Source organism: Candidatus Kaelpia aquatica (assembly GCA_030765335.1).
In the GTDB taxonomy this organism is placed as follows: Bacteria; Omnitrophota; Gorgyraeia; order Kaelpiales; family Kaelpiaceae; genus Kaelpia; species Kaelpia aquatica.
Genome location: JAVCCU010000018.1, coordinates 1 through 45,365 on the forward strand (window position 1 = coordinate 1; position 45,365 = coordinate 45,365).

Here is a 45,365-nt window from a genome sequence, read left to right on the forward strand (position 1 = left end):
ACTTTACTGTTCCTTTCATACTGGTAATACCTCCTTTTTTAAATTTGTAGTCGATTGAAAGACATAAAAAAAACGCAAGGGAGAAATAATACTCACCTTGCGGACTGATATCTTACTCTCCTTCATCGCTACAGTTAAGAATTCTATAGTATTAGTCATAGTTAGTCAAGAGAATAAATCAGTATCCATAATTCTTGACACTGCTCTAAGGTTATCTCTAATTTTGACGATATGCCGATATAAATTGTCGGGTATAATATTTATGCAGTTGCTTATTCTTACCGCGAAGGAGATATAGGCGTAAGCATCGGGCCTCGTTAAGATGAGCCTGTATCTGTACTTTATTCCGCTTTATTTTTAATATGACATTTTGATTTCATATGTTTTTATAAATGTTATGTTATAATAAACAAGATATGCATGAAAAAATAAGTGGAATCTTAAGGGCAGAGTGTCATCATGCAGGATGAACCAGGATAAAAGGAGGAGATATTGGCGAAAGATAATTATTCATATCAAAAGTACCAAAAAGAATTGGCAAAGAAAAAGAAGAAAGCGGAAAAGAAGCAAAGTAAATTGGATAAAAAAAATATTCAGGATAAAGCAGATTTAGAGCAGGATACGAATTAAAGGTTGAAGTATTTACCGAAACTAAGAGGGAGTCGATATGGGGTATCGGCAAGGTAGTGGTGGTGGATACGTTGGATCAACACAGTGATTCATGTAGAATGCAATAAGCAATGCGAAACTCTTTTAAGTCCAAGAGATGGGCTGAAGATGCCAGTTTACTTATATCAGCAAGAAGCATTAGAGCGTTTTTTGTGAATAGAGTGGCCCGGCCCTTTTCCTATAGTTCTTCCTAAAGATTTAACTCTACCTTCAACGCAGAGTGAGCAATCAGCCACAGACTCGTCGACGCAGGGTTTTTTAGGATATAACAGGTAGTCTTTTCTATATTCTTGAGGAGTACTATTAGGCATAAAAACATTACAGCCCATCTGCAAAAGAAGGTTCCTTCCTTCAGGATTTACAGCATCATAGGCAGTTGTTGCCGGGATATGGGCATCTTTGTTTAATAATCTTAAAATGGCGATAGTCTTTAAATATATCTCATTTTTAAAGGGGTTTAGAGTTTTACTGAAAGGAGTTTTATTATGCGGTATAAAAGGCCCAACTCCAATCATGTCTAAATCCAGATTACTGCAAAAAAGGATATCTTTAGCTAGATCACTCATCTCTTCGTTCGGCAGTCCAATAAGAAAGCCTGAACCAGTCTGTATGCCTATACTTTTTAAGATCTCAATGCACATAATTCTAGTATCTAAATCATCATCTGGGTGGCATTGTTTAAATAGTTTTCTATTAGATGTCTCAAATCTGATTAAGTACCTATCCATGCCCTTTCTCTGCCAGTAGAGATAGGTTTCTCTGTCTCGTTCACCCACAGAAATAGTAATTGCTAAACTGGTCTCTTTTTTTATGTTTTCTATCAGGGCTCCTAGTTTTTCTTTGGTGTAAAAAAAGTCTTCGCCTGACTGCAGGACAACTGTTGTCTGGCCGAATTTTTCAATTTGTTTGCAGGTTTGAATTATTTCTTCATCCGCCATGCGGTAACGCCTAACATTTTTATTAGATTGCTGAATGCCGCAATAATAACAATCTTTTTTGCAGAAGTTTGAAAACTCAATGATCCCCCTTAAGAAGATTTCATCGCCCATGTATTGTCTGCGGATATTGTCTGCTTTATTATAAAGGGACTTAAGATCTTTATCTTTGGTTAAAAGCAAATAGATAATTTCATCTTCAGTTAGCTGGATATTCTTATCTGTATTTTTAAAAATATTTTCTAGTTCCATAATTATTTCTTAAAATTATAAAAAACATCGTACCTTAAATTTTTATCTAACGCAATATGATACAAAAAGTGAATATGAAAGCTGAAATATTTAAAACAAGTAAGATTTGTATTGTTTATTGATATTTCGGGTCTTATTTTGTATTGCTCTTATATCACTAGAAAACGTTGAACTTTTGCGGTTTGGTATGTACAATAGGTATGTTTTAAAAATTATTATTTAAGTAGATCGTTTCAAATCAGGAGGAAGAGATGAGCAGAGACAGCGTTATTAATGAAAAAAAATTAGATATTGAAGTACAGAAAAAATTTATTCCTTATCTTAAAACGATCTCTGAAATTCATGGGGATAATTTGATCTCTGTGTTTATATATGGTTCTGCTGCAGGGGGAGACTATATCCCTAAAGTCTCTGATATTAATTCAGTTTTTATATTCAAAGATCTTAAGTTTTCGATATTTAAAAGTAGTTTGAATACGATTTCTAAAGGAATTTTTAAAAAAATAGCTGCGCCTTTATTTCTGACCAAAGAGTATATCAACTCTTCTTTAGACGTTTTCCCGATAGAATTTCTGGATATGAAGGAAAATCATGTTCTCTTATATGGTGAGGATGTTCTCTCTGAGTTAGAGATTAAAGGTGAGCATATCCGTCTTTTCTGTGAACAACAAATTAAAGGGAAGTTAATTAGAATTCGTCAGGCATATTTAGAGGTAGGTCTTAAGACAAAAGGCCTAGAGGTCTTATTGAAAGAGTCTCTTAATTCACTGATTCCTATTTTTAGGAATTTAATTCGATTAAGAGAAGAGCAGCCTCCAATTGAAAAAATGGATGTTATTGGTAAGTTTTGTCAAATATTTGGGCTCGATGAGAATGTATTTTTACCAATTTATAAAGATTCTACAAATGATGAAAAGATAGCCAAGCAGGATGTGGTTGTTTTCTTGGAAAAGTATTTAAATCAGATTGAAAAATTAGCAGATATAATAGATAAGTTATAATAAGGAGTATGAATAAAATTTCTAAGTACGTTTTAGTTCTAATTCTCTTTTGCCTATTGTTTTCTTCTGTATTATTTGCAAGAGATGTGATATCTATCCCGCCTCGTGGCCAGGGCTATGTAAATGATTTTGCAGGACTGTTGAACTATTCTGATAAAGCTACTATAACCAAGTTCGCTGCTGAGTTGGAGAGAGAGACCACAGCGCAGATAGCTATTGTAACTGTTAAAACAGCTCAACCTGAGACCGTACAAGGGTTTTCTGTAAGACTCTTTGATCAATGGAAGATTGGGCAGAAAGGTAAGGATAACGGAGTACTGCTCTTAGTGGCAGTTAATGACCGCAAGGCATGGATTACAACAGGTTATGGTGTTGAGGGTGCAATCCCGGATCTGGTTGCCAATAAAATTGTTCGGGATCTGATTATTCCTTATTTCAAGCGTGGGCAATATTCTGAAGGTATCATGAGAGGTTCGGTAGCTATTATTAGTCTCATTGCCAAAGAATATGATGCTGAGATAACTGGGCAGGAGGCGCAGGTTTATCAAACAGTACATAGTAAGAGAAGCGGCTTAAGAGTTATCTTTACAATATTGTTCTTCCTTTTTATTATAAGTATGCGTTCTGGGCTTCTGGGGTATTTTCTGCTAGGTTCAATGATAGGGGGGCGTAGGCGAGGCGGCTTTTGGCATGGGTCTGGATTGGGCAGCTCTGGTGGAGGATTTGGAGGCGGTTTTGGAGGATTTGGAGGCGGTATGACCGGAGGCGGCGGCGGCGGTGGTGGTTGGTAACCAATAAATAATTTAAAAACGAGGGATGATAAAATGAAAAAGATTTGGATTATTTTAGGAGTTCTTATAGTTTTAGCTGTTATGCTTTTTGGTTGGTATAAAAATGGTTATAATCAGGCTATTGCTAAAGATGAAGAAGCAAAATCAGCTTGGGCACAAGTTGAAAACCAGCTACAAAGAAGAAACGATTTAATTCCCAATCTTATAAGTACTGTTAAAGGTTTTGCTTCCCAGGAAAAAGAGATCTTTACAGAAGTAACTCGTTTAAGAAGCCAATGGGGTAAGTCTGCTTCCGTTGAAAGCAAAATAGAGAATGCTAATGCAATGGGCGGAGCGTTGTCACGCCTGCTGTTAGTTGCTGAAAACTATCCTCAATTAAAATCAAATGAGAATTTCTTAGCTCTGCAGGCACAGTTAGAAGGTACTGAGAATAGAATTGCTGTTGAACGCATGCGTTACAATCTTGCAGTCAAAGATTTTAATCGGTTCCAACGCTTATTCTTCGGTCGGTTTTTTGCTGCACAAGCAGGCGTTACTGAGCCAGCAGTATATTTTGAAGCTAAGGAGTATGCTTCTGAAGTCCCTGTTGTTGAGTTTGATTAAGCTGTGCTGCATTATAAAGCATAGGTCTAGGGCACTATATTTTAAAGAGCCGATTGCTTTATTAATGACTGAAAATTAATCTTGATACCGTTATGGAGGATGAGATAAGCAGATGGGATTACTAGCACTCTTATTTAAAGATCCAATGGCATTTTTTTTATTAGTTCCATTGCTTCTTTATTCGGTTATTGCTCATGAGGTGGCGCACGGTTGGGTTGCTTCGCTGTTTGGAGATAATACAGCAAAACATTCCGGTAGATTATCGTTTTACCCCAGATCTCATATTGATCCCATGGGAATGCTTGCACTTTTTATTATAGGATTTGGATGGGCAAGGCCGGTACCAGTTGATTATAGAAATCTGAGCAGCTCTCGGCGGGCTATTATTGCTGTCTCTTTGGCAGGGTGCGCAGCCAATATACTCATTGCAACTGTTACAATATTTTTGCTTCAGTTCCAACTCTTTCAAGCAAACCGTTTCTTCGCTCCGGCTCTTTTAATTACTGCAAGAATAAACATTATGCTGGGAGCGTTCAACCTGATTCCTATTCCTCCTTTGGATGGGTCCCGGGTGCTGATGGAATTTCTTCCCTCTAACGCTAAGTATCAACTTGCCAGACTCGAACCCTTTGGGTTTTTCATAATTATTATTTTGCTTTGGACGGGAATGTTGAGTCCGGTAATTACATTTGTTCAAAGTATTATCCTTGGATTCATCGGGATGTTATTGGGCTTCATAAGGTAGCTAAAGAATAGCATCAACGCAGTTAATCTAATTTAGTAAACCAGTATGCTTCTTAATTCCAAGAAGCTAAATAAAGGCTCTCTGTGCTCCCAATGTTTAAGTCCAATAATTCTCTGCTTTATCAAAGAAGGTTTTTTATATCTATTTAATGTTTTAATAATTATAATGCTGAGCTTGCCAGTATTAGTGTTAAAATAAATATCAAAGAAGAATTGTGCTTAGAAGGAGTATTTAGATATGAAAATGGGAATCATCGGCTTACCTCAAACAGGAAAGAAGACCATATTCAAACTGTTGACAGAATATAAATTTTCTGAGAAAGATTTAACAGTCAATAAGGTTATAAAGAGTTTTGCTCAGATAAAAGACCCAAGGTTCGACTTTTTGTCTAATCTATATGAGCCTAAAAAGCAGGCGAGGGCAAAGATTGATATTGAATTACTGCCTAAGATAGATCCAGATTCTATTAGAGAGGGCAGTATATTTGAAAATATTTCCGATTTTGATGCCATCTGCCATGTAGTCAGAGCTTTTAAAGACGACTCTGTTTATCATATAGATGGTTCAGTGGATCCAAGACGTGATATTGAGAATATCAACTCTGAGTTAGTGCTGCATGACCTTCTCTTTATTGAAAAAAGAATTGAGCGTATTGATGATGCTATAAAGAGAGTTAAAGATGAGAAAGCATTAAAGGAGAGAGAACTCTTACTAAAACTTAAAGACCATTTAGATAAAGAGCTCCCTCTGCGGCTGCTTGATTTGACTGAACAAGAGTTAGGTCTAATTTTAAGCTATCCGTTTAGTACATTGAAAAAGATGATAGTTGTTCTAAATATCTCTGAAGATAATCTTAGCGATGAGTCTAATATCGAGAAGCTACAGCAGGATTATGAATCTCTGGAGATTGATATTATGCAGGTATCTGCTAGAGTTGAGTCTGAGATTATCGGCCTAGACTCTGAAGCTGAAAGAGTAGAGTTTCTAGGGGCTCTTGGAGTTAAAGAGTTGGCGGTGGACTCTCTCACTAGGCTATCCATAAAGGCATTGAATTTAATATCATTCTTTACTGTCGGCTCTGATGAGGTTCGGCAGTGGTTATTGCGCAAAGGGTCAACAGCTCCTCAAGCAGCAGGTGTGATACATAGTGATCTAGAGAAAGGCTTTATCCGCGCTGAAGTAATGAGATACGATGATCTATGTTCTTTAGGTGATGAATCAAGACTCAGACAAGAAGGTAAGATCTATCTAAAAGGAAAAGATTATATCATTGAAGACGGTGATATAGTAAATATAAGATTCAATATCTAGATATTGAATCTTTCTTCAATAATGCTCCTGTCTGCTGTAGGAGTCTATTCTTTAAACTTTGATTCTTTGAGCAGTTGATAATATTCACTATCCGTTGTTAACAGCAGTATAGTGTTTTCGTCTATAGTGTTCTTGTATGTATCTAATGTCTTAATGAAGGCATAGAACTCTGGATCTTCCTCGTAAGCCTGAGCATAGATCTTTGTTGATTCAGCATCAGCCTGACCTTTGATCTTCTGTGCTGTGCGGTAGGCTTCAGAGCTTATTCTCTTAAGTTCTTTCTCCATCAATCCTTCGATCTCTGCGCGTCGGCCTCGTCCTTCAGAGCGATACTGTTCAGCGGCACGCTTTCTCTCTGCAATCATTCTGTCATAGACTTTCTTTCTGACTTCACTTACATAGTCTACACGTTTGATACGTAGATCTATAAGTTCGATACCATATTGAACGACTATAATCTTTGCCTTTTGAAATATTATATTTTCCAGTTTTTCACGGCCAAGCTCTATTCTTTCAACAGCCTCCTCGTTCATTACTACGTCTGCATCTTCGCTGAGGCTTTCTAAGATGGTATTGGAATTACGAACCGTCTCTACCAGGGAATGGCTTGTTACAGCATCTCTGGTGGCAGAGTTAATGATATCATCAAGCCTTGCATGGGCAAGCACTTCACTGCCTACTGACTCTAAGAATTTCAAAGGGTTGTCTATTCTCCAACGGGCTGTTGTATCTACCCAGATATATCTCTTATCTTTAGTTGGAATCTGGTTGGCGTCACCATCCCACTCTAAGATTCTCTTTTCAAAGTAGCGCGCCTGCTGAATAAAAGGTTTCTTAAGGTATAGCCCCGCATCTACTATTTCGATTATAGGTCTGCCAAACTGAGTGATTACAACCTGTTTGGTCTCGTCAACAGTATAGATCACTCCGGAGATGAATAATATTATTGTCAAGAGAGTAAGCGAGATAAGTATCTTTGTTATTATCTTTATCATTATTGACCTCCTTCTTTTCTTATATTAAATAGTGGCAGCAGCGACGACTGTTCGGAATCAATTATATATTTCTCTTTTACTTTAGGTAAAATATCTGTCATTGTCTCTAGATATAGCCTCTTTTTGGTGATGAGCGGAGCTTTTTTATATTCTTTAAGCAGCGCAGTGAATCGTTCAGCATCACCTTGAGCGCGGTTTACTTTATCTAGAAGATAGCCCTCGGATTTGCTGATTGTTTTTTCTGCTTCACCCTTTTCTCGGGGTACAACCTTATTGTATGCTTCCCAGGCTTGATTTATGAGGCGTTCTTTTTCCTGCTTTGCTTCATTGACCTCATTAAAAGCTGCTTTTACTTCTTGAGGTGGATTGACATCTAGCAGTTTGACAGTCACAACCTGTATGCCGCTGTTATAATTATCCAGCAGCTTCTGTATCTGAATCTGCGCTAGATGGTTTATAGACTCTCTCTTTATAGTTAGTATTTCATCTACTCTATGGTCTCCGACTAAACGTCTGATAATAATCTCAGAGATATCCTGAACATTGTTTCTTGGATCTCTGGTTGCGAAAAGAAATTTCACCGGGTCTTTTATTTTATATTGTACAATCCATTGTACATCCAGAATATTTAGATCACCTGTAAGCATGATAGATTCATCATTATAGTTTCTCTGAGAGTAGCTTGTCTTTATGCCTGACTGCATTGTTCTAAATCCAAACTCCTCTTTGTATACTCTCTTTACTTTGACTTTCTGGACTCGCTCTATCATAGGAGGAAGCTTAAAGTGTAGCCCTGGAGAAGCAGTTGTAATATACTTACCAAAACGTTGTACGACTCCTACCTCTTCTGGGTTAATAGAATAGATCATACCTTTAAGCATGATTAGTAGAAAGATTCCAGCAGCTATGGGTAACATCGGCAGCGCTGATCTCTTGATATCTTTAAGGCCCTGCTTGCCTTTACCAAAAAGCTCTTCTGGGGTCGTAAAGTCCATATTGACACTCCTTTTTGACGGTTTGGTCTTAATGAAGCATTGTCACCTTCAAGATACGATACCACCAGGAAATATCATTAACAAGGCGATTCTTTAAGCGGCTTAAATTGAACTACTATATAAAACCACACTTAATCTGCTTTATGTGATAGAATAAACTAGTTTTGATAGGGGTTTTCATGATTTTCAATCATAATAAATAAGGAAGGTGAAGAGATGGAAGAGTTTAAAAAATTAGGATTATCAGAGCAGACGATTGAAGTTTTAAAGAGAAAGGGTTTTGAAAAACCTACGCTTATTCAAGAGAAGGTTATCCCTGCTATATTTAACAGTGATAAAGATATAGTTGGACAGGCTCAGACCGGAACCGGAAAGACCGCTGCTTTTGGTTTGCCAATTATTGAACTGCTCAAAGAGAGATCAGGATTTGTTAGTGTTTTAATCCTTACTCCTACAAGAGAGCTGGCTATTCAGGTTGCTGAAGAGCTAAATTCGTTAAAAGGGAAGAGGGATTTAAGTATTGCGCCTATTTATGGAGGTCAATCTATAGATTTACAGCTCAGGCGTCTTAAGAAGGGCGTAGATATAGTTGTTGGCACTCCAGGCAGAGTTATTGATCATATAAAGCGTAAGACTTTAAAGATTGATAAGGTCTCATATTTTGTTTTAGACGAAGCAGATGAGATGTTGAATATGGGATTTATTGATGATGTTAAAGAGATAATGAATAAGATGAGCTCCGGTAAGCGGGTTTTGCTTTTTTCAGCGACTATGCCGAATGAGATATTGCAGATCGCTAAAAAATATATGGCAGGGTATGAAGTCTTAAGGACAGGAGAGGGCCAGCTTACAGTTAGTCAGACCGAGCAAATATATTTTGAAGTATCAGAAGGAGATAAACTTGAGGCGCTATGTAGAATCATAGATGTTGAAGCAGAGTTTTACGGCCTTGTGTTTTGCAGGACAAAGGTCAAGGTGGATATGGTTGCCAGCAAGCTGATGGAGCGTGGGTATGATGCAGATGCTTTGCATGGAGATATGTCTCAACCATTACGGGAGAGGATCCTTAATAAGTTTAAAAAACGTACAGTAACTATTTTAGTGGCAACTGATGTTGCATCAAGAGGTATAGATGTACAGGACCTAACCCATGTTATCAACTACTCTATTCCTCAAGATGCCGAATCATATGTCCATAGAATTGGCCGTACGGGTAGAGCAGGTAAAGAGGGTAACGCTATAACTTTTATCAGTCCTGAGGAGTATAGAAAGTTAAATTTTATTAAAAGAATAGCTCAGACTGATATTCGTAAGCATAAATTGCCGAATATAAAAGATGTTATAGAGACAAAGAAGAACAGGATTAAAGCTCAAGTAGAGAGTGTTGTAACGTCTGGCATTAAAGATGAGTATCTCAATATCTCTAGAGATTTACTCAAAAACAATAGCCCTGAAGATCTCCTTGCAGCTCTCCTTGAGGTCTCTTTTAAAGATGAGCTGGATGAGAATAAATATGTTGAGATAGAGGACGCTGCTTTTGTTGATAAGAAAGGTAAGACACGTCTCTTTGTTGGCAGAGGTAAGCAAGATGGGTTTAACGCTAAAGAGCTGGCAAAGATAATAAAAGAGAGATGCAATATTAAAGATATTAGGATACATGATATACAGATCTTAGATAGGTTCTCTTTTATTACCCTGCCTTTCAATGAAGCTGAAAAAGTCCTAACTTATTTTAAGAAAGGTAAAAATAAATCAGGAATGTTTATTGAGAAGGCGCAGAAGAGAAAGAAGAGATGAAAGCACTGGCTTTAATAGCAGGTCCTCGTAAAGGTCAGGCTACTGATAGTATTACCGATGCAGTGCTTAGGGGTATCAATGAACGACAGATTGAGACCGAGAAGATATACCTGCATGATTTAGATATAAGACCATGTCTGGGCTGCAGTAATTGCCATAAAATTAAAGAGTGTATTATAGAAGATGACCATCAGATGGTTTTAGATAAGATGGATAAGTCAGATATAATAGTTTTTGCTTCTCCCACTTACGTTAGTAATGTAACTTCTGTTGCCAAGGCATTTATGGATAGAAGCATTAGGTTTTTTGAGATGACCAAATTTGGGCCTCGACGTCTCTCTGATAGACCAAGCAAGGTAATATTAATTACAAGCTGTGGAGCTCCTTTTCCTTTCTCTCATATTCTTGGTTTTTCTAGCGGTTGCATGCGGGCCATGAAAGCATTCTTTAAACCTATGAATGTAAAGACTAAGACACTTACTGCTACTGGAATAAAAGATTTTGATGCTAAATCCTGTAGTGGAATATTAAAGAAAGCTTATAAGTTAGGCAGAACTATTTAGTATAATTAAAAAAAGGAGGTAAGTATGAATATTTCAGTACTCATTGCAAAGCTTCTTGGACCTTGCTTTACTGTTATAGCACTAGGCATTATCTTTAATCAAAAGTTTTACCAAAAAATGATGGAGGATTTTACTAAAAACTCTGCCTCTGTATATTTCGGAGGTCTATCTGCACTACTCTTCGGTCTTCTCGTTGTACTATTTCATAACTTATGGATCAAGAGTTGGGTGGTGATGATTACAATTTTTGGCTGGGCGGGCATAGTTAAAGGTATCTGGTTGATTGTTTTTCCTGATTCAATATCTAAATTTATGCAGATATATAAAAGTAATAGTATTTTATTAAAAATCCACTCTGTTCTAATTCTTGTTCTTGGTGTGACTCTAACTATGGTTGGATATTTTTAATTGTTTGAATAGTTTTTATGAATGTACTCATAACGGGGTCAACCGGTTTTATAGGTAGACACTTAGTACATAGATTAGCTAAAGATGATAGTAACAATGTATTTTGTCTCTTGCGTAGTGAGAAGAAAGCCCGGAGATATCTTCCTCCCAATGTTAAATTAATCTATCAGGATATAAGAGATTACGATGGATTAAAGAAGAGCATTGATTTTCCTGTCGATATTATATTTCATTGTGCAGGTTATGTCTCAAGCGGAAATAGTAATAAGTTTTATGAGGTAAATGTTTTAGGAACTGAAAATATCTGCAGACTATCATTAGAGCTTGAAATAAAAAAACTTATCCACTTGAGCTCTATTGCTGTTATTAGCGCTAATAGAGAGCTGCCTCTTAGGGAGGATCTGGACTATAAAGCATCAAACCCATATGGAGAGTCTAAGATTGAGGCAGAAAGGATAGTTTTAAATTATAGAGATAGAGGATTAAAAGTTGGGATACTCAGGCCTTGTGTGGTCTACGGGGAGGATGAGCCGCACCTCTTAAGAGCATTGCTCTTTTTACTTAAATATCGTCTCTATCCTATTGTAGGTAGCGGAGAGAATAAGTTTCATCTTGTCTACGTAGAGAGTGTTGTCGACTCTATGGTCTATGCAGCAGCTGATGATTCTTTTACCCAGGAACCGGTCTTTATAGTTGATAGAGAGGTTTTAAGCCATAGGGAGGCTATGAATATCATGGCTGATTCAATAGGCGCGCCTAGACCCCTCATTCTGCCTAGATGCATAATTCCTCTTTTAGTCAATCTTCCTTTCTTTGGTGCTAAGTTTAAAATACTCCTGCGGGATAGATGGTTTAGCACAGATAGGCTTCTTTCAACAGGTTTTCAGTATAAGCATGATGTAAGAGATAGCCTTATTGCCTCATCTAAGAGGATGGCCTCTAAATCATCTTTTATCTAAATAATTCCTAATAATCCATTTAAGCTTGACATCCAAAGAGGGAGATGTATAATTTATTACTAATTCGTTATTAATTTCACGAAGTAGCTATGAATAAATTATCACACAATACGATATCTCGGGTATTCCTCTATATAAGGATATTAGAGGGGTTGATTAAAAAAAAGAATCTTAGCATATCCAGCAGAGAGCTTGCAGAATTTGCAGGTTCAAGCGATGTTCAGGTTAGAAAGGATATATCCAATTTCGGTAAAGTTGGAACTCCTGGAATAGGCTACAATACAGTCGAATTAAGAGATACCCTTGTAAACTTTGTTTTAAAGGAACATGTTGTTTCCGCTGTTCTATTTGGTGTCGGTAATCTCGGTACAGCTATTCTTAGGTATCCGTCTTTTTATAAAGAGCGGATAAAGATAGTCGCTGCTTTTGATAGGTCTAGCAGTAAGATCGGCAAAACCATAAATGGCTTGGAGGTCTTTTCTGTGGCTAGCGCTAAAAGAGTTATAAAAGAAAAGAGTGTAGATATTGCTATCATTGCTGTTCCTGAAGAGTCAGCTCAAGAGGTGGCCGATATTGCAGTTGATTCTGAGTTGAAGGGGATAGTGAACTTCTCACCCATTACAATAAATGTTCCTAGCGGGGTATTTGTAAAAGATATGGATTTTACAATAGAGTTTTTATCGCTCTATTGCGATGCCTATATGGTTAATGGTCAAGCAGGTAAAAGCAGGAAGCAGTTGATCTCTAGGAGTTAGAGGCTGCCTATGGCAGGTTTTAATAGAAAAAATTGGTAAATATATTAAATAGAAGGAGTCTAAAATGGTGAAATATTGTGCGGTTGGAAAGGTGGTTATGAAAGACGGTAAAGAGCATAGGATCTGCGATGAAACTCGCTCTGAGCTTTTGCCGATTTTGCAGAAGATTCAGGATAAGAAAGGTTATATATCAGACAAAGATATGCAGCAGGTTGCCGATAAATTGGGAATTCACCCTGTTGAGGTCTATTCTGTTATTACATTCTACTCTTTCCTAAATTGCCAAAAAGAGGGCCAGCATACAATACGAGTGAGCAGCTGCATCTCTTCTGTTATGAAGGGAAGTAAAAAAATAGTCAAAGAGTTTGAAAAAGCTCTTGGAATAAGAGTTGGCGAGACTACAGGAGATAAAAAAATAACACTTAAAGAGACAAGCTGTATCGGAATGTGCGATATGGCGCCGGCTATTATGGTGGATAGTAAATTAGTAGGAAAAGTAACGGCCCAAAAAGTGAAAGAGATAGTAAAGGAGCTTAAAATATGAAGAGAGATGGAGCAGTAATATTCAGCGATATAGAGCTAGGCTGTGCTTTAAGGAAAGCTCTTGAGGTTGGCCGTAGTGAGGTCTTGAATGCTGTAGGTGACTCTAATTTAAAAGGACGAGGAGGAGCCGGTTTTCCAACAGGTGTTAAATGGAACCTTGCTGCCAACTCATCTAATTGCAAAAAATATATTGTTGCCAATGCTGATGAAGGTGAACCAGGTACTTTTAAAGACAGAGTCCTTTTAACAGAGTACTCTGGTCTTCTATTTGAAGGAATGATTATCGCAGCTTATGCGATAGGGGCAGAGAAGGGATTTCTTTATCTAAGGGGGGAGTACAGGTCGTTTTTACCTGAGCTTGAGAAAGTCTTAAAAAGCTTGAGAACTAAAAATCTGCTTGGAGATAAGATACTTAAGAATAAAGATTTTAACTTTGATATTGAGGTGAGACTGGGTTTTGGCGCTTATGTCTGTGGTGAAGAGACTGCCTTAATTGAGTCACTTGAAGGCTATAGAGGTGAGCCAAGGAATAGGCCTCCTTTTCCTGTCTATACCGGCTATAACGGACATCCGACAGTTGTAAATAATGTTGAGACGCTCTCAAATATAGCACATATAATATTAAAAGAGCCGGAGTGGTTTAAAAGTATCGGCACTGAGAGATCAGCCGGTTCAAAGATAATTAGTATCTCTGGCGACTGCAGGAAACCTGGAGTATATGAAGTGCCATTTGGAACTTCAATAAAAAAGATATTACAAATAGCTGATGCTTCTGACACAAAAGCTGTTGTGGTAGGTGGCGCATCGGGTATTTGCGTTGGCAAGGATCAGTTTAATCATAAAATAGGATTTGAGGATCTACCGACAGGCGGCTCTATTATAGTTTTCAATGAAAAGAGAGATCTCCTAGATGTTATCGATAACTTTTTGGAATTCTTTAAGGAAGAGTCTTGCGGCCAGTGTACACCTTGCAGAGAAGGAATCCCTGTCTTAATTGAGGGTATCAATATGATTAAGAGAGGAGAGTGTAGTAGTGCTTATCTTAAAGATCTGTTGTCGGTATCTGAGACAATGCAGTTGGCTTCAAAGTGCGGCTTGGGTCAATCTGCACCGAACATCTTTGTCTCGGTGATAAATAGTTTTAAGAAAGAGTATAAACTGTCTAATAAAAAGAGAGAGGAGAGAGCATTCAATGGATAATAAAAAGAGACCATTTTCGGAGAAGACCTCTAGGGCCCCTGTTAGCCAGAGGTCTCAGAGTTTTGAAAAAATTAAAAAAGGTTCCCTTGGCGCAACTATTAAAGCTGTAATAGATGATATAGAGCTAAATGTTCCGATGGGTACTACTATTTTGGAGGCGGCAAAGTCAATAAACGTAAATATTCCTACGCTCTGTCAGCATGATGATCTCTGTCTTGCCGGAGTATGCAGGGTCTGCGTTGTTGAAGTTGAGGGTCAGAGGACACTTCAGGCAGCCTGCTCTTACCCTATAACTGCACCTATAAATGTTAAGACTTACTCTCCGAAAGTACGCCGGGGCAGAAGAAATATTATCCAACTGCTGCTGCGCAACCATTATGGAGAGTGCTACTCTTGCTCTAAAAATAATAATTGTGAACTTCAAGCTTTAGCTAAAGAGTATGGGATTAGAACCTATACTTTTGGCCATATTGAGGAATCCAGATATGAGCAGGATGATTCAAGTTACTCTGTTGAGCGCGATATGGATAAATGTGTTTTATGCCGCAGGTGCGTAAGAACCTGTATAGATTTGCAAGAAGTTGGAGTGCTTGAAGCAGTAGAGAGGGGAGCTGAAACAAAGATAGCGACTTATCTTAATAAGCCTCTCGATGATGTTATATGTATTAATTGCGGACAGTGCATCAACAGATGTCCCACCGGAGCTTTAAAAGCAAAAAATTCAACTGAAGAGGTTTGGACTGCAATAGATGACCCAACTAAGCATGTTATTATTCAGACTGCTCCATCGCCGCGTGTTGCAATAGGCGAAGAGTTTGGCTTAGCACCTGGTAAGAGCATGACAAAACAGCTTAATACAGCGCTTAAGCGGATGGGATTTGATAAGGTATTTGACACCAACTTTACAGCTGACTTGACTATTATGGAGGAGGGCACAGAGCTGCTCTTAAAGCTTAAAGATGCATTGGTTAACAAGAAGAAAGTTGCTCTGCCTCAGTTTACATCCTGTTCTCCGGGCTGGGTCAAATATGTCGAACATTTCTATCCTGATAAGTTAGAACATGTCTCAACAGCTAAGAGTCCTCAGCAGATGTTCGGAGCCATTGTTAAGACTTGGTATGCCAAGAGAGAAGGGATAGATCCGGCTAATATTGTAAGCGTATCTTTGATGCCCTGCTCTGCAAAGAAATTTGAATGTGAGAGACCGGAGATGGATGATTCTGGGTTTAAAGATGTAGATTTTGCGCTTACTACTCGCGAACTTGCAGGTATGATAAAAGAGTGCGGCATGGATCTGCCCAACCTGCCTAAGGCTGAATTTGATGATCCGCTAGGTACAGGAACAGGTGCGGCTCTGATATTTGGTTCCACAGGCGGTGTTATGGAAGCTGCTATCAGGACTGTATATGAGATAGTTACAGGAGAAGAGGTTCCATTCAATAAACTGCGTATAACTCCCGTAAGAGGCACTGAAGGCATAAGAGAGGCAGCGCTTCCGATTAAAAAAGCAAAAAGTGATTGGAAGTTTTTAGAAGGTGCGACTTTAAAGGTTATGGTTGGTCACGGCACTGCCAATGCCAAGAAGATTATGGATATGCTCTGTCGGGGTGAGTTAAGCGATTATCACTTTATTGAGATTATGGCCTGTCCTGGTGGATGTATTGGAGGGGGAGGTCAGCCTATTCCAACAAGCCCTGAGATAAGAGAGGCTCGTGCAAATGCAATATATAAGGAAGAAGAAGGATTGCCTTATAGAAAGTCTCACGAGAACCCGACTGTAAATATGATATATAAAGAGTTTTTGAAGGAAGGTCCTTGCGGGCATTTAAGCCATAAGCTGCTCCATACTAAATATACCCCTCGGGGTAAGTGGATTGGTAAGAAAAAAGTTGCCAAGTAACGTATAGCGGTTTAAGATAATAACTTAAGGAGGTGCTCTATGCAGTATGATCCTAAGGGAACTTTGAATGAGTTTAACCGTCTGATGACGGATATCAAAAATACAGTGCCTAAAGAATATCAGGCATTTATTCAGGAGAAAGATCAGATTATTTCATCGGGCAAGTTGCCGGAGAAAGAGAAGCGGCTGCTGCTTCTTGTCTCTGCTGTTACAGCAAAATGTCCGGTCTGTATTCCAAGGGCTGTGAAGCACTGCCTGGATGCAGGATACTCTAAAGAAGAGATGCTTGAAGCCTGCATGGTTGCTGTTCTGGTCGGCGGCTCAAGTGTTATGACTTATGTCACTTTGGTAACTAAAACGATAGCAGAACTTTCAGAATAGCAATTATCTAAGTTGGACTTAAATAGCTTGAATGATATTTTGTTTTAATTTCTAAAGATTTAAGAGATGGATTTAAAGAATACCCCCATTAGTAATATTCATAAAGAGTTAGGGGCGAAGATGGCTCCTTTTGGCGGATTCTTAATGCCTATTCAATACGAGGGTATAATAGCCGAACATAATTGGACCAGAAGCGCATGCTCACTCTTTGATGTCTGCCATATGGGTGAGTTTATAATTCAGGGTGACTATCTTAGGAGCGGGCTGGATAAGATAGTGACAGTCAATCTTAGAGAGATGGCCATTCAATCCTGTAAGTATGGTTTTATGTTAAATTCCAGCGGTGGAGTAATAGATGATTTAATAGTCTATAGAATTGAGCAGGAGGAGTGGATGATAGTTGTTAACGCTGCAACTGTTGAGAAGGATGAGGAGAATATAAAGAAGAATTTAGGCTGGGATTCTCATTTTAAAAATATATCTTCTAATATTGCAAAACTTGATCTTCAGGGACCTCTCTCTTTGGATGTTCTTAAGAATCTTTCAGGTGAAACCATAACAAAGCTCTGTTACTATACATTTGATGATTTTACGATAGAGGGTGAGAAGTACCTTATAAGCAGAACCGGTTATACCGGAGAGCTTGGCTATGAAATTTATGCAACAGCTTCTCATGCAGAGAATCTTTGGGAGATATTCTTAGGAGATAAGAGAGTTAAACCTGCCGGTCTTGGTGCCAGAGATACATTGAGGCTCGAGATGGGCTACTCTTTATATGGACATGAGTTAAATGAGGAGATAACACCTCTTGAAGCTTCTCTTATGAGGTTTGTTGAGATGGATAAAGATTTTATAGGCCGTGATGCGCTGATTAAACAGCAGAAGCGAGGGCCAAGCAAGAAGTTGGTGGCTTTAATTGCTACAGGGAGACGTTCGCCTAGAGAAGACTACAAAGTATTCTTAGGAGATAGAGAGATAGGCTATATAACCAGCGGTTCTCCCTCTCCATCTCTAGGTTCTGGAATAGCTCTTGGGTATGTCAGCTCTGAATATAGTAAGACAGGGTTAGAGGTTCTCATAAAGTCTGATAATATTCAGATAGAGGCTAAAGTGGTTAAGAAGCCAATCTATACTAAAGGTATGCTTAGTGAGGAGGTATTTCATGGATCCAATTGAAGGTTTGCTTTATACAAAAGAACATGAGTGGGTAAAGATTGAAGGCAATAGAGCTAGAATAGGCATAACAGATTATGCTCAAGGATTACTTGGCGATATTACTTTTATTGAGCTCCCTAAAATGGGAGATAACCTAGAGCAGTTTAAGCCGTTCTCTTCCGTTGACTCTGTTAAGGCGGCAAGTGATATCTTTGCTCCTTTAAGCGGAGAGGTCATTGAAGTAAATGAGGTTTTAAACTCTCGGCCTGAGCTTCTGAACTCATCTTCTTATGGAGATGGCTGGGTCGTAGCCGTTGAGATTAAAGATGAAAGTGAGAAAGATAACCTTATGGATGTTAAAGCTTACAAGAGTTATTTAGAGGAGGTCTCCGATTGAGTTTTGTTCCTCACTCTCCAGTTGAAGTAAAGAGCATGTTAGATAGCATCGGTGCTAGCTCTATCGATGATCTATTTAGCGATATACCTAAGAATTTAAAGCCTAAATCTTTTAATCTTCCAGAAGGTAAGTCAGAGTTTGAAGTGATAGAGCATTTTAAAAAACTATCCTCTAAGAACGCAACCTCTCTAATTAACTTTTTAGGGGCGGGATTCTATGACCATTATATCCCGGCTGCAGTGGATGAGATTACCTCGCGCAGTGAGTTCTATACCGCCTATACTCCTTATCAGCCGGAGTGTTCTCAAGGTTGGCTACAGTCTATGTATGAGTATCAGACTGTAATATGTCAGTTAACCGGAATGGATTTAAGCAATGCATCACTATATGATGGCGGCACAGCACTCTATGAGGCATGTATGATGGCGATACGGATAACCGGAAGGAACAAAATTGTTATGGATAGCGGTGTCAATATGACTTACCGCGCTATGCTTTATACTTATACCTCTAATTTAAATATTGAGTTTGTTGAGACCTCTGTCGTCCATGGTCAGAGTTCTCGGGAAGAGATTTATAAGCACTTAGATGATAAGACCGCTGCTGTTATAGTTCAGAACCCCAATTTCTTTGGTGCAATAGATGACCATTCAGATATTGTTAAAGAGGCCCACTCTCATGGTGCTTTACTAATTCAATCGGTCTACCCATTATCGCTTGGGATATTAAAAACACCTTCTGAGATGGACTGTGATATTGTAACCGGAGAGGGTCAGAGCTTAGGAATTCCATTATCATTTGGCGGTCCTTACCTTGGTTTTATGGCAACAAAGAGCGAGTACTTGCGTAAGATGCCGGGCAGGATTGTAGGTAAGACAGTTGATAAAAAAAATAGAACCGGCTATGTATTAACCCTTCAAGCCAGAGAGCAGCATATAAGGAGAGAGAAGGCGACGTCTAATATTTGTTCCAACGAGGCGCTCTGTGCTTTACGGGCGGTAGTATATCTCTCTTTGATAGGCAAAACTGGGTTTAAAGAGCTTGCAGAATTAAACTATCAAAAATCAGAGTTTGCAAAGTCAGTGATTGATAAGATTCCGGGGGTCCAAGTTAAAAGAAGCTCCCCCACCTTCAATGAGTTTACAGTGCTGTTGCCTAAGAATGCTGATGAGGTTGTGAATAAGATGGTTGCCAAAGGTTATGCCTGCGGTTTTCCTTTGGGAAGGTTTTATAAAGGTATGGATGATTACCTCTTGGTTGCTGTAACTGAGAAGAGAAGCAAGGAGGAGATCGTTAAATTAGCTGAGTCTTTGGAGGCTGTACTGTGCGACTGATATTTAAAAAGAGCGTAGAAGGCAGGCGCGGTTTTAAGATACCTAAACAAGATACTCCCCTGCTCCATTCTTTTCCCAAGGAATATAGAAGAGAAGAAGATGCAGGACTGCCTCAGGTATCAGAGCTTGATGTTGTAAGGCACTATTCTAATCTGTCCAGAATTAACTTCTCTGTCGATACCAATTTCTATCCTTTAGGGTCTTGCACCATGAAGTATAATCCTAAATTTACAGAGAAGATAGCAAGACTCCCCGGTTTTACAGAGCTGCACCCTTTAATACCTCAGTTATTAGGCGGAGGGTTACTTGCTCAGGGTTCACTTGAAGTTATATATAGAACTGAAGAGCTGCTATCTGAGATAACAGGTATGAGCGCATTTACTACTCAGCCTATGGCAGGTGCTCACGGAGAGTTAACGGGTGCTATGATTATGGCTGCATACCATAAGTTTAATGGCAATAGACGTAAGCATGTAATAGTTCCTGACTCATCTCATGGTACAAATCCAGCCTCTGCTGCAATAGCAGGTTATAATGTTATTGTTGTTCCGACAGATAGACAGGGCTGCATGGATATAGATAAGTTTAAAGAACATTTAAATAAAGAGCTTGCAGGTGTAATGCTAACCTGCCCCAATACTCTTGGATTGTTTAATCCTAAAATAAAAGAGATTGCAGATCTAACTCATAAAGTTGGAGCCCTGATGTATTATGACGGTGCCAATCTCAATGCTGTTATTGGTAAGGCCAGACCCGGAGATCTCGGTTTTGATATTGTACATTTAAACCTCCATAAGTCGTTTGCTACTCCTCATGGCGGGGGTGGTCCTGGTTCAGGCCCTGTCGGTGTAGGAGAAGATCTGGTTAAGTTCTTGCCTATTCCAAGAGTTGCTAAGAGAAAAGATGGAAGCTTTGCTCTAGACTATGAGCACCCTGAGTCAGTCGGCTATATTGCTCCTTTCTACGGTAATTTCTCTGTCTTACTTAAAGCCTATGCTTACATGGTCTATCTCGGTAAATCCGGTTTGATAGATGTCTCAGAGAAAGCTGTTTTAAATGCAAATTATATCAGAGTAAAACTTAAAGACCATTTTCAGATTCCATACGATAGATCTTGTATGCATGAGTTTGTCTTATCTATTCAAAATCAGGTAGAGCGTGGAATCAGGGCGATAGATATTGCAAAATATTTGATAGATAATGGAATCCATCCTCCAACAGTATACTTTCCGCTGATTGTCAAAGAGGCGATGATGATTGAGCCTACCGAGACAGAGTCTAAGGAGACCTTAGATAACTTTATTGATCTCATGATAGAGGCGGTTAGATTAAGTGAGGAAGATCCTAAAAGACTTCATGATGCACCGGAGAATACTCCTGTTGGCAGGCTTGATGAGACAAAAGCAGCAAGGGATTTAGATTTAAGATGGCGAAAAGATTGAAGAGGTTTCGCCTTGTTCTCTCTGGGCACTCCAGCCCTTATTATAATATGGCGCTTGATCAGGCGCTTATAAATTCAGTATCTAATTTAGATAGCCCTCCTGTATTTAGAGTCTATGGCTGGAAGCCATATGGGGTCTCATTTGGTTTTACTCAGAAGATTGAGACTATTCTTGATATAGAGAGATGTGATACTCAAGGGATTCCTTATGTTCGCAGGATGACAGGAGGGAGTGTTATTTTACATAGAGATGATATTTCATATAGCGTTATATCAAAGAGAGAGGATCTAGATATTCAAGGCGGAGTATTAGAATCTTATAAGACTATAAACTCTTTTCTGATCCGATTCTATAAAAGCCTGGGCTTAGAAGTAGAGTATGCTAAAGATAGAGATAGCGGTATTGATTTAGGGGTCTGCTCTCTTTTCAAGGAGAGATATGATATAATATGTAAAGGTCTTAAGATAGGGGGCAATGCACAGAGAAGAAAAGGCGGAGTCATCTTTCAGCATGGCTCAATACCTTTGAATGATAGCAGCTCTGAATTGCTAGCACTTTTAAAAGAGAGCAATGAGAATAGTAAAGAGAGAGCTATCTCTTTAGGTAAGGCATTAAATAGAGAGATAGGTTTTAAAGAAGCTCAAGACATTTTAGTGAGATCTTTTAAAGATACTTTTGAGGTAGATTTCAAAGAGTCTAGCTTATTAGATAAAGAATTGTTAAATATTGAGTTTTTAGATAAGAGTAAGTATTCAGTCAAGGATTGGAATTTAAAGAGGAGAGACTATGCTAAAGAGACATCCAGTTTGGTTAAATAAGAAAATTAACTTCAATAAGACAACGCAGATGCAGGCTCTGCTTAAAAAGTTCGATCTAAATACTGTATGTCAGTCTGCAGCCTGTCCTAATATAGGCGAGTGTTTTGCAGATAGTGAGGTAACATTTATGATCTTAGGTAAGCATTGCAGCAGGAACTGCAGCTTCTGCAATATAGATCACCTAGAGCCTGAGAGTGTTGATTATAATGAGTCTTGCAGAATAGCAGAGGCCGTTGGTGAACTTAGACTTAAGCATGTTGTCATAACATCCGTTACAAGAGATGACTTGCCTGATGGCGGGGCAGAGGTATTTACTGATACAGTGAGAAATATAAAAGAGAGGAGTCCAGATGTAACAGTCGAGGTGCTGATACCGGACTTCAATCTCAATAGAGAATCTTTAAAGATTGTTATAGATTCAAAGCCTGATATTATAGCCCATAATCTTGAGACTGTTGATAGATTATATCAGGAGGTGAGGCCTCAGGCAGACTATAGAAGGTCTTTAGAGGTGCTTGATATAGTAAAGAAAAAAGATAGAGATATATTTACAAAGTCTGGACTAATGCTGGGGTTGGGCGAAAAAGAAGAAGAGATCCTAAAAGCTTTCGATGATCTAAGAGCTATAGCTTGTGATTTCTTAAGCATCGGTCAGTACTTAGCGCCAACGCTTAAACATTATCCAATATCTGACTATGTTGAGCCTAAGAAATTTAGAGAGTACAAAGAGCAGGCTATTAGCAGAGGGTTCTCCTATGTTATGAGCGCCCCTTATGTACGAAGCTCTTACCGGGCCGGGGAGTATCTAAAAGAGATGGTTAAATTTTAGTTGTAGATAGCTTATCTTTAGGAGTATAATTTTCTAAATTTCCTTAATGTTAAATTGATAAGGTATTATTATGCTTGAACAGTTAGGCTATATATTTTCAAAAATATCAGTTGCCCATCTTAATGTGCTCTTGCTCTTAGGCCTAGCGCTGTTTGGCGGTACAGTCGGCGGAAAGTTGTTTGAGCGTCTTAAGATCCCCAAAGTTGTAGGCTATATTATAATCGGAGTTATTATAGGTAGGACTGGACTTAAATTAGTTGATATTGATGTAATTCAGTCTCTTCAGCCGTTCAGTTACTTTGCGCTTGGGTTAATAGGATTTATGGTTGGAGGAGAGCTAAAGCGTGAAATCTTTCAGAAGTACGGGAAGCAGCTTATGTATATTCTGCTCTGTGAGGGTATAGCGCCTTTTATTCTCGTCACTCTCTTTATGGGTTTTGCCTGTACAATTATATTCGGCAATGCTCAGTTTGCCTGGGCATTAGCTATATTGGTCGGGGCTATTGCATCAGCAACTGATCCTGCTACGACTACGAATGTTTTAAAAGAGTATCGAACCAGAGGGCCGTTAAGTTCAACAGTGCTTGGAATAGTTGCTTTAGATGACGGCCTTGCGCTTATACTCTTTGTCTTAGCCTCTTCTGTTGCAGGAAGATTAGTAGGTCAGGAGAGCTCCTCTCTTCTCTATTCTTTTATCTATCCCCTATATGAGATTGGCGGCGCTATAGTGCTTGGCATAACATCAGGGCTCATACTTAATAAGATTATCCGCCACTACTCTGAAGCTGGGAGAGTGCTGGCATTTGCAATAGGAATGGTTCTTCTAGTTAGCGGTCTAGCCCTTGCTGCTAATGTCGATATGCTTCTTGCAACAATGACACTTGGAGTCGTAGTGGTTAACTCTACACCCCGCAAGAGTAGAGAGGTCTTTAAGCTTGTAGAAGGGTTCACTCCTCCTATATACGTGCTCTTCTTTGTCTTGGTTGGAGCAAGGCTGGATCTAAGGTGTCTGACTCTGCCTATAATAATACTTGTAACTATATATCTATTTGGGACTATGGGAGGCAAGGCCTTAGGTGCTAGATTAGGAGCAAAGATATCGCATGCAACAGATAGTGTTAGAAGATATCTGCCTCTGGCATTATTTCCTCAGGCAGGAGTTGCAATAGGCTTATCTATTCTTGCGTCAAACTATTTTCCCGGTGAGATAGGCAATACGCTTGTTATAATAATAACAACAACAACATTTATAACTCAGATAGTCGGACCTCCTCTTACAAGGCTAGCTTTAAAGAGGGCAGGTGAAGTAGGATTAAATATAACAGAGGAAGATATCATGCTTCAGAGTCATGCTGATGATATCATGGACAAAAACCCTCCTCTTATATATGAGAGCATGAGTCTGGTGGATATTCTAGATGTATTTAGCAAGAGTAATAATCTCTACTATCCGGTAGTAGATAAAGAGAGAAGATTAAAGGGTATAATTACAATAGATAATATTAAAAGCAGTATGACAAGCACCGATTTAGGTCCACTTGTTTTAGCCTATGATCTTATGGATACCGAAGTCATACTCGTCCATCCTGAGATGGAGATGACAGAGATAAAAGAGACTATCGATATGTATAATCTGGACTATCTTCCGGTTGTAAATGAAGAGAAGTATCTACTTGGCTTTATTGAAAGAAGAGGATTTGACAGGTTTATATCTACTAGGATTATTGAACTTCAAAAACAGACTGAGTCTTTAGGTTGACGCTCTATTGTAACTAAACTAAGAGTAGAGGAGGTAAGAGATGCTTGGTATCCATGCAATATCAATAGCGGCAGAGGTTTTTATTGTTTTAATCGGATTGGCGATACTATTGTTTAAGAAGAAAGCTATCGGCTTAGGAATTGCTCTTACTTACGGGATATACGTCTTCTATGATATTGCAAAGTATACCCATTCCAATATTAGTCAATGTTTTCTCTACGGTCTATTCTTTATAGCGACTCTCTCTATGCTTTTAGTTGTTATAAGGCTATATAAAACAAGTTAATATTCTATTGTTTAATATTGATCAAACATTGGTTGCTCTTTCAGCTTCACCATCTTTTTAAGTTCTATTTTTAAGCTTAAAATCTATAGTTTTTGACTAAAACCCTATATTAATATATAATACAACTTCATTGATAATATGATTTTTTAGGAGGAACAATGAGTAAGTCTAACTTTGATGCTGTAATATTTGATCTTGATGGGGTCATTACCGATACAGCGGTTTTACATGTTGAATCCTGGAAGGATACCTTTGATGACTATCTTAAAGAGTTGGAAGCCAGAGAAGGTAAAGAGTTTCGCGAGTTTACCCATAAAGGTGACTACCTCCCTTACGTAGATGGTAAGCCTCGCTATGAAGGGGTTAGGAGTTTTCTTTCTTCACGCGGTATTGAGATTCCATTTGGAGATCTAAGCGATGAAGCAGGTAAAGAGACCATATGCGGACTTGGCAATAAGAAGAACGAATATTTCCTTAAGCATCTTAAGGCTGAAGGAGCAGATCTCTTTAAATCTACGCTAGAGTTTATAAAGAAGCTGCATGAAAGAGGTATCAAGACAGCTGTAGCTTCATCATCTAAGAACTGTAAGACTATTCTTGAATCCGTCGGCATTGAAGATATGTTTCAATCCCGTGTTGATGGAGTAGTATCTGTAGAGCTGGGCTTAAAGGGTAAGCCCGAAGCCGATATATTCTTAAAAGCCGCTTCTAATATAGGCGTAGAGCCGTCACGCTCAGTCGTTGTTGAAGATGCAACGAGCGGTGTTGAGGCTGGACGTAACGGCGGTTTTGGACTGGTTATTGGGATTGCACGTGAAAGCCATTTTAAGGACTTACTTGATAGCGGTGCCGATGTTGTTGTCTCCGATCTGGCTGATATGTCTGTTGACTGGGTCGATAGCTGGTTTAAGAAAAGACCTAGAGAGTTTTTTAGTCATTGGGATAAGAGTGATAATTCTATAGATATTGATGGAGAGCTCATGGAGAGTAGTCCTAGCAGGGAGATAAATCCGCTCTATCTCTCCGGAGTTAAAGATCTATTTAAAGATAGGAAGCCTATCATATTCCTTGATTATGACGGTACTCTTACTCCGATAGTGGCTAAGCCTGAACTTGCTGTACTCTCAAAAGATATGCGGGAGATAATCAAGGAGCTTATTTCAAAGTATACCGTAGCTATTGTAAGCGGAAGAGGAAGAGAGGATGTTGAGAATCTTGTAAATATAGAAGGTATACTCTATGCCGGCAATCATGGCTTTGATATTAAGGGACCTGATCTCTCTATGACTCAGCCTGATGCAGAAGAAGCAATACCGGCGGTTAAAGAAGCAATAGCTTATTTTAAAGATAAGCTCTCATCTATCGATGGTCTATTAGTTGAAGAGAAGAAGTTTTCAGTTGCTGTCCATTATAGGCTTGTAGATGAAGATAAATATCTGAACGTTATTGAAGATGAGGTTAACAGGGTAGTGGCTAAATTTAAGTTTTTACGCCTTATGCATGGCAAGAAGGTCTTTGAGGTTTTACCTAATATTTACTGGAATAAGGGCTGTGCAATAAGATGGATAGTCGATGCCCTTAAGCTCTCTTTTAAAGATAATTTAATTGTATATATAGGCGATGATACAACGGATGAAGATGCTTTTAGAGCTATTCGTTCCAGAGGTTGCAGTATCTTAGTAGCAGAGGAGCTGCGCCCTTCAGCTGCTGATTTCTGGGTTAAGAATCCTAATAGCGTTAAAGAGTTGTTTGAGAAGTTATTGAGTTAAAATATTAATATGGTAGATTCCAGCTGGAAAGTAGTTTATAACGGATTTGATCCTGAGGAAGAGCAGCTCAGGGAGTCGATCTGTACTCTTGCAAACGGCTATATTGGGGTAAGAGGAGCTGCCTATGAGTCTGGTGCTTCACGTATCCACTATCCCGGCTCCTATCTTGCAGGCGGCTATAATAAATTACCTACTCATATTGCAGGAAGGACTATATATAATGAAGACCTTGTCAATATTCCAAACTGTCTGCCTATAACGTTTAAGATTGCAGGTGGTGATTGGTTCTCTCCTTCAAAGACTAAGATAAGATTCTATCGTCAAGAACTTGATCTCAGACGCGGATTTCTAAGAAGAGATATAAGGCTCCAGAGCCGCATGGGTCATAAGACACATCTGGAGAGCTTTAGAGTAGTAAGTATGGCCAATCCCCATCTAATAAGTTATAAATATACTATAACCCCGGAAAATTATAGCGGCTGGATTACTGTTAGAACCATGCTTGATGGTGCGGTTACAAATTCAGGAATTGAGCGCTACAGACAGCTTAACTCAAAGCATTTAGTCCCTCTATCTCTGGGAAAGTTCAGCTCTAATGGTGCTTATCTTGTAATGAAGACTTCTCAGTCTAAGATTACAATTGCTCAAGCTTCGAAAGTACGTATCTTTACTTCTAGCGGCGAGAAGAGACCAAACATAAAGCATATCAGTAGAGGTAAGGAGAGAATAGATCAGGTATTTAAGTTGTATGTAAAACAGGGCAGGCGCTATGAAATAGAGAAGACAGTATCGATCTATACGTCTAAAGACGAAGGAATAGAGGAGCCTCTAGATTCTGCAATTCACCTGATTAAAAGGGTATCAAGGTTTGATAGTATTTTAAAGTCCCACGAACATGTTTGGGATGAGCTCTGGAAGAAGTTTGATATTCAGATTGATAGCGATATCTTCTCTCAGAAAGTGTTAAGGCTTAATATTTTTCACCTTCTTCAGGTAGCCTCGCCTCATATTACAAAGATAGATGCTGGCCTTCCTGCTAGAGGCTTACATGGCGAAGCCTATAGGGGTCATATCTTCTGGGATGAGATATTTGCGATGGCGCTATATGACCTCCATCTGCCTGAGATATCTGAGTCTCTAATGCTCTATCGCTACAAGAGGTTGGATTGGGCTAGAAAGTATGCTAGAAGAGAGAAAGCAAAAGGAGCGATGTTCCCCTGGCAGAGCGGTTCAACAGGAGAAGAGGAGACCCAGATTGTTCATTTAAATCCGCTATCTGGTGAGTGGGGCCCGGACTACAGCCGTAACCAGCGTCATGTATCACTTGCAATTGCTTATAACGCTTGGCGTCATTATATGAAGACAAAAGATGTTAGCTTCCTTGTGAATTACGGGGCTGAGTTAATACTCTCTATTGCCAGGTTCTTTGCCTCAATGTCTAAGCTTGATGAAGGAGACGGCAGGTACCATATTGACGGTGTTATGGGCCCGGACGAGTTCCACGAGAAACATCCTGACTCTGAAAGTGCGGGTCTAAAAGACAATGCCTATACCAACCTTATGACTGTCTGGCTGCTTATAAGAGCAGAGGAGGTTTTGAGTATTCTCCCAACTAAAGATAGGATCAGGATCTCACGCAAGATAGGGCTTAAGAAAGAAGAGCTTGCGTTTTGGAAAGATATTACTCAGAAGATGAACGTTATTATAAATGAAGATGGTATCATCGCTCAGTTCGATGGCTACTTCGGTCTTAAAGATCTTAATTGGGAGCGGTACCGTGAAAGCTATGAGAGTATAGAGCGCTTGGACAGGATTCTTAAAGCTGAAGGTAAGTCCCCGGATGATTATAAGATAACCAAGCAGGCTGATGTTTTGATGTTTTTCTATTTATTGAACTTAACAGAGGTTAAAGAGATATTTAATAATCTGGGTTATGAATTTAGTAAAGATACTTTGAATAAAAATTATAAGTATTATGTTAAGCGTACCTCTCACGGTTCTACCTTAAGCAAAGTAGTACACTGCTATATTGCTCACATCCTAAATAAACCTAAAGAGACCTGGAGATGGTTCAATGAGGTATTAGAGTCTGATATCTTTGATACTCAAGGCGGTACAACCTCTGAGGGAATACATATCGGTGTTATGGGTGGTTCTATAGACATAGTAATACGTGGTTTTATAGGTTTACGTATTTTAAAGGATAAGATTAGACTCAATCCCCGTATTCCAAGACGCTGGCAGAGGGTAAAGTTTAGGATAAACTATAAAGGTAGCTGGATAACTTTCTCTGTAACAAATAGGCAGGTTACCGTCTTTGTTCAAGGACCTAAGAACAAGATCTTCCCTACAGCTATTGAGATTGGCTCTCGTACTCATAGCGTTATCTACGGTAAGCTCTCTAGATTTACTATTAAAAGTTAACTATCAAATAGTCTTAAAGAAGCAAAATATTGTGTAAAACTACTGTTTTTCTCTGGAAGCATCAAAAACTCTGTTACTAACACGTCAAGATGTCTGCCCTATGAGGCTGGACATATTGTAACTGTTTTAAAACAAAAGAGTTAGGACATTATTTTTATTGTTGTTTCGGTATTATTGATCTCAAGGTTTAATCCTGTTCCAGGTTCGATTAAAACAATTGAATAAAAATCACCCATCTACCTCTTGTCTTCAGTTAAGGTTTGCCATTGGGCCCATTGTTTGCTCCAGTTGATTTATTTAAAGAGAGGCCGAATCTTGAACTTTGTGAGAGTATTAATAGGCAAAGATAATGCTAGAACTTTAATTTATGCTGAGGGTCTTCTGCAGATATTTTTTGGAAAACTTTATCTACAAATTCTTGCGCTATTTTCATAGCGTTTTTTGCTTCTTGAGCTGAACAAGGTATAGCGGGTTCATAAATGAATTTATGTCTCTTTTTTCTCATAATATCATATGCTCTGATAAGTTGTTTAAACTCGTTGCCCAAAACATCTGTGGCAAATTTTATAACTGTTAAGTGCTTGTTTTTAACATCAGGGCGAAATCCATGGCTAAGTATCAGGGCAAGACCAGTGCGTAAGAGAGCGTTGTAAGCATAAGTATAGGCGCATTCTTCGTCCAGCCCGTAGTTTCTTTCCGCAGTTTTTAAATCAACGTATGCCCGCTTTAAAAGATTCCTTATGGCCTTGTGATCAACAGCACACTTTTTAATAACTCCTTCTTTTAAAAGATGTTCTTTGGAATTGTTATAACTCATCTTCTTTTCCTATAATCATTATCTTGGGATTATTTAAAAGGTCCATTATAAAACCGTTTTTATCCCTCTTCTTTAGATTAAATTCTTCGGCAGAATAAATGCTGGGGTTGATCTCTCGTTCTAATTTCTTCTCCAGCTCGGCAATCTTATCATAAAGCAAGGAGTCTTCGGGTTCGCCTATTATCATAAGGTCTATATCGCTTGAGAAGTTTTCTTTACCGCTTGCAAAAGAACCGTATATAAAAGCAAAATTTATGCCTTTAATATATGACAACGCCTTTTTAAGAAGCCCTTCAATCCCCACTGTTTTGGCAATAATATTTTTTAATTCGTTAAACAAAGGATGTTTAACATTTAGAGAGTAATAAAGCAGGTTTCCGGATCTGCTTGTTTCTAAAAGAGTATCTTTTTGAAATTTTAAAAGCTCTCTCCGTATGTTACCGGCAGAGTAGCCTAATATCCGCTCAAGCTCTCTTAAATAGAATTTTTTAGATTTGTTGGTGAAAAAGAGGGCAAGTAAGGCCCGTCTAATTTTTGATTTTGAGATATATAAGTTTTCAAGCATTTGTACTCCTATTTGAATACAATTGTACTCAAATAGGAGTACAAAGTCAAGTTCCAAAAAAGAGTTTATTTTATAAATTCGATGGTTTTCTTGGAAGTGGCGGATATATTTCACAAAACTAGCTGAAATTGGTTAAGTTTGGTTAAGTTTGGTTAAAATGAATTAAGCTCCCGGTTCGAGCTTTTGTCGGAGGTACTAAGCGCCCTAAAAGAAACAAAAACTCTATTTTTCTCTTGACATAAGAAGTCTTTAGCCTATAATCACTACTAATACTATCGAATAAGTAGTGATTAGGAGGAGTTTTGAAGCTTTCGACTAGGAGTAGGTATGGATTGCGATTAATGTTTGAGTTAGGACTTGAATATGGTAACGGCCCTGTATTACTCAAAGATATTGCAAAGAGAGAGGGAATTTCAGAGAGATATCTAGGCCAGCTTGTTATTCCTCTAAAAAACTCTGGACTTATTAATTCAATCCGTGGTGCACGCGGCGGGTATCTCTTGAGTCAGAACCCGGCAGAGATCTCTATTAAAGATATAATTGAGGTTTTAGAAGGAGATCTTAATTTAGTTGAATGCGTTAAAGACGATTCTTTATGTAACAGGGTATCTATTTGTGCTACTCGCAGGATCTGGGCATTGTTGGGTGATAATATAAAAAAAGTCTTAAACTCTTTTACATTAGCAGATTTAGTTAAAGAGCATCAAGGTAGCAAGAATAATATTTTGATGTATAATATCTAAATAATAATAAAACCTATATTATGAAAATAGCTAACAATATAACAGATTTGGTCGGCAATACGCCCTTAGTTAGATTGAATAAAATAGTCAATAATTATAAAGGAGGTTTAATAGCTAAGCTTGAGTATTTTAATCCCAGCTCTAGTATTAAAGATAGAATAGCTTTAGCTATGATTGAAGATGCTGAGAAGAGCGGATTAATCAATAAAGATACTGTTATAGTCGAGGCTACTAGCGGTAATACTGGAATAGGATTAGCATTTGTATCGGCTCAGCGCGGCTATAGACTGATACTTACTATGCCTGAAAATATGTCAGTTGAGAGAAGGTCTCTGCTTTCGTTTTTAGGCGCAGAGCTGGTTCTAACCCCAGCTGAATTAGGTATGAGAGGAGCAGTAGATAAGGCTGAAGAGTTATTGAAGGAGCATAAAGGTGCTTTTATGCCTAGGCAGTTTAAAAATCTGGTCAATCCTAGAATTCATCGTGAGACTACAGCTCTAGAGATCTGGAACGATACAGATGGAGAGGTAGATATTGTCGTTAGCGGAGTTGGTACCGGCGGTACTATTACAGGTATTGCAGAGTCTTTAAAGTCTAGGAAAGATACTATTAAGATTATTGCTGTAGAACCTAAGAGTTCAGCAGTTTTATCAGGAGGAAGTCCTGGAAAACATAAGATTCAAGGTATTGGAGCTGGATTTATTCCTGAAGTACTTAGAGTGGATTTAATAGATAAGATTGTTACTGTTGATGATCGTGATGCCATGGATATGGCTAGACGTCTTGCTGAAGAAGAGGGTATCTTAGCCGGTATATCTTCTGGTGCAGCTATGAGCGCTGCAATAGAAGTGGTAGCAGAGAATGAGGATAAGATGATTGTTGTTATTTTTCCTGATGCAGCTGAGAGGTATCTATCTAACTGGAACTTGGATTAAAGAACGGAGGATTTCATGGATGAAGTAGTTATTTCCCGGGCAATAGTAGAGAGTTTTATGAAAGATTTTATGGATTCACTTGATGTTGATGTAGCTATTGCAGGAGCAGGTCCGTCGGGTCTTATATGTGCATACTATCTTGCTAAAGATGGTTATAAGGTAGCTATATTTGAAAGGCAGCTGCGTGTTGGCGGTGGTATGCCCGGCGGCGGAATGATGTTTAATCGTGTTGTTGTACAGGAAGAAGCAAGAGGGATTATGGATGAGATAGGTGTTAATCTTACAAAGTATAAAGATGATCTATATATAGCCGACTCTCTTGAGGCAATATCTACTTTTTGCTCTAAGACAATTAAAGCCGGAGCTAAAATATTTAATCTTATCAACGTAGAGGATGTTATGATTAGGGAGAAGCAGATTACCGGTTTGGTTTTAAACTGGTCTGCAGTATCCTGGTCTAAGCTCCATGTGGATCCTCTAACTGTAAGGGCTCGTGCTGTTATAGATGCAACAGGGCATGATGCTGAAGTAGCGAGAATAATAGAGAGAAAGATGGGCAAATGTTTAAATACCAAAGATGGCGGAGTTATAGGCGAGAAGTCTATGTGGGCAGAAGTAGGAGAGCGGGAGATCATGGATAATACGCGTGAAGCCTGTCCTGGGCTCTTTGTTTGCGGAATGTCTGCTAATGCTGTATTTGGGTCTCCAAGAATGGGGGCAATATTCGGCGGCATGCTTTTATCAGGTAAGAAACTTGCGGCTTTGATAAAGGAGCGCTTAGAAACTTAAGGAGGTTGATATGGTAAAATCCATCAAAGAGATTAATTCCAGAATCAAAAAAGGTAAGGCTATTGTCGTTACAGCTGAAGAGATGATCTCTATAGTTAAGAAGAAAGGGCTATCTTATGCGGCTAAGAATGTTGACGTTGTTACAACGGGAACATTTGCTCCAATGTGCTCTTCATCTATATATATAAATATCGGCCATTCTAGACCTAGAATAAAGTTAGGCGGGGGAAGAACCTATCTAAATGGTGTAGAAGCATATTCGGCTTTAGCTGCTGTAGATATATGTTTGGGAGCTAATGCGCTATCTCTGGATGATCCTAGGAATAAAGTCTATCCTGGTGAGTTTAAGTATGGAGGCGGCCATGTTATTGAGGATTTGATTAGCGGTAAAGACATCGATCTAGAAGGCTTTGCTTATGGAACAGACTGTTATCCAAGAAAAGAGCTTAAGACAAAGATAAATATCAAAGATATAAACGAAGCGATACTCTTTAATCCTAGAAACTGCTACCAGAACTACAACGTTGCGGTCAATCTGTCTAACAAGATAATATATACTTACATGGGGGTATTGAAGCCCGGAATAGGTAATGCGAATTATTGCAGCGCTTCTCAGCTTTCGCCTCTCATGAATGACCCTTACTATAGGACGATTGGAATAGGTACAAAAATTTTCTTAGGCGGAGGTATAGGTCATGTCTGTTTCTGGGGTACTCAGCATAATCCGACTGTTGAAAGAGGCAAGAACGGAGTTCCGGTTGTACCTTCAGGAACTATTGCTGTTATGGGCGATTTAAAGCAGATGAATTCGGATTGGGTTAAAGGCGTTAGCATGCTTGGATACGGTGTTAGTTTATCTGTTGGAATAGGCATTCCTATCCCTATCTTAAACACGGATATAGCCCGTTATACATCTATTGAGGATAAAGATATTTGGACCAATATTATTGATTACAGTAAGGCATATCCAAATCTTAGAAAGGGAGTAATTGGGAAGGTTAACTATGCTCAGCTGCGCTCAGGAAAGATAAAGATTAAAGATAGAGATATTCCAACGGCATCTCTTTCAAGCTATAGCAAAGCAAAGAAGATTGCAGAGCTTCTCCAAACTTGGATTGCTAAAAAGAAGTTTCTGCTGACTGAACCAGTTGAGAGATTGCCGGATGAAAAATCCAGCTATAAATTTAAGAATTTAGAGGTTAGATAATAATATCTAAAGACAGGTTTCCGTTAATATAATGAATAAGAGTAGTGTTTTGGTTGCAATGAGCGGCGGTGTTGATTCTTCAACTGCGGCTTATCTGTTAAAAGAGAAAGGTTATACTGTTAGGGGTATAACAATGTTAATAGTCGATGATGACTCTGCCAGAAGTACCGTAGAAGATGCTGGTAGAGTCTGTGATTACTTAGGAGTAGAGCATATAGTAGTTGATCTATCCAAAGAGTTTAAAGATAAGGTTATAGATTATTTTATCAAAGAGTACTTAAGGGGGAGGACTCCTAACCCCTGCGTTGAATGCAATAAGCACTTTAAATTCAGCCTGTTGTATGATAAAGCTAGAGATCTTGGTTTTGCTTTTTTTGCAACTGGACATTTTGCAAGAATAGAGAGAGATAGATCAAGTAATTACCTTTTGAAGAAAGGTCAAGATACTAAGAAAGATCAGAGCTATTTTTTATACCCTATAAATAGAGACTATTTGGGCAGGATTATATTTCCTCTCGGCGATCACTCTAAAGAAGATGCTTTCAATATAGCTAGAAGTAATAATATTCCTTTCTCTAATAAAGGTCCCAGTCAGGATCTCTGTTTTGTCACTCAGGATAATTGTAGAGATTTTATAAAGAGTAATATTGAAGATCTAAAAACCGGAGAGATAGTTGATAGAGAAGGCAATATTCTAGGTCAGCACGCCGGTATCCCTTTTTATACAATAGGTCAGCGTTCAGGTTTGGGTATAAGCGGTCCTTGCGCATTGTATGTTATTGATATCGATCATGAGAATAATAGAGTTATTGTCGGTGAAAAAGATGGTCTAAAATCCATAGGGCTTATAGCCTCTAATTTAAATATTTTTAATAGTGATTTAAGGGGTAATATTTCTGCAAAAATCCGCTATAAACATCCGCCGGCGGAGTGTAGAATGTGCAGAATAGATAACGGTAGATTAACAGTCATGTTTAAAGAAGATCAGGAGGCTATTACCCCTGGACAATCTGTTGTTCTATATCAAGATGATGTTGTTTTAGGCGGAGGAGTAATAGAGGAGGTAATACGTTGAATATTGTAGCTGAGATTCAAAGATTAAAAAAAGAGAAGAATGCAGTAATACTTGTTCACAACTATCAGTTGCCCCAGATTCAGGATATTGCAGATTTCTTAGGCGATTCATTGGGGTTGAGCATTAAGGCTGCTGAGACAGAGGCTGATATCATAGTTTTTTGCGGAGTCAGGTTTATGGCCGAAACCGCTAAGATTCTTTCGCCGAACAAACTTGTTATCTTGCCAGAAGATGCTGGCTGTCCTATGGCGGATATGTTGACAGGGCTGGAGCTAGAAAAAATTAAAGCAGAACACCCAAAAGCAAAGGTTCTCTGTTATGTTAATACATCTGCAGAGGTAAAGGCCCTATCTGATATCTGCTGTACATCTGCAAACTCTGTTAAGATAGCCAGGGAGGCCTTTTCAGAAGACGATGAAGTGATATTTGTTCCAGATAGAAACCTTGCCTTTTATACTCAAAGAGAGACAGGGCGGAAGTTTATAACTACAGACGGATACTGTCCTATTCATGCTGATCTAACTAAAGAGGATGTAGTTAGAGCTAGAGAAGATCATCCTAAAGCAGATTTAATAGTTCATCCTGAATGCAGTCCCTCTGTTATAGATTTAGCGGATGGCGTCTATTCTACATCCGGGATGTTAAACTATGTAAGGGATTGCAGCAAGAAGGATTTTATTATTGGAACAGAGATAGGAATAATATATAGATTAGAACAAGATAATCCGGGTAAAAATTTCTATCCCTTATCAGAGAGTGCCATATGTCATGATATGAAAAAGATTACCTTAGAGAAGGTCTTAACCGCTTTAGAAGAAGGAAAGGGCGGAGTAGAGCTAGCATCAGATGTTATAACTAAAGCAAGGGGAAGCATCGATAGGATGCTTGAATATAGGTAGGATATTATAAGATGAAATTAAAAACAAATTGGCAGTTAATGTTAGGACTGTTTTTAATAGTCGCAACTATTACACTCCATTATTTACATTTTGTTATCTTCCATGATGCCCATCACGTATTCATCTATCTGTTGGGAGATATTGCATTTCTTCCTCTTGAGGTCTTGATAGTTACTCTTATAATCCATAGATTGTTGTCCCATAAAGAGAAGCAGAGTAAATTAGAGAAATTGAATATGGTCATAGGAGTATTCTTTAGTGAGCTAGGCGTTAAACTGCTTAGTTATCTTTCGGACTCTGACCCCGGCTTGAATGAGATTAAGAGCTACCTAGTTGTAGATGGTGTCTGGGATGATAGAGAGTTTATGAGGGTCCAGAAGATATTAAGAGAGTATAGCTATAATATAGATAAAAATAAGATAGACTGGGTGCTCTTAATAAAAATGCTTAGGGAGAAGAGAGATTTTCTGTTAAGACTTCTAGAGAACCCTGTACTCTTAGAGCATGAGTGTTTTACAGAGTTATTGCGAAGCGTCTTCCATCTCACTGAAGAGCTTGAGAGCAGAGATGACTTCTCATCTCTACCTGAGAGTGATTTAGAGCATATGGCAGGAGATATCAAGCGGGTCTATACAAATATAATATCTGAGTGGCTTAAGTATATGTTGCACCTTAAGAGAAGCTTCCCTTATCTGTTCTCACTTGCTATGAGAGCCAACCCTTTTGATAGCGATTCATCTGTTGTAGTCCGTTGATATTTTAATAAAAACAATTATTTTTTAATAATAATTATTATTGACAAAAAATAGACCTATGGTAATATCTCTCTCTATGGAAAATAGTCTTAAATGTTTAAGTGAAGCTGATATCAGGATTACTCCTCAGAGGCTTGCTGTGTATAAAGTTTTAAGTAAGGGGGGTCATCTTAGAGCAGATTATATATATAAGGAGGTAGGTAGACTATTTCCTTCGATATCTTTTGCTACGGTCTATACGATTCTGCAGCTATTTAAGAATAAAGAGCTGGCGCTAGAAAGCAGGATAGACTTTGAAAGATCTACTTTTGAGATTAGGACAGACTCTCACCATCACTTTATGTGTAGAGAGTGTGATAAGATTATTGACATAGATATACCGTTCTGCAGCGCCCTTACCAAGATGAAAGTGAGCGGTCTTACTATTGAGGATTTTCATGGCTATTTTTACGGTCTATGTAAAGAGTGCAAGAAGAAGAAAAAAGATGCTTAATATTAGAAATCTTACAATCGGTATTGGAGATAAGGATATTATTAGAAATATCAACCTCTCTTTAGGGGAGGCTGAGATTATGGTTCTATTTGGGCCTAATGGCAGCGGTAAGAGTACTCTCATAAAGACGATATTAGGTTTTAGCGGTTATAAGATTAAAGAGGGAGAGATAGAATTTAATTCTAAGAATCTAGAGAATCTTTCAATAGAGCAGAGGGTTAAGCTCGGTATTGGAATTATGTATCAACACCCTCCAAAGATAAGAGGAGTGAGACTGCGTCAATTGGCAGAGTTTTTATCTGACGATAAAGATAGGATAGCGCATCTTGCAGAAGAATTATCACTAGAGGGGCATCTTGACCGTGAGATTAACCTAGGTTTCTCAGGCGGTGAGATCAAAAGAGCTGAGCTCTTTCAGATTCTTCTTCAACGCCCTTCACTTCTTTTTCTGGATGAACCTGAGTCCGGAGTGGATATTGAAAATATCTCTATAATGGGCAAGGCTTTAAATGGATATTTAAAAGAGAGCAGAGCTCAAGCACTTATCATTACTCATACTGGATATATTCTTGATTATGTCGATGCCGGTACATCATCTGTTATGGTTGATGGTCATATATCTTGTTCAGGTCATCCTCGCAAGATATTTAAATCTATACAAGAACATGGTTACGATAAATGCAGGGAGTGCCAATGTCCAAACAACTCTTAGAAGAATTTAATCAAAAAGATAGAGAGGCTATTGCTTCCTCTGGAATGGATGAGACAGAGAGCACTAGGTCTGCCAGCTTTTTACAGTCTGATGATAAGATTCATTTCTCTCATTCTCTTTCAGACGGTATTGAAATTCTATCAATAGAAGATGCGCTTTCTAAATATTCTGAAGTCTCAGATTATTACGGCCGGGCCTTTAAGGCATTAAATAAAGATTTCCCTGCTGATACAAGAGGTGGGTATTTCATAAGAGTTAGAAAAGGTAAGACTATTGAGCTGCCTATCCAATCATGCCTCTTCCTTAAAGATTCTGGTTTTAAGCAGCAGGTGCACAACATTGTAATAATTGAGGATGGTGCTAAGGTTCATCTTATCACTGGCTGCTCTGCATCTCATTCTGCTAAAGAAGCACATCACCTGGGTATATCTGAATTTTTCATAGGTAAAGGAGCCCACTTAAACTTTACTATGATCCATTCTTGGAAAGAAGACGTAACAGTTAAACCTATGAGTGTTGCTTTAGTTGAAGAGGGTGGGAGTTTTGTCTCTAATTATATCTGCTTAAAACCCGTTGGAGAGATCACTATGTATCCTACGGCTGTTCTTCAAGGAGAGAACTCTCGGGCCAGTTTTAATTCATTGTTACTTACTCACCCCGGATCGTTTCAGGACATAGGAAGCCGTGTTATCTTTAAAGCTAAAAATACTTCAGCTGAAATTGTTGCTCGGGCGGTAAGTTTAGGAGGCAAGGCTATTGCAAGAGGACATTTAAAAGCAGAAGATACTGATATCAAAGCCCACCTTGAGTGTCGAGGTCTTATAATAAGCGATAAAGGAATAATACATGCTATACCTGAACTTGAGACTGAGTTTAGAGATGTTGAGATGTCACATGAAGCAGCTATAGGAAAGATAAGCCGGGAGGAGATTGAGTATCTCTGCTCCCGCGGTTTTAGCCATGAAGAAGCCCAATCAATAATCATAAGAGGATTTATGGATGTTGAGATACTTGCTTTGCCGGATATACTTAAGAAAGAGATAAAAGATCTTGAGGATAAGACACTTCGGGGAAGTCTCTAGGTAGATTTTATAAAAGAGTGAGAGCTTTAATATTTTTAAATAAAGGAGAGAGAGATGAGAGAGAGAATTGAAGAGGCACTCAATGGTATCAGGCCTATGCTTCAGGCTGATGGCGGCGATGTTGAACTTATCGACGTAACTGATGATGGAGTTGTAAAAGTAAAGCTTAAAGGTGCCTGCGGGTCTTGTCCTATGAGCAGCTATACTTTAAAGATGGGAATAGAGCAGAGACTAAAAGAAGAAGTTCCCGAAGTAAAAGAGGTTATATCTGTTTAAAAGAAGCACTAGAGGTAGAGGCAGGGAGGAGTTGATTTAGATATAGTAATATTTTTATCTTCCCTGCCTATTTTTTTAAAAACACCCCCCTCTCTAAGTGCAGTTATCTCTAATGCACTTTCAATAGCTGTACTATCTATAGTTTATTTTTTTATAAGAAAAGTTTCTGATGTTAGATCTAAATCTCTAGTTTTTATTCTAAAAATGTTGGTTAACCATCATTTTTTCTTTATTAACATAATTTATTTTAAATTTTTTTGTTGCAAAGTTTTCTTAAATATATTATAAACTTTTTAAGGTAAAACAATCCTGAAAAAGGAGGTGTAGCATGGCAGTAAAGAAGAAAGCAGTAAAGAAGGCAGCACCAAAGAAAAAGGTAGTTAAGAAAAAAGTAGTTAAAAAGGTAGCACCAAAGAAAAAAGCTGCTCCAAAGAAAAAAGCAGTTAAGAAAGCAGCACCAAAGAAGAAAGTTGCTAAGAAGAAAAAATAAGATTTTTAGCATTGAGATAGAATAGGGTTAAAGGAGGCTTTAAAGCCTCCTTTACTCTTTAGGGCTATATGAAGAATATAAAGCATTCTCTTGAAACAGGAATAAGTTTCGGTCTTACCTCTGGAGTCATAACGACTTTAGGTGTCATGGTAGGATTACACTCTACAACCCATTCTAGGATTGCAGTAGCAGGGGGGGTAATAACGATTGCAGTTGCAGATGCATTTTCAGATGCCTTAGGGATACATATGTCTGAGGAATCTGAGGCAAAACATAGCCCTCTTGAAGTATGGTTAGCTACTATATCAACATTCTTTGCTAAAGTTCTCTTTGCTTCTATCTTCATAATCCCGATTGTGCTGCTTCCGATTCAGAGAGCCGTCTATGTAAGCATTGGATTAGGTTTTTTGATACTTATACTCTTCAGTTATTATCTGGCGCTTAAACAGAAGCTATCACCCTTAAGAGTGATAGCTGAACATCTATCTGTTGCAGCCCTCGTCCTTATCTCAAGCCACTACTTAGGTCTCCTGGCATCAGGGCTGTTTAAATAGCATAAGTTTTTACTTGACTTCTATCTTCTTTAGAAGAATAATTATTATAAAATAATTGTTATTAATTAAAGGAAAGCTATGAATAACTTAAATCCAAAGGTATCTATCATAGGCGCTGGCAATGTAGGTATGCGCTATGCCTATGCTCTTACAATAAAAGGTTTAGCTAGAGAGATTGTTATAGTTGATCTTGATAAGGAGAGGCTCAGCGGTGAAGTCATGGATCTATCTCATACAGCACCATACGTATCTCCTGTTGAGATTATTGGAGGAGACTACTCAGATACTGTCGGGTCTGATCTAGTTGTTATTACTGCCGGAGCAAAGCAGGAAGTAGGGCAGAGCCGATTAGATCTTATCGAAGCCAATGTTAAATTATTTAAAAAAATAATACCGCTCCTTATGCAGTATACTCCGGAGGCAATATTTTTAAATGTCACAAATCCGGTTGACTTACTAAGCTATGTAAGTTACAAGCTTTCATCTAAACCATCAAATGAGGTTATAGGTTCAGGCACTGTCTTAGATACTGCAAGGTTTAGAAATTTGCTTGCTCATCATGTCGGGGTTGATCCTAGAAATATACATGCCTATATCTTAGGCGAACATGGTGATAGCGAGTTTCCTGTCTGGAGCAAAGCTATGGTTGGCGGAGTTTTGTTTAAAGACTATTGCCCTAAGTGTTGCAGGAGAGGTGAGAGCTGCAGTCATCAAGAAGAGCTGGGTAAGATATTTAAAGAAGTAAAAGATTCTGCCTACAATATAATAGAGAGAAAAGGCGAGACATCTTATGGCATTGGGCTTGCTCTGGTCAGGATAACAGAGGCGATATTAAATAATGAGAATGCAATACTTCCTGTCTCGTCTCTTATGCAGGGTTACCTTGGCATCAAGGATCTCTATCTAAGCCTGCCCTCTGTTGTTAATAGAAGCGGTCTAGACTATGTGCTTAACATAGAGCTTAATGAAGAAGAGCAGAAGTCATTAAAGAACTCTGCAGAGATTATAAGAGAGAAATTAAACAAGGTTGGATTTTAAAAGGAGAGGGAGATGCAGTTAGATCTTGATCTTGAATTAAAAGGAGAAGAGTTTGATGTTAGATCGAAGAGCAGCGGAGTAAATTTTAAAATTGGTTTTACAGAAGAGAGCCAGAGTGAGCCTAACCCGTTAGAGGTATTCTTATCTTCAGTTGCATCTTGTGTGGGAGTATTTGCGGTTAAATATCTTAAAGGAGCAAAGATTGATTTTAATAAATTGAATATTAATGTTAAGTCTAGCTTAATACAGCAAGGCAGTATGAAGTTAGATAACATAGTCTTGTCCTTAGATACCGATGCAGAATTAGCAGGCCGTAGAGAAGCTTTTTTAAGGTTTATACGTAAATGTCCTATACATAACACTATTTTAGATACAGACAGAGTAGAGTTTGTTTTAAAAGAACAGTAAGTTGTTCTTGTGAGATTTAAGGCTATTGGTGGTTTAGGATATTAATTTGCAATAAGTGTCAAGGTAATATTGTAACCTCATTGTCAACTTGTTGTTGCTTTTTATTGTCAACCAACATGCTGTATCATCGATTTAATGGTTTTATTAGCATTAAGAGTCTGTATTTTTATATTTAAATTTTTGTTTTTGAATACTCTAAATATTTCATCAGCAAAGCCTTGGCCTATGCCTTTAACATCTTTAAAATTAAGTGCTATCTCTTTAAATCTATCTAAATTGTGCAATAGTCTTTTGGCTTCAGAGCGGGAAACATAAGAATCTTTTGCTCTAGTAAAAAGATTTACTGTTACTGAAGTTTTTGAAAATTCATAATCATATTCTTCGTTACCGTAATCATCAAATATAGTTTTTAATCTTTTTTTAGAATTTTTGCTAATTTTAAAATTTACCAAAGTTCCTTGTTTATATTTTATTTTTTTTGTAAAGAGGTCATTTTTGATATTATCAAAGGTAATCTCTATATCGTGACTTTTTATAATAAGCTTATCAGAGGCTTTAGATGTAAAAAATAATCCTTCTCCAGAATGGTGTTGTTCTGCCGTAGTGGTCTTGCCTTTGATTAATTCTTGTAAAGCTTCATATTCATCTTTTAAGTCAAATTTATCTTTGATATTTTTAAATATTCCTATTCCCCAATCATTGATTGATAAATCTATATTATAGTTGTCAATTTTTAATTTAATCTTAGATTTTTTTGATTGAGAATGATCTATTGCATTGTTTAATAATTCTGTAAAAGCATATGATAAAACATCAAATATATTTTTTCTTAATTGATGTTTTAAATCATATTGAATGTTAATTTTATTGAAGACCAGATCTTCTTTTAAATTGTGAAGTAAGTAAGATTTTTCTAGCTTTATTGTTAGATCATCTATTCTCTTATCTCTTAGGGTATATTTTACACCCTTAGTATTACCAATTTTTTTAACCACTCCTTTAGAGACTAACTCTTTGATATGTTTATGTACTCCTTGTCTAGTTAATCCTGTGGATTTAACTATATCTTCAGTCGTAACATAACTGTTCTGTTTTAGTCTACTTAGGATGGTATCCTTTACACTCATAGCAATATAATTTTACTTTATTGTCAACCTATTGTCAACCTCCTGCTGTTTTTTATTGTCAACCAATTTTTATAGGTATTTTGGTTTAAATATGGTTTAGGATATAATGTTTTAATATGAGCAAAGAGAAGAAAGGTTTTATCTGTCAGGACTGTTTTAAATTAAAGAGGTGTCAGGAGAAAAATATCAGCTGGGCATTCTTCTTTCTTGCTCTCTCTGCGACTATATCAATAAGAGCAGTAAATTTCTTTCTAGAGATCTATCCTGTTATTGTAAAAACATTATGGTATTCTGGGATAGTTGGATTCTTATTATTTTTTGCTTATAAATTTAGGAAAGATAATATTCTTCAAAGAGAGCTTAAAAAATCTAATTTAATTGATAAGGTGCTTTTAAAGCAAGAGTTTAATCAGTATGACTATGAGATTGTAGGTGCTCTATTGTGTAAGTTAAGTTCTAGAAAAGATAAGATAAATTATTTCTTTATTTTCTTTACTTCAGTCCTTGTTCCTATATTGGGTCTATATACTGATTTCATAAAATAATATTTTACTTGTTTTGAATATCATAGAAGGGTATTTTACATATAAGAGTTATTTGTTTATTTAAAAAAAGGAGAAGAACATTATGAAAAATATTAAGGTTTTTGTCTCTTTGTTTTTAGTTCTTTATTGTCTATCGTTTATTTATAGCGAGATATCTTATGCACATTCCCCTGAGCGGATAGAGATTAAATTTGTAGGCAGCCTGCTAAAGATTAAGGTATTCCATAATGTAGGAAATACAAAGATGCATTATGTAAAGTATATCAATGTATATGTAAATGGGCAGTGGGTTGCCAAGCAGCGCTTTTTTTCTCAGCAGTATGATGGCTATCAAGAAGCGGTCTTTAATGTCCCGGATTTAAAAGCTAAAGATGTGCTTTTGGTAATAGCTCATTGCAGCAGGAAGGGAAGAATAGATAAATCAATGATAGCTCCGAACTAAAGGAGGTATAGAGATGAAGAAGCTGGCTCAGTTTTTAGTGATAGTTGGAGGTTTAAACTGGGGTCTGGTTGGTTTTTTAAATGTTGACCTTATTGCCAGGATCTTCGGTGAACTCTCAGCAGCATCAAGAACTATCAATGTCCTTATGGGTCTCTCAGCGCTTTATCTAGTCGTTGCTCTGCTAAGGAAAAGATAGATTGTTAAGTATTCATTGATTTAGAATCCTTCCTTTATATATAGTATAATAGATAAACTTGTTTTTAAGCTAGATGTTGAAGTTTAAAAAATGAAAAAAAGTTTAGAAAAATGATTTTTTTCTTGACGCAACAGTGCACTTTAAATTACTATTCTAACAGTTACATTAAATGCACTAGTAGTTTTAATATATGAAAAGAAAAGCAACCTTGCGATATAATCAAAAAGCAAAGAGAATTCTAGTTTTTCTTTTAGCTGCTTTCCTGCTAACATCCTTAAATTCTAAATTATATGCTGCTGACGGAGGCTCTTCTATTGAAGAGGAGAGAGCAAAAGCTCAGAAGTTAATCCAGCAAGAAGAGAAGGAAGCCAGACGCCAGAAGCAGACCAAAATCAACAGTCTTTATAAGGAAGCGCTATCTTTTTATTACGAAGGTAATCTAACAGCAGCTCAGGAGACATTTGAGCTCATTCTTCTTATGGCTCCGGATGAGAAAAAAGCAAAGAGATTTATAGAGAGTAAGATTCCTGCAAGAGAAAAGAAGTTGGTAGATATAAATCAGGGTAAAGCAGAGAGAGAGTCTAAAAAAAGAGAAGAGGAACTTAGTCGCTTAAGAGATAGAGCAGAGAAAGAGGCTAAGAGACAGGAAAAAAATCGGGAGCGTGATCAGAAAAAAGCAGAGTTAGAGAGAGAGCGTATCCAGCGTGAAGCAAAGTGTCTGATAGAGAAGCAGAGGACAGAAGCAGAGAAAGAGGCTAAGAGGCAAGAGACTAAAGAGAAGCGCGCAGAGAAAGAGAGAGAGTTAGAGAGAGGTCGTGTAGAAAAAGAGGTTAAGAGAGCAAATCAAGATAGAGTAAATGCGCTTTACAAGGAAGCACTCTCTTATTATAAGGAAGATAATTTAAATCAATCTATAAATACATTCCAGCAGGTTCTTAATCTAGATCCAGATAATAAGAAAGTAGAGAACTATTTAAATAATAAGATTCCTGCTAAGAGAGAACGCCTTAATGAGATTGCAGAACGCGGAATAAAGAGCCAAAGGTTAGAAAAAGAAAAAGAGCTAGCTCAATTAAAAGAGAAAGCTCAAGTAGAGGCTCAAGCTCAAGAGAGAGAGCTGGCTAAAGAGGAGAAGCTTAAAGAGGCTAAACTTCAAAAGCAAGCTAAGAAGATAGAGAAAGAGAGGAAGATCGCTGAGAAA

The 45,365-nt window shown here is 38.0% G+C and carries 50 protein-coding genes; 44 read left to right on the top strand and 6 right to left on the bottom strand.

The window, feature by feature from the left end:
- Positions 1-492: 492 nt before the first annotated feature.
- The gene (locus tag P9X27_02935) at positions 493-630 is read left to right on the top strand and encodes a hypothetical protein (protein MDP8253334.1); all 138 of its coding nucleotides are present in this window, start codon (positions 493-495) and stop codon (positions 628-630) included.
- Between the two features lie 164 nt (positions 631-794).
- Here P9X27_02935 and hydE read toward each other — a convergent pair whose 3' ends face one another.
- Complete coding sequence (gene hydE, locus P9X27_02940) at positions 795-1,856, bottom strand: [FeFe] hydrogenase H-cluster radical SAM maturase HydE (protein ID MDP8253335.1); 1,062 nt, start codon at positions 1,854-1,856, stop codon at positions 795-797.
- 251 nt (positions 1,857-2,107) lie between these two features.
- Here hydE and P9X27_02945 point away from each other — a divergent pair, with 251 nt between their 5' ends.
- The 5 genes from P9X27_02945 to ychF all read left to right on the top strand — a co-directional run bounded on the left by P9X27_02945 (position 2,108) and on the right by ychF (position 6,307).
- Complete coding sequence (locus P9X27_02945; GenBank protein MDP8253336.1) at positions 2,108-2,857, top strand: hypothetical protein; 750 nt, start codon at positions 2,108-2,110, stop codon at positions 2,855-2,857.
- 8 nt (positions 2,858-2,865) lie between these two features.
- Positions 2,866-3,648 carry a TPM domain-containing protein gene (locus P9X27_02950; GenBank protein ID MDP8253337.1) on the top strand — a complete coding sequence of 261 codons (783 nt, stop codon included), beginning with the start codon at positions 2,866-2,868 and terminating at the stop codon, positions 3,646-3,648.
- A gap of 33 nt (positions 3,649-3,681) precedes the next feature.
- Positions 3,682-4,251 carry a LemA family protein gene (locus P9X27_02955; protein ID MDP8253338.1) on the top strand — a complete coding sequence of 190 codons (570 nt, stop codon included), beginning with the start codon at positions 3,682-3,684 and terminating at the stop codon, positions 4,249-4,251.
- Between the two features lie 112 nt (positions 4,252-4,363).
- Positions 4,364-4,996, top strand: a complete 633-nt coding sequence (locus P9X27_02960) for a site-2 protease family protein (GenBank protein MDP8253339.1) — start codon at positions 4,364-4,366, stop codon at positions 4,994-4,996.
- A gap of 237 nt (positions 4,997-5,233) precedes the next feature.
- Positions 5,234-6,307, top strand: a complete 1,074-nt coding sequence (gene ychF, locus P9X27_02965; protein ID MDP8253340.1) for a redox-regulated ATPase YchF — start codon at positions 5,234-5,236, stop codon at positions 6,305-6,307.
- 44 nt (positions 6,308-6,351) lie between these two features.
- Here ychF and hflC read toward each other — a convergent pair whose 3' ends face one another.
- Both hflC and hflK read right to left on the bottom strand, forming a co-directional pair.
- Positions 6,352-7,302, bottom strand: coding sequence for a protease modulator HflC (gene hflC / locus P9X27_02970; protein MDP8253341.1), 951 nt, complete (start codon positions 7,300-7,302; stop codon positions 6,352-6,354).
- Entirely contained in the window at positions 7,302-8,297 is a 996-nt protein-coding gene (gene hflK / locus P9X27_02975) for an FtsH protease activity modulator HflK (protein ID MDP8253342.1), read from the bottom strand. Before hflK ends, hflC begins: the two co-directional genes overlap by 1 nt.
- Positions 8,298-8,513: 216 nt before the next feature.
- Here hflK and P9X27_02980 point away from each other — a divergent pair, with 216 nt between their 5' ends.
- The 19 genes from P9X27_02980 (at position 8,514) to P9X27_03070 (ending at position 29,016) form a co-directional block, all read left to right on the top strand.
- Positions 8,514-10,094, top strand: a complete 1,581-nt coding sequence (locus P9X27_02980; GenBank protein MDP8253343.1) for a DEAD/DEAH box helicase — start codon at positions 8,514-8,516, stop codon at positions 10,092-10,094.
- Complete coding sequence (locus P9X27_02985) at positions 10,091-10,657, top strand: flavodoxin family protein (protein MDP8253344.1); 567 nt, start codon at positions 10,091-10,093, stop codon at positions 10,655-10,657. The genes P9X27_02980 and P9X27_02985 overlap by 4 nt, the downstream gene beginning before the upstream one ends.
- A gap of 24 nt (positions 10,658-10,681) precedes the next feature.
- Positions 10,682-11,065 (top strand): hypothetical protein, encoded by a 384-nt coding sequence (locus tag P9X27_02990; protein ID MDP8253345.1) that lies wholly within the window; start codon positions 10,682-10,684, stop codon positions 11,063-11,065.
- A gap of 17 nt (positions 11,066-11,082) precedes the next feature.
- On the top strand, positions 11,083-12,024 hold the full coding sequence (locus tag P9X27_02995) for an NAD(P)-dependent oxidoreductase (GenBank protein MDP8253346.1): 942 nt from the start codon (positions 11,083-11,085) through the stop codon (positions 12,022-12,024).
- 89 nt (positions 12,025-12,113) lie between these two features.
- A complete protein-coding gene (locus P9X27_03000) occupies positions 12,114-12,779 on the top strand; it encodes a redox-sensing transcriptional repressor Rex (GenBank protein MDP8253347.1) in 666 nt (221 codons plus the stop codon).
- 97 nt (positions 12,780-12,876) lie between these two features.
- A complete protein-coding gene (locus P9X27_03005; protein ID MDP8253348.1) occupies positions 12,877-13,323 on the top strand; it encodes an NAD(P)H-dependent oxidoreductase subunit E in 447 nt (148 codons plus the stop codon).
- Positions 13,320-14,522: an NADH-ubiquinone oxidoreductase-F iron-sulfur binding region domain-containing protein gene (locus tag P9X27_03010; GenBank protein MDP8253349.1), complete on the top strand. Its 1,203-nt coding sequence runs from the start codon at positions 13,320-13,322 to the stop codon at positions 14,520-14,522. Before P9X27_03005 ends, P9X27_03010 begins: the two co-directional genes overlap by 4 nt.
- Positions 14,515-16,422 carry an NADH-dependent [FeFe] hydrogenase, group A6 gene (locus tag P9X27_03015; GenBank protein MDP8253350.1) on the top strand — a complete coding sequence of 636 codons (1,908 nt, stop codon included), beginning with the start codon at positions 14,515-14,517 and terminating at the stop codon, positions 16,420-16,422. Before P9X27_03010 ends, P9X27_03015 begins: the two co-directional genes overlap by 8 nt.
- Positions 16,423-16,461: 39 nt before the next feature.
- A complete protein-coding gene (locus tag P9X27_03020; protein MDP8253351.1) occupies positions 16,462-16,803 on the top strand; it encodes a carboxymuconolactone decarboxylase family protein in 342 nt (113 codons plus the stop codon).
- A gap of 66 nt (positions 16,804-16,869) precedes the next feature.
- Positions 16,870-17,979, top strand: coding sequence for a glycine cleavage system aminomethyltransferase GcvT (gene gcvT / locus P9X27_03025; GenBank protein MDP8253352.1), 1,110 nt, complete (start codon positions 16,870-16,872; stop codon positions 17,977-17,979).
- Entirely contained in the window at positions 17,966-18,355 is a 390-nt protein-coding gene (gene gcvH / locus P9X27_03030) for a glycine cleavage system protein GcvH (GenBank protein ID MDP8253353.1), read from the top strand. The genes gcvT and gcvH overlap by 14 nt, the downstream gene beginning before the upstream one ends.
- Complete coding sequence (gcvPA, locus tag P9X27_03035) at positions 18,352-19,689, top strand: aminomethyl-transferring glycine dehydrogenase subunit GcvPA (protein MDP8253354.1); 1,338 nt, start codon at positions 18,352-18,354, stop codon at positions 19,687-19,689. The genes gcvH and gcvPA overlap by 4 nt, the downstream gene beginning before the upstream one ends.
- Positions 19,680-21,131 carry an aminomethyl-transferring glycine dehydrogenase subunit GcvPB gene (gcvPB, locus tag P9X27_03040; protein ID MDP8253355.1) on the top strand — a complete coding sequence of 484 codons (1,452 nt, stop codon included), beginning with the start codon at positions 19,680-19,682 and terminating at the stop codon, positions 21,129-21,131. The genes gcvPA and gcvPB overlap by 10 nt, the downstream gene beginning before the upstream one ends.
- Positions 21,116-21,949, top strand: a complete 834-nt coding sequence (locus tag P9X27_03045) for a lipoate--protein ligase family protein (protein ID MDP8253356.1) — start codon at positions 21,116-21,118, stop codon at positions 21,947-21,949. Before gcvPB ends, P9X27_03045 begins: the two co-directional genes overlap by 16 nt.
- On the top strand, positions 21,918-22,778 hold the full coding sequence (gene lipA / locus P9X27_03050; protein MDP8253357.1) for a lipoyl synthase: 861 nt from the start codon (positions 21,918-21,920) through the stop codon (positions 22,776-22,778). The genes P9X27_03045 and lipA overlap by 32 nt, the downstream gene beginning before the upstream one ends.
- Positions 22,779-22,848: 70 nt before the next feature.
- Positions 22,849-24,537: a cation:proton antiporter gene (locus tag P9X27_03055; GenBank protein ID MDP8253358.1), complete on the top strand. Its 1,689-nt coding sequence runs from the start codon at positions 22,849-22,851 to the stop codon at positions 24,535-24,537.
- 40 nt (positions 24,538-24,577) lie between these two features.
- Positions 24,578-24,823 (top strand): hypothetical protein, encoded by a 246-nt coding sequence (locus P9X27_03060; protein ID MDP8253359.1) that lies wholly within the window; start codon positions 24,578-24,580, stop codon positions 24,821-24,823.
- Positions 24,824-24,981: 158 nt separating this feature from the next.
- A complete protein-coding gene (otsB, locus tag P9X27_03065; protein MDP8253360.1) occupies positions 24,982-26,592 on the top strand; it encodes a trehalose-phosphatase in 1,611 nt (536 codons plus the stop codon).
- A 9-nt stretch (positions 26,593-26,601) separates the two neighbouring features.
- Entirely contained in the window at positions 26,602-29,016 is a 2,415-nt protein-coding gene (locus P9X27_03070; GenBank protein ID MDP8253361.1) for a glycosyl hydrolase family 65 protein, read from the top strand.
- 352 nt (positions 29,017-29,368) lie between these two features.
- Here the strand turns inward: P9X27_03070 and P9X27_03075 are convergent, their stop codons facing one another.
- Positions 29,369-29,833, bottom strand: a complete 465-nt coding sequence (locus P9X27_03075) for a HEPN domain-containing protein (GenBank protein MDP8253362.1) — start codon at positions 29,831-29,833, stop codon at positions 29,369-29,371.
- Complete coding sequence (locus P9X27_03080; GenBank protein MDP8253363.1) at positions 29,823-30,398, bottom strand: nucleotidyltransferase domain-containing protein; 576 nt, start codon at positions 30,396-30,398, stop codon at positions 29,823-29,825. The genes P9X27_03075 and P9X27_03080 overlap by 11 nt, the downstream gene beginning before the upstream one ends.
- 302 nt (positions 30,399-30,700) lie before the next feature.
- Here P9X27_03080 and P9X27_03085 point away from each other — a divergent pair, with 302 nt between their 5' ends.
- The 15 genes from P9X27_03085 (at position 30,701) to P9X27_03155 (ending at position 41,854) form a co-directional block, all read left to right on the top strand.
- Positions 30,701-31,141, top strand: a complete 441-nt coding sequence (locus P9X27_03085; GenBank protein ID MDP8253364.1) for an Rrf2 family transcriptional regulator — start codon at positions 30,701-30,703, stop codon at positions 31,139-31,141.
- A 20-nt stretch (positions 31,142-31,161) separates the two neighbouring features.
- Positions 31,162-32,076: a cysteine synthase A gene (gene cysK, locus P9X27_03090; GenBank protein ID MDP8253365.1), complete on the top strand. Its 915-nt coding sequence runs from the start codon at positions 31,162-31,164 to the stop codon at positions 32,074-32,076.
- Between the two features lie 15 nt (positions 32,077-32,091).
- Entirely contained in the window at positions 32,092-32,865 is a 774-nt protein-coding gene (locus P9X27_03095) for a sulfide-dependent adenosine diphosphate thiazole synthase (protein MDP8253366.1), read from the top strand.
- A 10-nt stretch (positions 32,866-32,875) separates the two neighbouring features.
- Complete coding sequence (locus P9X27_03100) at positions 32,876-34,072, top strand: homocysteine biosynthesis protein (protein MDP8253367.1); 1,197 nt, start codon at positions 32,876-32,878, stop codon at positions 34,070-34,072.
- Positions 34,073-34,103: 31 nt separating this feature from the next.
- A complete protein-coding gene (gene mnmA / locus P9X27_03105) occupies positions 34,104-35,147 on the top strand; it encodes a tRNA 2-thiouridine(34) synthase MnmA (protein ID MDP8253368.1) in 1,044 nt (347 codons plus the stop codon).
- Positions 35,144-36,046 (top strand): quinolinate synthase NadA, encoded by a 903-nt coding sequence (gene nadA, locus P9X27_03110; GenBank protein MDP8253369.1) that lies wholly within the window; start codon positions 35,144-35,146, stop codon positions 36,044-36,046. The genes mnmA and nadA overlap by 4 nt, the downstream gene beginning before the upstream one ends.
- An 11-nt stretch (positions 36,047-36,057) precedes the next feature.
- Positions 36,058-36,801, top strand: coding sequence for a hypothetical protein (locus P9X27_03115; protein MDP8253370.1), 744 nt, complete (start codon positions 36,058-36,060; stop codon positions 36,799-36,801).
- A 58-nt stretch (positions 36,802-36,859) separates the two neighbouring features.
- Positions 36,860-37,294, top strand: coding sequence for a Fur family transcriptional regulator (locus P9X27_03120; protein MDP8253371.1), 435 nt, complete (start codon positions 36,860-36,862; stop codon positions 37,292-37,294).
- Positions 37,239-38,006 carry an ABC transporter ATP-binding protein gene (locus P9X27_03125; GenBank protein MDP8253372.1) on the top strand — a complete coding sequence of 256 codons (768 nt, stop codon included), beginning with the start codon at positions 37,239-37,241 and terminating at the stop codon, positions 38,004-38,006. Before P9X27_03120 ends, P9X27_03125 begins: the two co-directional genes overlap by 56 nt.
- A complete protein-coding gene (locus tag P9X27_03130; GenBank protein ID MDP8253373.1) occupies positions 37,988-39,088 on the top strand; it encodes a SufD family Fe-S cluster assembly protein in 1,101 nt (366 codons plus the stop codon). Before P9X27_03125 ends, P9X27_03130 begins: the two co-directional genes overlap by 19 nt.
- A gap of 54 nt (positions 39,089-39,142) precedes the next feature.
- Positions 39,143-39,364, top strand: a complete 222-nt coding sequence (locus tag P9X27_03135) for a NifU family protein (protein MDP8253374.1) — start codon at positions 39,143-39,145, stop codon at positions 39,362-39,364.
- Between the two features lie 328 nt (positions 39,365-39,692).
- Positions 39,693-39,854: a hypothetical protein gene (locus tag P9X27_03140; GenBank protein MDP8253375.1), complete on the top strand. Its 162-nt coding sequence runs from the start codon at positions 39,693-39,695 to the stop codon at positions 39,852-39,854.
- 77 nt (positions 39,855-39,931) lie between these two features.
- Positions 39,932-40,408: a hypothetical protein gene (locus P9X27_03145; GenBank protein ID MDP8253376.1), complete on the top strand. Its 477-nt coding sequence runs from the start codon at positions 39,932-39,934 to the stop codon at positions 40,406-40,408.
- 78 nt (positions 40,409-40,486) lie between these two features.
- Positions 40,487-41,446 (top strand): L-lactate dehydrogenase, encoded by a 960-nt coding sequence (locus tag P9X27_03150; protein MDP8253377.1) that lies wholly within the window; start codon positions 40,487-40,489, stop codon positions 41,444-41,446.
- 12 nt (positions 41,447-41,458) lie between these two features.
- Positions 41,459-41,854 carry an OsmC family protein gene (locus P9X27_03155; protein ID MDP8253378.1) on the top strand — a complete coding sequence of 132 codons (396 nt, stop codon included), beginning with the start codon at positions 41,459-41,461 and terminating at the stop codon, positions 41,852-41,854.
- Positions 41,855-41,961: 107 nt separating this feature from the next.
- Here the strand turns inward: P9X27_03155 and P9X27_03160 are convergent, their stop codons facing one another.
- Complete coding sequence (locus P9X27_03160) at positions 41,962-42,981, bottom strand: DUF4325 domain-containing protein (GenBank protein ID MDP8253379.1); 1,020 nt, start codon at positions 42,979-42,981, stop codon at positions 41,962-41,964.
- 116 nt (positions 42,982-43,097) lie between these two features.
- Between P9X27_03160 and P9X27_03165 the strand changes: the two genes are divergently transcribed.
- The 4 genes from P9X27_03165 to P9X27_03180 all read left to right on the top strand — a co-directional run.
- Positions 43,098-43,526, top strand: coding sequence for a hypothetical protein (locus P9X27_03165; protein MDP8253380.1), 429 nt, complete (start codon positions 43,098-43,100; stop codon positions 43,524-43,526).
- 82 nt (positions 43,527-43,608) lie between these two features.
- On the top strand, positions 43,609-43,968 hold the full coding sequence (locus tag P9X27_03170) for a hypothetical protein (GenBank protein MDP8253381.1): 360 nt from the start codon (positions 43,609-43,611) through the stop codon (positions 43,966-43,968).
- 13 nt (positions 43,969-43,981) lie between these two features.
- Positions 43,982-44,164 carry a DUF378 domain-containing protein gene (locus P9X27_03175; GenBank protein ID MDP8253382.1) on the top strand — a complete coding sequence of 61 codons (183 nt, stop codon included), beginning with the start codon at positions 43,982-43,984 and terminating at the stop codon, positions 44,162-44,164.
- 190 nt (positions 44,165-44,354) lie between these two features.
- Positions 44,355-45,365: hypothetical protein (locus P9X27_03180; GenBank protein ID MDP8253383.1), on the top strand; the 1,011-nt coding region annotated here is incomplete at its 3' end.

Excerpts from the sequence above, each read along its gene's own strand:
- hydE (MDP8253335.1), bottom strand. The coding sequence starts at position 1,856 with ATGGAACTAGAAAATATTTTTAAAAATACAGATAAGAATATCCAGCTA.
- P9X27_02945 (MDP8253336.1), top strand. The coding sequence starts at position 2,108 with ATGAGCAGAGACAGCGTTATTAATGAAAAAAAATTAGATATTGAAGTA.
- P9X27_02950 (MDP8253337.1), top strand. The coding sequence starts at position 2,866 with ATGAATAAAATTTCTAAGTACGTTTTAGTTCTAATTCTCTTTTGCCTA.
- P9X27_02955 (MDP8253338.1), top strand. The coding sequence starts at position 3,682 with ATGAAAAAGATTTGGATTATTTTAGGAGTTCTTATAGTTTTAGCTGTT.
- P9X27_02960 (MDP8253339.1), top strand. The coding sequence starts at position 4,364 with ATGGGATTACTAGCACTCTTATTTAAAGATCCAATGGCATTTTTTTTA.
- ychF (MDP8253340.1), top strand. The coding sequence starts at position 5,234 with ATGAAAATGGGAATCATCGGCTTACCTCAAACAGGAAAGAAGACCATA.
- hflC (MDP8253341.1), bottom strand. The coding sequence starts at position 7,302 with ATGATAAAGATAATAACAAAGATACTTATCTCGCTTACTCTCTTGACA.
- hflK (MDP8253342.1), bottom strand. The coding sequence starts at position 8,297 with ATGGACTTTACGACCCCAGAAGAGCTTTTTGGTAAAGGCAAGCAGGGC.
- P9X27_02980 (MDP8253343.1), top strand. The coding sequence starts at position 8,514 with ATGGAAGAGTTTAAAAAATTAGGATTATCAGAGCAGACGATTGAAGTT.
- P9X27_02985 (MDP8253344.1), top strand. The coding sequence starts at position 10,091 with ATGAAAGCACTGGCTTTAATAGCAGGTCCTCGTAAAGGTCAGGCTACT.
- P9X27_02990 (MDP8253345.1), top strand. The coding sequence starts at position 10,682 with ATGAATATTTCAGTACTCATTGCAAAGCTTCTTGGACCTTGCTTTACT.
- P9X27_02995 (MDP8253346.1), top strand. The coding sequence starts at position 11,083 with ATGAATGTACTCATAACGGGGTCAACCGGTTTTATAGGTAGACACTTA.
- P9X27_03000 (MDP8253347.1), top strand. The coding sequence starts at position 12,114 with ATGAATAAATTATCACACAATACGATATCTCGGGTATTCCTCTATATA.
- P9X27_03005 (MDP8253348.1), top strand. The coding sequence starts at position 12,877 with ATGAAAGACGGTAAAGAGCATAGGATCTGCGATGAAACTCGCTCTGAG.
- P9X27_03010 (MDP8253349.1), top strand. The coding sequence starts at position 13,320 with ATGAAGAGAGATGGAGCAGTAATATTCAGCGATATAGAGCTAGGCTGT.
- P9X27_03015 (MDP8253350.1), top strand. The coding sequence starts at position 14,515 with ATGGATAATAAAAAGAGACCATTTTCGGAGAAGACCTCTAGGGCCCCT.
- P9X27_03020 (MDP8253351.1), top strand. The coding sequence starts at position 16,462 with ATGCAGTATGATCCTAAGGGAACTTTGAATGAGTTTAACCGTCTGATG.
- gcvT (MDP8253352.1), top strand. The coding sequence starts at position 16,870 with ATGGATTTAAAGAATACCCCCATTAGTAATATTCATAAAGAGTTAGGG.
- gcvH (MDP8253353.1), top strand. The coding sequence starts at position 17,966 with ATGGATCCAATTGAAGGTTTGCTTTATACAAAAGAACATGAGTGGGTA.
- P9X27_03045 (MDP8253356.1), top strand. The coding sequence starts at position 21,116 with ATGGCGAAAAGATTGAAGAGGTTTCGCCTTGTTCTCTCTGGGCACTCC.
- lipA (MDP8253357.1), top strand. The coding sequence starts at position 21,918 with ATGCTAAAGAGACATCCAGTTTGGTTAAATAAGAAAATTAACTTCAAT.
- P9X27_03055 (MDP8253358.1), top strand. The coding sequence starts at position 22,849 with ATGCTTGAACAGTTAGGCTATATATTTTCAAAAATATCAGTTGCCCAT.
- P9X27_03060 (MDP8253359.1), top strand. The coding sequence starts at position 24,578 with ATGCTTGGTATCCATGCAATATCAATAGCGGCAGAGGTTTTTATTGTT.
- otsB (MDP8253360.1), top strand. The coding sequence starts at position 24,982 with ATGAGTAAGTCTAACTTTGATGCTGTAATATTTGATCTTGATGGGGTC.
- P9X27_03070 (MDP8253361.1), top strand. The coding sequence starts at position 26,602 with ATGGTAGATTCCAGCTGGAAAGTAGTTTATAACGGATTTGATCCTGAG.
- P9X27_03075 (MDP8253362.1), bottom strand. The coding sequence starts at position 29,833 with ATGAGTTATAACAATTCCAAAGAACATCTTTTAAAAGAAGGAGTTATT.
- P9X27_03080 (MDP8253363.1), bottom strand. The coding sequence starts at position 30,398 with ATGCTTGAAAACTTATATATCTCAAAATCAAAAATTAGACGGGCCTTA.
- cysK (MDP8253365.1), top strand. The coding sequence starts at position 31,162 with ATGAAAATAGCTAACAATATAACAGATTTGGTCGGCAATACGCCCTTA.
- P9X27_03095 (MDP8253366.1), top strand. The coding sequence starts at position 32,092 with ATGGATGAAGTAGTTATTTCCCGGGCAATAGTAGAGAGTTTTATGAAA.
- P9X27_03100 (MDP8253367.1), top strand. The coding sequence starts at position 32,876 with ATGGTAAAATCCATCAAAGAGATTAATTCCAGAATCAAAAAAGGTAAG.
- mnmA (MDP8253368.1), top strand. The coding sequence starts at position 34,104 with ATGAATAAGAGTAGTGTTTTGGTTGCAATGAGCGGCGGTGTTGATTCT.
- P9X27_03115 (MDP8253370.1), top strand. The coding sequence starts at position 36,058 with ATGAAATTAAAAACAAATTGGCAGTTAATGTTAGGACTGTTTTTAATA.
- P9X27_03120 (MDP8253371.1), top strand. The coding sequence starts at position 36,860 with ATGGTAATATCTCTCTCTATGGAAAATAGTCTTAAATGTTTAAGTGAA.
- P9X27_03125 (MDP8253372.1), top strand. The coding sequence starts at position 37,239 with ATGGCTATTTTTACGGTCTATGTAAAGAGTGCAAGAAGAAGAAAAAAG.
- P9X27_03130 (MDP8253373.1), top strand. The coding sequence starts at position 37,988 with ATGTCCAAACAACTCTTAGAAGAATTTAATCAAAAAGATAGAGAGGCT.
- P9X27_03135 (MDP8253374.1), top strand. The coding sequence starts at position 39,143 with ATGAGAGAGAGAATTGAAGAGGCACTCAATGGTATCAGGCCTATGCTT.
- P9X27_03140 (MDP8253375.1), top strand. The coding sequence starts at position 39,693 with ATGGCAGTAAAGAAGAAAGCAGTAAAGAAGGCAGCACCAAAGAAAAAG.
- P9X27_03150 (MDP8253377.1), top strand. The coding sequence starts at position 40,487 with ATGAATAACTTAAATCCAAAGGTATCTATCATAGGCGCTGGCAATGTA.
- P9X27_03155 (MDP8253378.1), top strand. The coding sequence starts at position 41,459 with ATGCAGTTAGATCTTGATCTTGAATTAAAAGGAGAAGAGTTTGATGTT.
- P9X27_03160 (MDP8253379.1), bottom strand. The coding sequence starts at position 42,981 with ATGAGTGTAAAGGATACCATCCTAAGTAGACTAAAACAGAACAGTTAT.
- P9X27_03165 (MDP8253380.1), top strand. The coding sequence starts at position 43,098 with ATGAGCAAAGAGAAGAAAGGTTTTATCTGTCAGGACTGTTTTAAATTA.
- P9X27_03170 (MDP8253381.1), top strand. The coding sequence starts at position 43,609 with ATGAAAAATATTAAGGTTTTTGTCTCTTTGTTTTTAGTTCTTTATTGT.
- P9X27_03175 (MDP8253382.1), top strand. The coding sequence starts at position 43,982 with ATGAAGAAGCTGGCTCAGTTTTTAGTGATAGTTGGAGGTTTAAACTGG.